Raw genomic sequence first — 48,571 nt, 5'->3', positions numbered from 1 at the left:
TCACACCGGCGTCACGCTGACACAGCACCCCGAGATAGCCATGTACCGACACGAACTATCACGGTCCGTCACCACCGAAAGTGGGCCAGAGTCGATCACTGGACAGACCCCCGTACCCTACAGGGAAACTCCGCGACATGATCCAGCCACACGAAGGATGTTTTGTGCCGAGTTCGCCGGTGCGTCGTGGGCGAACTACCTGTGCACTCCAGACGGGGGCGTTCACGAATGGCACGGACGAGGGGGAGTGAGGACCGAGAAGATCGCCTCCCAGCTTGCCCGTGATCGTTTCCCGGGCTCGGAGGCACTTTCCAGACTCCCCATCACGTCGATCAGGAACGTCGGCGCTCGCCGGTAGCGTGACGTCCGCACCGTCGAACACAGCTACCACCGATCGAGCGAGGCCATCCGTGACACGTGCGACAATGCAGGATTACCTGTGGTGGGAGCAGTTCCGAAGCAGCCTTGGCGTCTCGGGGTTCTGCTTCACCCTTGTTGCCGGTCTGCAGCCCGCGGAGGTGTTGGAGCGCCTCGCGGTCAAACCGGACGAACCTCTACAGGCACCGGGCTACATCGAGGTGGGCCCTGCTGAGGGCGGCTCGGTCATCATCGAGCCTGCAGGCTACATGGGGATCATGCGCGACGCGGTTCGCCCGCTGTCGACGGCTACTGTGCTGGCCAGTGTTCACAACAATGTCAATCAGCACGCCAGGTTCATCTACGCCGTCGATGGAAAGGTGGTCACTGGTCTCGATCCGATGTTCCCGGACGAGCCGCGCTGGGGTGCCGAACCGGACCGGCTCCTGTCACATCTGGAAGACCTCGGGCTGGTCGATGAGTTCGATGAGGATGACGAGGAATGGCAAGCGCTCGGTGGGCGGTTCGTCGAGGCGGCGTTGGCGCTGGCCGAACGCTGTACTGGCATCCGGCTGACACCTGAGCAGGTACGCGGCCCGCTACCGCATGCGGCTTCCGTCGCGCACCTGTATGAGGTCCGGGACGGACAGGCTCCCGCGCTGGCCTGCTGGTAGCACCTATCTGCGGCTCCAGGGTGCGCACAGCGCCGAAGCCGGACGAAGCGAAGCTGACGAAGGACGCGCCTGGCGACTCGCCGTCCCAGCACCCAGCGTGCCCCCGGGCCCCATACCCGGTTTCGAGCAGGACGACGAGGGCGTGACCGTCGAGTCGGCCGACACGGAACGGCTGCGTTCGCGCTACCTCGTCGGCGTGACGGCCTCGGCGGCGATCCATCGCACCGCGTCAACAGGTAAGGTCCCTGCCTCGCCGACGAGTTCGGCCAAGCTGGGTGCCGGAATGAACTCGATGGCCAGCCAGGGGCGCTTCGCCGTCGCGTCGGAGGCCAGGACCTTGGCCGTGTACGTGCTCTCGACGCGTCCGGCCAGCTCCGCCTCGCGGGCGAACCGGTCCCGGTCAGGCTTGCTGACGAAGCCCTCGGCGAGGAGCGTCTTGACCGCGACCAGAGGGTGGTCCACCACAGTTCCGGTGGGTCCGGCGGCGCCCGCTGCCGCCTCCTCCTGCCGTGCGAGATAGATGCGGCCCATCCCGCTCACTCCTCATGCGTGTCCCCCATCGGTGCTGTTCGCGAGCGTCCCGTGCGGCTTGTGCGTCCCTGCGTGCTGTGATCAAACCGTGGCTGGTCTCGGACGTGAGGCAGGGCGTGGTGACGTGGTGGCCGCCGAGGGTTGTGCAGATCCGGCAGGTACGTACTGTTGCCATTTTCGATGGGTAACGGACCAGCCCGCGGCCACGCAGGCAACCCGGCGGTTGGCCAGAGGGGCGGCCGTCGTTGCCCGTCTCTGTGGGCTGCGTGTCCATGGTTGACGGCGTGGTGAGGATCGCTGCCTTGCGTTCGGCGATGATCTCGGTCACCGGCTTTCGGGATGCAGCACCTTGACCGCTACCACACGCCCGCCCAACCGACCCCCACAAGCTGGTAGGGGTCTACCTTGCGGGGGGGCCGGCCGCCCGCAGAGGAATGCTCATGACGTCTCCGAGGTGGCAGACGTTCCACATGAGTCGAAGAGCCCGGCGCGGGTCTATCGGCACGAACCGGGCTGTCAGTTCGTCAGTGTGAGCGGGTTGACCAGGTCGGCGAAGACGAGCAGACCCGCCATGACCATCATCACCAGGGCCGCCGCGTACGTCAGCGGCAGCACCTTGGCGATGTCGACGTGCTTGGGCTTCGGCCGCCGCATGACCTTGGCGTGGGCCCGCTTGAGACCCTCCCAGAGCCCGCCCGCGATGTGCCCGCCGTCGAGCGGCAGTAGCGGGATCAGGTTGAACAGGCCGATCGCCAGGTTGAAGCCGGCCAGCAGGTTGACGAAGGTGGCGATCTTCTCCTCGTTGGACAGGCCGGAGGTCAGGATCTCGCCGCCCATGCGGCCCGCGCCGACCATGCCCACCGGGCCCTCGGGGTCGCGTTCCTCGCCGGAGAAGGCCGCGTGCCAGATGCCGACCATCTTCTCCGGCAGGTTGAAGATCGAGCCTGCCACCCTGGCCGTCTGCTCGCCCATGTAGCCGATCACCTGGCCGACGCTCTGCCGCTCCATCACCCTGGTGGGCCGCACGCCGAGGAAGCCGACGTTCTTGTCGGTCTTCTCGGGGTCTTCGAGGTTGGGCTGGTCCTGGGCGATGAGCGTGACGTCGAACGTCATCGGCTCACCGTCACGCACGATGCCGAGCTTGACCGGGCCGGCGCCGTGGGAGCGGATCAGGCGCTTGGCGTCTTCCCAGGAGGCGATCGTGGCGCCGTCGAAGGAGACCATGTGGTCGCCCGGTTCGAGGCCCGCCTGCGCTGCCGGGGTGGACTGGTCGCCGGGCTCGCAGACGGTGCGCTGCTCGGAACTGGGGATAACGCACGTTTTGGTGGTGGGCGCGACGATCGGGGCGTCGGCGGGCAGGCCGATGCCGACCAGCAGGATGGTGAAGAAGACGAACGCCAGCACGAGGTTCATCAACGGCCCGCCGGACATGATGATGACCTTCTGCCACCACTTCTTGCGGTAGAAGACGCGGTTCTCGTCGCCTGGACGCACCTCTTCCAGCGCGGCCTCGCGGGCGGACTCGATCAGCCCCTGGAATGGTCCCGTCGCCGTGCTCCTGACCTTGGCGGGGTCCTCTCCTGGGCGCGGCGGCAGCATCCCGATCATGCGGATGTAGCCGCCGAACGGGATCCACTTGATGCCGTACTCGGTCTCGCCCTTGCGCCGGGACCAGGCCGTGGGGCCGAAGCCCACCATGTACTGGGTCACCTTGACGCCGAAGAGCTTGGCCGGCACCAGGTGGCCGAGCTCGTGCAGCGCGATGGACATCATCAACCCGAGGAGGAAGAGGATGATCCCCACGACGTAGAGCCAGTTCATCTAGGGGCGCTCCTCGGCACGCGACAAGGACAGATGTGAAGGAAGAGACGAAAGGTGCGAAGCCCCAATGTAGTCGAACTCGCCACAGGCCACCCTGCGATCCAGGCGGCAACGGCTCAGGCCGAGCTGGAGATGGGCAGTCTGATTCACCAGATCAGCGCATGCCCTTGTAGAAGCGCTGGTGGATCTCGCCCTACCACGTCCTGCTCCCCGGCCGCGCCGACCAGGTCAACGTTTTCGGCCGGACGGCGGCAGTCTTGCGCGAACCAGACCTCACCCGCCCATCACCGTCACCGTCACCCGGAAAATCACTGGCGCCGTGCAACCTGGCACGGCCTCCCGAGCGTATGGCAATAGCGAGTGATCATCGCCGACGGATTCGGAATGGGAGAAGACGGAGTGCGAAAGACGACGACGAGAGCGGCGGGCGCGTTCCTGCTGGTCGCCGCGTCCATCATCGTGTTACCCGCAGCTCACGCGAGCGCCGGGGGAGCGGGGAACGCCCGCAGTGTCACCCTGATCACCGGCGACCGGGTGGTCCTCGCACCGGACGGAAGTCCCCTGATCGCGCCGGGCGAGGGAAGGGAGGGTGTCGACTTCCACACCTTCGGCAGCGGCGAGCGGTTGCGGGTCGTGCCGGGTGACGCGATCGAGCCCCTGCGGCAGGGCCGCCTGGATCCGCGCCTGTTCGAGGTGAACGCGCTGGCCGAGTCCGGTTACGACGACCGGCGTCAGGACCTGCCGCTCATCGTCACCGGCGCGCCCGCGCCCAGGTCGTTGCGCGGTGGGACGGGGCAGCGGGCACTGGCCGCGGTCGGCGGCTTCGCCGTGCGGCAGGACAGGGCGCAGGCCGTCCGGTTCTGGCAGGACCTGAGAAACGTCGAGGGCAAGATCTGGCTCGACGCGCGCGTCGAGCTGTCCCTCGACACCAGCGTCAAGCAGATCGGCGCTCCCGCGGCCTGGGCGAAGGGGCTGACCGGCGCGGGGGTCAAGGTGGCGGTGCTGGACACCGGCATCGACAGTGCCCATCCGGACCTGGCCGGGAAGGTGGTCGCGCGGGCGGACTTCACCGAGACGCCCGACGAACGGGACGTGGCCGGGCACGGCACGCACGTGGCGTCCACCATCGCGGGCTCCGGAGCGTCCTCCGACGGCAGGTATCGCGGGGTGGCGCCGGACGCCCAACTGCTGGACGGCAAGGTGTGCGAATCGGATTTCTGCACCTACTCCGCCATTCTGGCCGGGATGCAGTGGGCCGCCGACCAGGGCGCCCGGGTGGTCAACCTGAGCCTGGGCGGCCCGGACGAGCCCGGTCTCGACCCGATGGAGGAGGCCGTCCAGCGACTGAGCGAGAGCCACGGCACGCTGTTCGTGGTCGCGGCGGGCAACGACGGGGCCGACCGTTCGGTCAGCTCCCCCGCCAGCGCGGACGCCGCCCTGGCCGTGGGGGCCGTGGACAGGGCGGACCGGCTGGCGGGCTTCTCCAGCAGGGGTCCGCGCGTGGGCGACTCCGGGCTGAAGCCGGAGATCACCGCGCCGGGCGTGGAGATCACCGCCGCGCGGAGCAAGGACAGCGCGGGCAGCGGTCCGTACGTGGCCATGTCGGGGACCTCGATGGCGACCCCGCACGTCGCGGGAACGGCCGCGCTGCTGGCGGGCGCGCACGCGAGCTGGAAGGCGGCGGAGCTGAAGGCCGCGCTCATGGGCTCGGCCAGGCCCGCTCCCCAGACGGAGGTGTTCTCCCAGGGAGCGGGACGCGTGGACGCCGAGCGGGCGGTCACGCAGGCGGTGACCGCGGACCCGCCCGGCCTGGGGTTCGGCCTGCAGCGCTGGCCACACACCGACGACGAGGTGCTCACCAGGAAGCTCACCTACCGCAACCACGGTGATACGCCGGTCACCCTCGACCTCGGCGTCACGTCGGGCACGACCTTCTCCGTGAGCCCGGCCACGCTGACGGTGCCCGCGAACGGACAGGCGGAGGCGACGGTGACGGCGGACACGCGTACCGGCGAGCCTGACGGCTTCCTCGGCGCTTTCGTCGAGGCCAAGGGGCCGGGCGGCGTCGTGGTGAGCACGCCCGCCGCGGTGGAGAAGGAGATCGAGAGCTACGACCTGACCGTCAACCAGACCGACCGGTCGGGCAAGCCGACGGCCAGCTACCAGATGGTGATCTGGCGGCTGGACGCCGCGGAACCGTCGCCTCAGGTGTTCTGGCCGACCGAGAGTTCGATGACCTTCCGCCTGCCCAGGGGCGAGTACCTGCTGGACACCACCATCCTGAGCGAGGACGGCGTGGCGCTGCTGGTGCAGCCACGCCTGCGCCTGGACAGGGCGTGGACCGTCGAGGCGGACGCCCGGCTGGGCCGACCCACGTCGATCCGCCCGCCCACGTCCGGCGCGGTGCTGAAGGAGGGCAGCGTCGCGTACTCGTTCAGGACGCCCGACCGGTCGCACTTCAGGGGCTGGTACCCGCGGAACTTCGCCAGGGCGTTCACCGCGCAGCTCGGCCCCGAGCAGGCAGAAGAAGGCCTGCTCACCCGGGTGAGCGCGCACTACCAGGCGGGTGAGGACAGTTACCAGCTCGCCTGGTTCGAGCGGGACCGCATGATCACCGGCTATGACCGGGCGGTGGATCCCAAGGATCTGGCGCGCGTACGTGTCGACGTCGCGGAGCATCTGCCGGGCGCCCACGTGCTGGTGGGCCGTCAGGCCGTGCCGAGCCAGGGCGTCTTCCTGACGCGTCCCAGCGTGAACGAGCTCACCTCGCCGTCGACGTCGACCGAGTACGTCAACACCGACGAAGGCATCCGCTGGTCCGCCATCATGGCCGAGCTCGGGGTCGACGGCCAGGTCACCTCGTTCTCGTCCGCTCCCGTGCGGTTGCGTCCGGGCAGCGTCACCACGGAGTTGTGGAACCGTGGCGTGTTCGGCCCCTCACTCCCGTCAGGGGACCAGCCGCGCGAGCCCGCGAGCCGCACCGGCGACGTGATCGCGGTGAATCTGCCGATGTTCGGCGACGGGCGCGGGTCGATCGGGGATTCGGGGCCGGCCACCGAGCATGTATCCCTCTACCGTGATGGCGCGCTCGTCGGCGAGAGCGACTGGCTGACGGAGTGGTTCACCGTGCCGCCGGGCGCGGGGACGTACCGGCTGGTCGCGGACGCGGAGCGGGGAAAGTCCGTGTTGTCCACGCGCAGCTCGGCGGCGTGGACGTTCCGGTCGGAGAGTACGAGCTCGCCGACCCGGCTGCCGCTGTCCGTGGTGCGGTTCACCCCGGACCTCGACGCGCGGAACTCCGCTCCGGCCGGGCGGCGCTTCGTGGTGCCGTTCACCGTGCAGCGGCTGGCCGGGAGCGCGGCGGGCCCGGCGCGTGAGGTGGTCGTGGAGGTGTCCTATGACGACGGCGTGACCTGGAGTCGGGCGAAGGTCGCCGGGTCCAAGGTCGTCCTGGACCATCCCGGGCGCAGCGGGTTCGTGTCGCTTCGGGCAGGTTCGACCGATGTTCACGGCAACACGGTGGAGCAGAGCGTGATCCGCGCCTACCGGATCACCGCGCCGTAGTGGTACGTCGCTCCCGGCGGTCCCCGCCGGGAGCGACCTTTCAGCGGTGGTAGTAGCTGGGGCGGGTGGCCGGTCCGGACGGCGACCGCACCCGCGTTGCCGATCGGCTTGACCTCAAGCTTGGTTGAGGTGAAAGGCTCTGGGCATGAGCCAAGACAGGGTGATCATTTATGAGGAGGTCGGCGCCGACCCGTCGATCGACGTCATGACCGTCCAGAACGGCAGCGGGCGCACGCGCGTACGGGCCGTCGGCGAGCCTGGGCAGATGGTGGATCTCGTATCCCGGCTGGTCGCCGAAGGGGTGGACCACGTCGAGCTGTGCGGCGCGTTCGGCGCGGTCTGGCACGCCGAGGCCGGCCGGGCGGTCGGCGGTGAGGTGCCGGTGGGGGCCGTCTACTACGGGTTCGAGTCGCTGACGGGCGTGGCCTCGTACAAGGCGCGTTTCGAGGCGGGGGAGACGCTGTCGGAGGCGTTCATCATCGTGCACGAAGGTGCCGATCCGGCGGTCGACGTGGTGGTGCACGAGAGGGGTGACGGTGGCAGGACGACTCTCGTCGCGGTCCCCGACGAGACCGTCGCCGGCGAGGTGGCCGGGAAGATGGCGAGCGAGCTGCAACTGATCGAGCTGTACGGAGGATCCGGGCCCGAGGGCGCCGAACCGGTCATACGCGCCGTGGACAGCCGGGTGCCGGTCGGCGTCACCGCATACCGGCGGTAGCGGACGGGTCGCTCACACCGTCCCAAAGGGAGTCCGCCGACTCCGACGTGATCGACGCCGTGGCCACGTCACCGCCGCGTGGGTGCGTGCAACGCTCGTCGATCACGCGCGAGCCGAACGTCCTGATCCCGACCAGGTCCAACCGGACCTCTCCGGAGACCCGGCGGCAACGGGCCAAGCCCGACCGCCCTGTGCCGCCAGGTCTCCGCCCGAAGCGGGGACCTGCTCCTGCGGCACCCGCGTCGACGGCGGGTGAACCCTGCACCGGATCCGCACCAATGCTGCGCATCGCCCGCAAACACGTCTGCTTTGATGACGCCGTGACCGAGCGGAGAACGCCACGAACGCGCGAGGTCTACTGGACGTTCGGATGCGGGCTCTCCGCGATCATCGCCATCGCGTGCGCGACGTTCGGGACCTTCCTCGACATCCACCTGGTGGCTCGCGCGCAGCTCTACTGCCTGGGCGACCTGAGCTCCGGCGAGAAGTTCGCCGGTGCCGTCTGGGCTCTGAGCCGGATCGTGACCTTTCCGATCGTCTCGGTACTGTCGGCGGTTGTCGCGCAGTCATTTCACCTGCTGACCCGGCTGCCCTGGTTGGCCGGACGTTTGTGGTCGGGCGCCGTACTGCTTGCTCTCACCGTCGCCGGCTCCATCGCCGGACCCGTAGCCCTGATCATGTTACGACCTGTACGACTGGTCAGGGCTCGAGGTCGGCCACGCCCTTGCCGCTCGCGGTGTCGTACGGCACGGAGGCCTGGTCGTGCACGATCAACCAATGGTCGTCGCTCTTCCTGAAGCAGAACGTGGCCCGGACCCACATGCCACTCGTCACCGTCCCGTTCCGCAGCGTGCCACTGAGCCGACCGAAACCGTGGCCGAATGCCACGTCACCGCCCACGGTGATGGTCAGGTCGCGAAGCTCATAATCCACATCCTGGAAGAACGCGAACGCCCTCGTCCAGTTCTCCATCTTCGCCTCTACCCCCACGTGCTGCAGCGGCGGCTCGACGTCGAAGGAGACGACGTCTGTCGCGTAAAGCCGCCTCAGGCCGTCGAGGTCCTTGGCGCGGATTCCTTCGACGATCCTCTCCACCTGCTGCTTGATCTTGGCTTCGTCTACCTCGCGGTGCGCAGACATCGCTACCCATCACTTCCCATCGGTGTGGAATCTCGGCTTTTCACCAGACCGACGGCACAGCACCCCGGAATGTCAGGCCCGATGGACCGAAACGAGGACGCGGTTACGCCGTGCGGGCTTGGACGATGGCCGAGCAAAGCCCGCCGCCCCGTGCGAAGCCGCGGGCAGGCGGCTTGACCTTCACGTATGGGTCAATCCCTACGGTCATCGGTATGGACGCACCTTCGAAAGGCACGATGCTCTCCGGCACCTCCCGCACCGGGCTGGAGGTCAGGCTTGCCGCACGCCCGGAGGGCCTGCCCGCTCCCGGCGACTTCGAGATCGCCGAGGTCTCCGTCCCTGATCCGGCGGTGGGTCAGGTACTGGTCCGCAATCTGTTCATGTCGCTCGAGCCCGGCATGCTCATGTTGATCGCGGGGATCTCTGGTCTGCCGATGCCCCGCTACGAGGTCGGCAAGGTGCTGTACGGAGCCGCCATCGGTGAGGTGGTGACCTCTGCCGACCCGTCACTGGGCGCAGGCGACCTGGTGAGGCATCGGTTCGGCTGGCGCGAGTACGCCGTGGCGCCAGCCGGGCTGTTTCGCCGCGTTGGCCGCGACGCCTATTCGACGCCTTCCATCTACCTCGGCTCCGGGCTGGTCGCGTACGTCGGGCTCATGGATGCCGCGGAGCTACGGCCGGGCGACACCGTCTTCGTCTCCAGCGCGGCCGGAGCGACCGGAAACCTGGCCGGTCAGATCGCCCGGCTCAAGGGGGCGTCCCGGGTGATCGGCAGCGCCGGATCACCCGGGAAGGTCGCCCGTCTGACCGGCGAACTCGGGTTTGACGCGGCCTTCGACCATCACGACGGCCCGATCGCGGACAGGCTGCGCGCGGCCGCCCCCGAAGGCATCGACGTCTACTTCGACAACGTGGGCAGCGAACAGTTGCGTGCCGCGATCGAGGTCATGAACCCGCATGGCCGCATCGCGCTGTGCGGAGCCCTCAGCCGGCAGGGCACGAGCAGTCCTGGCGACGGGCCTGGCGACCTGCTCAGCGTGATCGGCAAGCGTCTCACCATGCGCGGCTTCACCACGAGCGATCATCTTGACCGTGCTCCGGAGTTCGACAGGCAGTTCCGTACCTGGCTGAGCGAAGGCGCGATCGTCTACGACGAGACGGTGATCGACGGGCTCGCGAACGCGCCGCAGGCCCTCCTCGGTCTCGTGAAGGGCGCATACACCGGGAAGACGGTGGTGCGGCTCGGGACTTGACCTTGATGTGTACGCGAAGCCGTGCGGTTGGACTCGGAGGTGTCTGTGATGCTCATCGGTGAACTGGCCGCGGAGGCCGGGACCACGACCCGTGCCCTGCGCTACTACGAGGAGCAGGGCCTGCTGGAGTCCGGCCGTACGACTGCGGGGTATCGCGTGTACGAGCCCAGTGCGACCCTCCGCGTCCGCAATATCCGCGTGCTGCTGGCCTGCGGGTTCACCGTGGAAGACGTGAAGTCGTTCCTGGACTTCCTCGACGCCGAGCTGCCCGAGGTGTTCTGCGACGTGCCGCCGTGCGCCGCCGGGAACGCCGTCGCCGCGCAGCGGGTGGCTGAGCTGGAGGAGCGCATCGCCGCTCTCACTCGGCTGCGCGACAGCCTCGTCCACCGCATGCCCTGGCTGGCGGCGCCCGCCGACACCGCACGGTCGGCCGCGCGCTGATGGAGCCGGGTCGGGCGCGGGTCAGAAGCCGGAGGCGGGGCGTGCGGTGTAGTGCTCCTCCAGCCGGGTCAGCTCTTCGGCGCTGAGCTTGAGGTCGGCAGCGGCGACGGCGTCGGTGAGGTGGTGCGGCTTGGTGGTGCCGATGATCGGCGCGGTGACGGCCGGCTTGTGCATCACCCAAGCCAGCGCCACCTGGGCGCGGCTGACGCCGCGCTCCGTGGCGATGGCGGCGACCGCGTCGATGATCTGCCGGTCGGCCTCCGCGGTCTGGCCGTAGAGAACCTGGCCGGAGCTGTCGGTGTGGCTGCGCATGGTCTGCTCGTTCCGGTCGCGCGTCAGTTGGCCGCGGGCCAGCGGACTCCAGGGGATCACGCCGATGCCCTGGTCCAGGCAGTACGGCAGCATCTCCCGCTCCTCCTCGCGCTGAAGCAGGTTGTACTGGTTCTGCATGGACACGAACCGGGTCCAGCCGTGCAGGTCCGCGGTGTGCTGCAACTGGGCGAACTGCCAGGTCCACATCGAGGACGCGCCGATGTATCGGGCTTTGCCGGCCTTCACCACGTCGTGCAGGGCCTCCATGATCTCCTCGGCCGGGACGTTCGGGTCGAGCCGGTGGATCTGGTACAGGTCGAGGTAGTCGGTGCCCAGCCGGCGCAGGCTCTCGTCCACCTGGGTGAGGATCGCCGCCCGGGACAGGCCACCGCCCTTCGGCCCGGGGCCCATCGTGGCGTACACCTTGGTGGCGATGACCACCTCGTCCCGCTGGGCGAACTCGCGCAGCAACTGGCCGGTGATCTCCTCGCTGGTGCCGCGACCGTACATGTTGGCGGTGTCAAAGGTCGTGATCCCGGACTCGATGGCCTGCTTGAAGTACGGCCGTGACTCATCGACGCCGAAGGACCACTGATGGGTGCCGCGAGCCGGATCGCCGAAACTCATGCAGCCCAGCACGACCTTGGAGATCGACAGCCCGCTCTTGCCCAACCGGATGTACTGCATGGCGAGAGATCCTTTGCCCTCCGTGACTTAACGTTCGTTCACTTATGGAGGGTAGCGCAGCCCTGCGTGCCCGCGCGCACGGACGGCAGGTGACCGAGGTCATTCCGTGACGAGCCAGACCACTTCGTCGACGAAGTCGAGGAGGACCTCGGCCGCCACCGGGTCCCCGGAGGCATGCCAGAGCGCGACCCGGCCGTGGGCGGCCGTGAAAACCAGGACCGCGGCTCGCCGCGCGGGCAGCCGCAGCCGCACGCCGGCCCGCCGGCAGTCCTCGAACGCCGTGGCCACCTTGGTCACGAGGTCGATCATCGGCCCGGTCCTGGGCGTCGTCAGCGGCTGATGGTTGATCATCAGGCGGTAGTGGCCGGGGTTGTCCACCACGAACTGGCAGTAGGCCCGCACCTGGGCCCGCACCCGCTCCAGCGCGGCGTCCCTCGGGCACGACTCGTCGGCCTCGGCCATGGCCTGCGAGATCTGCTCGTAGTCGTACCCGATCAGGCCCTTGACCAGTGCGGACTTGTCGGCGAAGTGCTGGTAGATGGCGGCCGGCGAGATGCCTGCGGCGCGTGCCACGCCGCGGATCGTCAACCCCTCCTCGCCGCCCAGCTCGGACAGCAGGCGCGCGGCCCCCTCCAGGATCTCCAGACGGAGCCGGTCACCTTGCCCTCGTGGGTTGCGCGCGCGCTGCGATGTCTCGGCCACGAGGCACTGTAACCGGTAACGACCGCGCCTGCCGGACGGCCGACGCCGCCTGCACCGTTTTCGCGCGCCGGGCCTTGTCTGGAAGCGCCACACCCCAACACTTAATGAACGTTCACTTACAGAGGGTTGCCGAGCTGCTGCGGGAGGGTGTCGGCGCCCCTGATTTCGTCAGGGATGAGGTGATCGATAGGGTGCCAGGTCACGACCGCACCCTGTTCCGACATCGGGGCGGTCCGGCCCCGGTCGACGGATCAGGAGGAACGAGTGGCACAGATCATCGCCGAGGTCTCACGGACGTTCAACGAGTATCTGCTCCTGCCGAACCGGACCCGTACCGACTGCTCGCCTGCGACGGTCGACCTGCGCACGCCCTTGGTGCGGCACTTCGGAGGCGAGGTGTCGGCGATCGAGCTGCACGTCCCGTTCACCTCCGCGATCATGCAGGCCGTGGGCACGCCCGATCTCGCGATCGCGCTCGCGCGCAACGGCGGTCTCTCCTTCCTGCACCACAACCAGCCGGTCCTGGACCAGGCGGCCGCGGTCCGGCAGGTGAAGAACTTCAAGGCCGGGTTCGTCACCAGCGACACGAACGTCCGCCCCGACGACAGTCTGAGCCTCCTGGCGGACGTCATGCGCCGCACCGGCCACAGCACCGCCGCGGTCACCCACGACGGGACCGCCACCGGCCGCCTCCTCGGGCTGGTGACGTCCCGCGACTTCCACCCCCAACGCCACGACCTCGACGGACCGGTCAGCGGCCGGATGACCGCCCTGGCCGACCTTCCCCATGCGGGACCCGACATCACGCTCTCCGAGGCCAACGCCCGGCTGTGGGACGAACGCCTGGACTGCCTGCCGGTGCTGGACGCCGAGGGCGGCCTGCTGCATCTGGTGTTCCGTTCCGACTACACCGACAACAAGCGCTTCCCGCACCAGGTCGTGGATGCCGCCAAGCGCCTGCGGGTGGGCGCGGGCGTCAACACTCACGACTACCGGGAGCGCGTCCCCGCCCTGCTCGAAGCGGGCGCGGACGTGCTGTGCCTCGACTCCTCCGACGGCTACAGCGACTGGCAGGCACAGGCGCTGGCCTGGGTGAAGAAGCACTATCCGGAGATCCCGGTCGGCGGCGGCAACGTGGTCGACGGCGAGGCGTTCACCTTCCTCGCCGAGGCCGGCGCCGACTTCGTCAAGGTCGGCGTGGGCGGCGGCTCCATCTGCGTCACCCGCGACCAGAAGGGCATCGGCCGTGGCCAGGCCAGCGCGGTTCTCGACGTCTCCGCGGCTCGGGACGCCTTCCCGGGAGCGCAACTGGCAGCGCTACGGTCAGGGAGGCCAGGGGCTGGTCTTCGAGGAAGGGGTCGACGGCTACGTCCCCTACGCCGGCGACCTCGACGAAGGACTCGCCCTGACGATCGCCAAGCTCAAGACCACGATGGTCTCCTGCGGCTCCGTCACCCTGCCGGAGTTCCAGTCCACCGCCCGGCTCACCCTGGTCTCGGACCAGAGCTTCCAGGAGAACCACGCCAGCGTCACCCTGCGCGACACCCCGCCCACGCTGACCTGAGAGGCTGTCGTCTCGGGACGAGCCTGTCCCGCCGGGGTCGTCCGCGCGGTCGCTCGCAGTTTTGGCGAACGTTAGCACCGCATGAGATCGTTCTGGCATGGACACCTTGGAGCTGCTGGAACTGCTCGCGCATCCGGTGCGGCTGCGGATCGTGCACGCGATGCGCGGCGGCCGTGAGCTGACCACCGCCCAGTTGTGCGAGCGGATCCCCGACGCATCCAAGGCCATGGTCTACCGGCACGTCGACCTGCTCGCGGCCAGCGGGATCCTGGAGGTGGCCGGCGAACGGCGGGTGCGTGGCGCGGTGGAACGCCGCTACCGGCTCCGCCTCGACCGGGCCGTCGTCGACGCCGAGGCGGTCGCGGCGCTGTCGGCCGACGACCACCGGCGGCTCTTCGCCACGTCGATGGCCGTTCTGACGGCCGAGTTCAACGCCTACCTCGACCGCGACGACGCCGACCCGACGGCCGACCTCGTCGGTTACCGGCAGCACGCCGTCTGGCTCACCCACGACGAGCTGGAGAAGCTGATCGGCGAGATGCGCCGGGCCATCCTGCCCGTGCTGGCCAACGAGCCGACGCCGGAACGCGCCCAGTACCTGCTCAGCCCGATCCTCTTCCCGGTCGAAGAGCGCGGGCAGTCCGCTGCCCACGATCTGACCCGGTACTCCTGAGGGCCGCCGAGGGCGGCGGAGACGAAGCTGCGCTGATGGGCCTTGAGCCTGCCCAGGTCCGTGTCGGCGAAGCGGCGGGGGTCGGCGGGTCAGCGCCGTGGTGCGGAGTCTGCTGCGGGCTTGGACTTCACCAGCCACAGGCCGGTGAACACGGCACCGGCCAAGGTGACGGCGCCGGCCGCGAGGAAGGCGCTGTTGAGACCGTCCTCGAAGGAGGCGCCTCCTGACTCCCGGGTGCGGACGACGGCTCCGAGCACCGCCACGCCGAGCACCGCGCCGATCTGCCGGGTGGTGCTGCTGACGCCCGACGCGAGGCCGCCCTCCTGCGGGCTGACCGACTGGATGGTCGCGCCGGTCAGCGGGGACATCGTCAACGCGAAACCGACGCCGACGATCGCCAGCCGCCACCACACGTTCCCGTAGCCGGTGTCGGCGTGCACCAAGCCCAGCGCCAGCAGCCCCGATCCGGCCAGGAGCAGGCCGACGGTGACCACGACCCGGAAGCCGTGCCTGGCGGCGAGCCGGCCCGCGAACGGGCTGACGACCACCATCGCGAGGGCGGTGGGCAGGGTCTGCAGTCCTGCGAGCAGGATCGAGCTGCCCTGGACGTACACGAAGAACTGGGAGAAGAAGAACGACGAGCCCATGAGCGCGAACCCCACCACGACCATCGCCGCGTTGGACACCGTGAACAGCCGCTGCCGGAACAGCCGCAGCGGCAGCATCGGCGTCGAGCTACGCGCCTCGACTACGACGAAGACGGCGATGATCAGCATCGCGGCGGCGAAGCTGCCCAGGACGACCGGCGAGGTCCAGCCGCGCGAGCCGCCCTCGATCAGCCCGTAGGTCAGCGCCCCCACGCCCAGGACCGACAGGACCGTCCCCTGGACGTCGATCGCGGGGGCGGCCGGGTTGCGGGACTCGTCCAGGATGCGCAGACCGGCCAGCAGCAGGATCACGCCGATGGGCACGTTGACCAGGAAGATGGCGGGCCAGCCGAAGGCGTCCGTCAGCACGCCGCCGGCCAGGGGCCCGGCGGCCAGGCCGATTCCGCTGAACCCCGCCCACAGCCCGATCGCCCTGACGCGCTCGTGCGGAGCGGGATACACGTTGGCGAGCAGGGCCAGCGAGGCGGGGCTCAGCGCCGCGGCCCCGATGCCCTGCAGCACCCGTCCGACGATGAGCCAGCCGATCGAGGGCGCGAAAGCGCACAGCACGGACGCGACCGTGAACACGGCGACGCCGGCCAGGAACACCCGCTTGCGGCCGAAGCGGTCGGCGAAGACGCCGCCGGACAGCAACAGCATGGCGACCAGCAGCACGTACGCGTCCACGATCCACTGCAGCCCGGTCAACTGAACCTGCAACCGCTCCTGCATGTCGGGCAGAGCCGCACCGACGATCGTGTTGTCGAGCAGCACCATGAACTGCCCCAGGCAGGTCACCGCGAGCAACGCCGCCCGGTTCGGTGGCACGCCCGCGGCCACCGGCGACGCCGCCTTCGTGGTGGTGCTTTCGTGTGCGGTCAACGCTGGTTCCCCCCATGCGTTCGAAGTCCCGGCGGCGGCGAGGGCCGCCCGAGACACGTCAAACGCAGCCATCGACTGCGTTAAGGAGGACTGTAGGGCTGCTCGTCCCGCAAACGCAAGTGAACGCTGCGTTAAGGTGGGAGGCATGGACGAGCGACAGCGAGCCCGGCGGCCCGGCGGGCGCAGCGCCCGCGTCTCCGCGGCGGTGCACCAGGCCGTCACCGACCTGGTGAGAGAGCGCGGCTACGGCAACTTCACGGTCGGCGAGGTCGCGGCCCGCGCGGGCGTGGCCGACACCAGCGTCTACCGCCGGTGGGGCAACCTGGAAAACCTGCTCACCGACGTGACACTCACGCGCCTCAACGCGCGGTCACCGATGCCGGACACCGGGAGCCTGGCCGGCGACCTGCGCGCCTACGCGGCCAACGTGGCCCGCGAGATCACCGGGCCCGACGGCCTGGCGGTGCTGCGCCTGGTCATCGCCCTGTCCGGCAAGGGCCAGCAGGGCGAGGAGGCGCGTGACGACTTCCTCGCCGAACGCGCCCGGCAACTGCAGTCCATGCTCGACCGTGCCCGCGAACGCGGCGAGGACGCGCCCGACGCGCTCGGCGTCCTCGACCACCTCATGGCCCCGATGTACATCCGCGTCCTGTTCGACCTGGGCCCGCTCACCCCGGACTACGTGGACGGGCTGGTCGACCGGCTGCTGTGACCCGGAGTGAGCCTCACGCGGCGGTGCGGCGGGATTCGAGGGCGTCGAGGATCAGGTCCAGGCCGTAGTCGAACTCGCCCGTGTGGTCGTAGCCCGGCCGCAGGGCGTGGTCGACGATCATCTCCGTGAGGTACGGCAGCTCGTCCACCGGCAGGTCCCTGAGGATGCCGCCGGCCACGTCCTCGACGTCGTCCGGGGTCGTCACCGGCAGGTTCGCCTCCTGGAGGACGAATCCGCCGACGTAGCTGTCGATGAGCGAGACGGCGTGGGCGGCCATCGGCAGCGTGAACCCCGCCCTCCGCAGGACCCCGAGGACGGCGTCGTGGTGGCGGAGCGTCGCCGGGCCCGGGTTGCGCCGCGAGTCCATGAGGCCGAGGGCCCAACTGTGCCGCGACAGGACCGTACGCGCGGAGGAGGCGCGCGTACGGATCGCGTCGCGCCAGTCGTCGCACCCGGCCCTGGGGAGTTCGATCGCCGCGAACACCATGTCGACCACGCCGTCGAGGATCGCGTCCTTGTTCGGCACGTGGTGGTAGAGCGACATCGCCTCCACGCCCAGCTCCTGCGCGACCCGTCGCATCGTGATCGCCTCCACGCCGCCGCGATCGGCGACCCGGATCGCGGCTTGCAGGACGAGACCTCGGCTGAGCGGTTGCGGTGGCGGTGTCATGACGGCTCCGGGGTGCTGGACGGGTTGACAGCCTTACGAGCGTAAGCCAACCTTACAGGCGTACGCAGCCTTACTGGTGTAAGTCTTCGGATGGCAACCGTTCGCCACGAGACGAGGAGGTCCCGATGCCGATGCCCAAGTGGTGGGGGCACGTGAACAAGAAGGTGTTCAACCGTCGCGCGATCGCGGGCGGGAAGTGGCCGGTGCTGATTCACGTCGGTCGCGTGTCCGGCGCGACGTACCGTACGCCGCTCGACGCGCACCCCGTCGACGGCGGTTACCTGTTCGTACTGGTGTACGGATCGCGTTCCGACTGGGTGCGGAACGTGCTGGCGGCCGACGGCGCGCGGCTTCGGGTCGACGGGAGGGAGGTGGCGCTCGCCGCCCCGCGCCTGGTCGGGAGGGACGAGGCGTTCCTGGCCCTGCCCGCCGAGGTGGCCCGCCCGCCGAAAGTGCTCCGCATCACCGAGTTCCTCCGCATGGACCTCGCCGCGGGCTGAAGATCGTCCCCCGACGGGCACCTCGGCGATCTGCGGCGTGATCGTCATAGTGCCGGGCCCGACGCTGGAGGGACGATGGAGATGAACGAGATCACACCACGGTCGGTCGTGGACGGCGCCGTACCCCTGCATCCCGTGATCTCTCCGGACGGTCGCTGGGTCGCCTACCCGGTCACCCCGGTAGGACGGACGGGAGACCATCCGCAGAGCGCGATCTGGATCGCCGCCGCCGACGCGGGCACCCCGCCCAGAAAGCTGACCGAGGGAACGGCGAGAGACTTCCTCCCTCGCTGGGCGCCGGATTCGGCCTCGCTCTTCTTCGCCTCGGATCGGGGGAGCCGCGGCACCGTCCAGCTTCATCGGATCTCCCTCGACGGCGGCGCGGCGGAGGCGCTGACCGCCTGGCCCGGCGGCATCTCCGACCACCTCCCGCTCGCCGGCGGGCGGCTGGTCGCGGTGGTCGCGGTGTTCGCTGAGGAGCCCGCCGACGACGATCGCCCCGGCGGGGGAGACGTCAAGGTGTGGGGACAGGAGGTGCCCCACAGCCGGTTGTGGCTGCTCGACCTGGACACCGGACAGCCGCACGGGGTGGACGGCCTCGGTGACAGGCACGTCGTCGAGCTGGCGCAGCGTCCGGACGGGGGTCCGCTCGCGGTGCTCAGCCAGGCCACCCCGGAGCCCGATCCCGGCCGCCGAACCTGCGCGCTGCACGTGGTCGACCCGGAGACCGCCAAGGTCGGCGAACTCGGGCGGGCCGAGCTGGAGGCGTCCGCGCCCACCTGGTGGCAAGCGGACGGCGGCTGGCACCTGTGCTACCTGGCGACCACCCCGCCCGGCCCGGTGGGAGGTCGCGCGGTCTTCGACCTCGTGGTGCCGGAGACCGGCGGCGCGGCCGAACACCTCCCGGTGACCAGCGGCATGACCGTCTGCCCGACCGGCCTGGCGGGGGTCGGGGAGGGGCCGCCGCTGGCGCTGTTCGCCGACGGGCTCGACACCGCGATCCACCGGCTGGACCCCGCGACCCTCCGGTTCCAGCGGGTGTCCTCCCTTCAGGGCCTGGCCGCCTCGCTCACCGCGAGCCGCTCGGGCGGGGTCGTCGCCGCGCTGGTCAGCACGGCGTACGAGCCGATGAACGTGCACGCCGGGCCGCCTGCCGGCCGCCTCCTCCGGCTCAGCGACACCAGGCCGGAACTGCGCGAGGTCGCGTGGGGAAGGCAGGAACGCCTGTCGTACCGGGCGTCCGACGGGCTCGGCCTCGACGGGTTGCTGATCCTGCCGCCCGGACGTACCCGAGGCGACGGCCCGTTCCCGCTCGTCACGCTGGTGCACGGCGGCCCGTACGCCAGGCACGCCGACCAGTTCATGCTGGGCGTGATCCCCTCGGGGCAGTGGCTCGCGACCGCCGGGTACGCCGTCTTCCTGCCCAATCCACGCGGCGGCGAGGGCCACGGGCACGCGTTCGCGGCGGCGGTCGCGGGCGCGGTCGGCATGGAGGAATGGACGGACATCGTCACCGGCATCGACCTGCTGATCGCCGACGGCGTCGCCGATCCCGACCGGCTCGGGATCGGCGGGTGGAGCCACGGTGGGTTCATGGCCGCCTGGGCGGTGGGGCGGACGAGCCGGTTCAAGGCCGCGGTGATGGGCGCGGGCATCAGCGACTGGGGCATGCTCGTCGCGACCGGCGAAGGCGGAACCCTGGAGGCCGGGCTCGCCGGGAGCTGCGGCTGGGAGGGGACCGGCCCGCACCGGCACGACCGGCTCAGCCCCATCTCGTACGCGTCCGAGATCCGCACCCCGGTGCTGATCCTGCACGGCGAGGACGACACGAACGTGCCGGTCGGCCAGGCCACGTACTTCCACCGCGCGCTGCGGCGGTTCGGGATCGAACACGAGTTCGTCGTCTATCCACGGGAAGGCCACGCGATCCAGCGCCGTGACCACCAGCTCGACGTGCTCGAACGCACCCGCGCGTGGTTCGACCGCAAACTCGCCGACCCCACCCAGGGCTCGGGAAAGGGCCTTTCTGACCAGATCGGTTGACATTCCGGCCAGGGTGGGCACGGTTATGACGGGCGGGCCCGCACAGGTCGCGCTTCGGTCGCGGTCAGCGAGCATCCAGGTTTACCGCATAGCGTTACCTGAGTGTCTATCAACCTGGCCGCCAGGGAAGGCGGGCTGCAGACCCCGATCCAGACGCACGGGCCCCCGTCGGCCCGCCGGCAGACGTGGCTGGACGCCCTCCGCGGTGTGGCCGTACTCGCCGTGCTCTTCGAGCACCTGCTGGATCCGATCTTTCCCGAGGTGCGGGCGACGGTCAGCCCCTGGTTCGACCTGGGGCAGTACGGCGTGATGGTGTTCTTCCTGATCAGCGGCTACGTCGTGCCGGCCTCGCTGGAACGGCGCGGCAGCGTCGCCGGGTTCTGGATCGGCCGCGTGTTCCGGCTCTATCCCCTGTTCCTGCTCGCGGCGGTCCTCGCCACCGTGTTCGGCCTGGTCCAGGTCTACTCGTCGCTACCCGCCCAACTGGGCGAGTCTCCGGTCGTGTCCGGTCTCGCGCATCTGACGATGCTGCAGGACTTCGTCCAAGTGGTCAGCGTCATCAACGTGTTCTGGACGCTGTCGTACGAGATGGTGTTCTACCTGCTCGTGACCGCGATCTTCGTCCTCGGGCGGGGCCGTGGGGGCGGGACCGCCGGCACGCTCACCTTCGCGATGGCGGCCGTGCTCGTGGGCGGCACGCTGCCCGCCGGCGCGCTCTCACGCGGTCTCGGCGGTGACGTCGTCGTACTGATCGTGGCCGTGGTGCTGATGGCGGGCCTGGCCGCGGTCCTGGGCGGCGGGCACCGCGTACGGATGGGCGGCGCGATCACCGTCGCCGCCCTGGCCATCGTGCTGCTCGCGGTCAACAGCCGGGTCGGCGCCTGGCAGAGCCTGGCCATCGTGGCCACCATGTTCGCCGGGACCGCGCTCTCCCGGCTGGACGAGGGCCGCCTGCGGCGGGGGATCACGAGTTGGCTGATCGCGCTGGTGCCGGTCGTGTGCATCGCCGCCGCGATCTGGTTCGGCCCGGGCTGGGGGATGTCCGAGGAGAAGGCGCTGGCGTTCAGGTGGAGCTGGAGCGCCGCCGTGGCGGCGGCCTGGCTGACCTTCCTGCTCGCCCGGGCGCTGCGGTCGCGCGCCTGGCCGGGTCTGCTGGTGCGCCTCGGGCTGATCAGCTACTCCTTCTACCTGCTGCACCCCCTCGGGATCCAGGTCCTGCGGCGCCTGATCCCGCAGCCCGCGCCCGTGCCGCTCGGCGGGCGGATCGCGGCGTCGATCCTGCTGCTGGGCGTGGTGGTCGGCTGCGCCGCGCTGACGTACCGGTTCGTCGAGCTTCCGGCCCAGAACCTCGGCCGCCGCCTGGCCCGCTCGGTCGGCCGCTGACCCTGCCCCGGCCCGTCCGCGTCGCCGCCGCCGTCAGTGGAAACGTGGCGGCCCGTCGGCGGCGCGGACACCGGGAGAGGCGGCCACGCGCCGGGAAGCCGTCGCCGGTGGGCGGCGGCGGCGCGGACGGCGCAGTGCGGTGCCGGGGGCCAGGAGCACACCGATCATGCCGAGCCACCGGGGTGGCCAGGCCGGGTTGGGGGGTGCGCGGGCTTGGGCGCACCAGCGGATAGTGACATCAGGTGCGCGTAGCGTAACGCTTTGTGGCACAGGAGTATCTGTCCGCCGCACAAGTTAACCGGTATGGCCGGTTCGTGGCGGACCCGGACGCCGGAGGAACTGGAGAAGTTCTTCTTCCTGGACGCCGCCGCGCTGAAGGAAGCGCGGGACAAACGGCGCTTGCACAGCCGTCTGGGCTGGTCCATCCAGTGGGGCACTCGGGTGCCGGAGTTCTCCGCCTCCCGCTCGATCGCCTCCCGCACCGGGAAGGTCAATCGGCACGGACTCGCTTTCGCCGGTGAGCAGGTCCCGCAACCCTCCGAACAAGAGCGGGCCGCCAAAGAACAGTCCGGCGGCCATGCCACACCCGGTCACATCAATCGGGACCGGGCCGGGCACGCAGAGGAATACCAGCTCGACCACATCAAGGACCGCGCCCACCGACATCCCCACCAAGGCGCACGCACCACGACGGCCTGACACGGCCTGGAGTCCAGGCAGCACACTGCCCACGCGTTCGTAGCGGTTCCCCGTAACAAACGCGGAGGTTTCTCGCAATAGTGCATGAGAGAAGGCCCCAGTAGCTTCGGCAGGTGCTCAAAACCGCCCTTGCCGCAATCTGCCTCGCACTGGTCCCCACGTCGGTTCCCACGTCGGTTCCCACGTCGGTCGACGCCTACGTCGAGGAGTACCGCGCGGCCACGGGCCTGCCTGGCGTCACGGTGGCGATCACGAAACAGGGCAGGGTCATCCACACCCGCGGATACGGCAAGACCGCCACCGGTGAGCCCGTCACAGCCGACACCCCCATGGCGGTGGCCTCGGTCAGCAAGTCCTTCACCGCCTTGGCCGTCATGCAGTTGGCCGAGGCGGGCAAGGTAGCCCTCGACCAGCCAGTGCGCCGCTATCTGCCCGAGTTCACGATGGCCGACCCCCGGGCCGCGAAGATCACCGTACGGCAGTTGCTCAACCAGACCTCCGGCATGGCCGACTCGGCCTTCCACGAGAAGAGCCTGACTCAGCCTCAAACGCTCAAAGGCGCCGTGGCCCGGCTCAGGACGGCCAGGCTCGCCGCGGATCCCGGGACCGCCTTCAGCTATCACAACACCAACTACCAAGTCGCCGCCCGGCTCGTCGAAGTAGTCAGCGGCCAGCCGTTCGCCGCCTACCTCGACGCAAACGTGTTCGAACCCCTCGGCATGCGCAACACCACGACGATCGACACCGACCGCGACCTCCCCGACAGCGCCCGCGGCCACCTGTACGTACTCGGCCAGGCCGTCGCCGTGCCAGAGCCCTCCGCGTTCGGCAACGGCTCCGGCGGGGTCATCAGCACCGCCAACGACATGGCCAGATGGCTGATCGCGCAGAACACCGGTCTCCCGGGTCTCCTGTCCCCGCAGAGCGTCGAGGAGATGCGCACCGCCTCCAAGCAGAACCAGTACTACGCCCTCGGCTGGATGATCGACAAGACCGAACGAGGCACCTTCGTGCTCGAGCACGGGGGAGACCTGTTCACCTCCACCGCCCACCAACTGCTGATGCCCGGCTACGGCTACGGCATCGCCGTCATGGCCAACACCGGTATGGCCTTCTCCGACGCGCACACCCTCATGACGAGCCTGGTCCCCATCATCGAGGGCGGCACCCCGCAGTTGCCCTCCAGACAGCGATCGCTCCCCACCGACGCGCTCTTCGCACTGCTGACCCTGGTGACCATCGGGCTCGCGGTACGGGGCACGGCACGTGCCCGGCAATGGGCCGCGCGCCGCACGGGATGGCAGGTGTGGCGGCTGGCGCCATACCTGCTCCCGATCGGGTTGTGCGCGACGATCGTCCCGATCCATCGCATACTGGCACGCGGCCGCGACGCCGGCTGGGTCCAACTGGCCTACCTCTACCCGACGTTCATGCTCTGGCTGGTGACGGCCGCGGCCGCGGGCCTCACGGTGGTCGCCGCGCGCCTCTGGGGCGCAGCGCGGCGTGCGCGGCGGGTGGCGAGTCATACGTACGGATCTGTGGGAGCCGGGAGGTGAGATCCCTCCCGGCTACCCGACTGGGCGCCCCCGGGTCAGGAGCGGTTCCCCGGGTCACCGGCGCCGGGGAGCGGCCAGCCGGCGCACCGGACGATGAGCTCCGCCACCGCTCGCCTGGCCTCGCTCTTGCGGGCGAGTTCGCGAAGCCGGCCCTCCAGAACCTCGCGCGGGTCGGCGGGGCTCGCGAGCAGGGCGACGTCGCGGTCGAACCACAGGTCCTCCACGCCGCGCAGGGTGGTCTTGAGGGTGCGCAGCGGAGGAGAGCGGAAGCCGTCCGCCCGGTGGACGATGTCGTCGCAGCAGTTCCAGAAGTTGCCGACGACGGCGTTGATCCGGGCGAAGCGCTCGCGCGCCTCCATGGCGTCGGAGGTGGCGACGAGCAGGGCGACGCCCGCGGCGGTGGACTGGTAGTAGGCCGGCAGGGCTACGTCGGTCGCGTCCGTGAGCCGGGCGCGCCAGTGGCGCAGGGACATCACCGCGCTGGCGAGGGCAGCGGGATCGCGGTGGTCGCACCCGGAGACGACCGACCGTAGGTCGGGCAGGAACGGTGTGCACAGGACGTCGAGGATCGGCAGGAGCCGCGCGAGGCGCAGGGCACCGGAAACGGTGACCCTGCGCCTCGGCGATGGCTGATCGAACAGTTCCACTCAGGACTCAATCACGTCGGGTGAGGACGCGGTACGGGGTGTTGCCGGTGCGGGAGACGCCCGTGCCGAGGCCGATGTTGGTGGTCTCCAGCCCCATGCCCGTCGCCCGGCCGAAGCAGGGCAGGCACATGCGGGTGGAGGACGCCATGGTGACCAGCTCCCACTCGTCGCCGAGGGCATCCATGATGGTGTCCTCGGCATGGCCGTCACCCACGATATACCGGGCGTCCATGCTCGGCGAGTTCGCTCCGCGCCATTCGTCCGGGACGCCACGTTGTTCCGTCGCGACCCAGGTGTCGGTGACCGACGGGTCGTTGACCCTGCGGACGTGTGCCACCGCGACCGTCGCCGTCTCCGGGTCGGCCCGCGTCGCCGCCAGGTCTCTGGCCTGCTTGTACGCCCGCACGCAGCCCTGGGTGTTGTGGACCAGGACGGGTGTGGAGGCCGCCAGGACGTGGTAGGTGTGGATGTCGGCGACGGTGAAGTTGTGCACGCGGCTGTGCTGGGTCCACTTCTTGACCGCTGTGACCTGCACGTACGTACCGGCGGAGGTACGCAGCGACATGCCCGGCCGGAGCTGGTCGGCCTTGAGCCACCTGCCTGCGCTCTCCACCCAGAACGGGTGGCCGTCGGTGGCCGTCAGCCGTCCGGTCGCTGAGCCCTTGTCGCCGTCGGTGTCGACGGTGACCTCGACCAGTGCCTTGTCACCCTCGCCGAGGATCAGTTGGACCACGGGCTTGGCCGCGGTCTCGCCGGTCTCCGGATCGGTGGCGACGACCTCTTCACCAAGTTCGATCTGCTCGATGGGCTTGGTGCTGCCGTCGGCCATCAGAACCAGGGTGCCGGCGACGAAGCTGTTGCAGTCCCCGGCCTTAGCCCTCGTCTTGGCCTTGGCCTTGGCCGCCAAGGCCCGGGCCCGCTCCTTGGCCTCCGCGGCGACGCGTTTGGCCTGTGCCTCGGCCGCCGCCTTGGCCGCCGCGGCCTTCTCCGCCGCTTCCCTCGCTGCCTTGGCCGCCGCCGCTTTGGCCGCCTCAGCGGCGCGGGCGGCGCCGGCGAGGACGGACCTGGCCCACTTCAGCTCCTCGAAGAAGCGGATGACGGCCTTGCCCGCGCGCCAGATCGCCTCGATGATCTTCTTGGCCTTGAAGATCTTGCCCCAGGGCAGCGCGCCGACCACGGCCATCACGCAGGCGCCGAGGTCGCCCTTGAGACAGTTGATGATGTCGTTGACCCCGAGGACCTCCATGAGGATCTGGCCGCCGGCCTCCAGGATCACGTCGAGGATGCTCTTGCTCTGGAGCTGGTGCGCCTTGGCGACGTCCTCGGGGCTGGGGCCGGTCTCGGTCGGGGCTCCGGTAGGGTCGCCGCCGCCGGTGGTCGGGCCCGCGTCGGGCATCAGTCCGGTCGGGTCGGTGAAGACCAGCGGGTTGTTGCTCGCGTAGGTGTAGGCGGAGGTCTTGACGGTGCCGGTGGGCATGGGATCGGCACTGGTGAAGCGGCCGGTGCCGGGGTTGTAGTTGCGGTCCTGCAGGAAGTAGTTGCCGGAGCCGGTGCTGTCGTCCTGGTAGGCGCCGGCGAAGCGCAGGGGGTTGTCAGGGGTCTCGGCCTGCGCCGACGACGCATCGCCTGGTCCCTCAGTGCCTTCGTCCGGGAGCGGGTTGTCGGCGGGCACAGCCTGGGTGAGGGTGGTGCCGACGCGCGGGTTGCCGAACGGGTCGTAGTCGTAGCCCGCCTCGACCTGGCCGGTCGGGGAGAGCATGTTGGCCACGCCGCCGAGCCAGTCATGGGTGTAGGCGTGCGTGCCGCCACCGGTCAGCAGGGCCAGCGGCTCGTCGTCGGGTCCGTAGGTGAACCCGCGGCGCTCCACCGCGGCGCCCGCGCCGTTGACCGTGGTGTCGAGCGCGATCTGCGGCTGATTGCCGTTGACGTCCCAGCTCCAGCGCTGGGTCGTGTCATTGGCGGACGCCGACAGGCGCAGCCCGGTCGCGTCGTAGGCGAACGTCGCGGTCTTGCCGTTGACCGTGGCCTTGGCCAGGCTGCTGTCGAGGTTGTACTCGAACCGGTCGGATCCGGCGCGGACCTGGTTGCCGTTGACGTCGTAGGCGTAGTCCTTGGACACGATGCTGCCCGGCTTGACCATGGTCTCGCGCTGGAGCTGGTCGGCGGAGTCGTACGCGTAGGTCGTCAGGTCGTTGCCCGCCGTACCGGTGCGCTTCTGGCTGAGGCGATTGCCGACCAGGTCATAGGTGTAGTCGATGCGGCCGGCCATCTCAGAGCCGCGCCCGCACGAGGTGGCGGAGTAGCAGGCGGAGGTGACCCGGTCCACGTCGTCGTAGGTGTAGGCCACCGACTCGGCACGCTCGCCGCGGGTGGTGACGGCCCTGGTCGGGTTGCCGACCTCGTCGAGCGTCAGGTCGAAGGCCGAGACCGGAGCGGCGTCGCCGTCGGCCGTCCTGATCGAGGTGAGCCGGCCCGCGTTGTCGTAGGCGCGCTTCTCGGTCAGCCCGCCCGTGGGCAACGTGGTGCTGGTGCGGCGGCCGGCCACGTCGTACCCGAAGTCCCAGGTCCTGGTCTCGCCCGCGAGACCCTCGGCCACGCTCTGCGAGGTCAGGCGGCTGTCGGCGTCGTAGCCGGCGGTGACCTTGGTCCCGTCCGGGTAGGTGCGGGAGGTGATGTTGCCCCGCTCGTCGTAGGCGTAGGAGAACGTCTCGTCCTCGAGCCCCGCGCTCTTGCGGGTGACCGACAGGATCTGGTCCTCGTCGTCGTAGGCCACCTCGCGCACGCCGGTGGGGTCGCCGTAGGCGGTGGTGCGATCCTTGGAGTCGTAGCCGAAGGTGTAGACCGGGCCCTGGGAGCCGAGCGCGGCCTGCGTGCGACGGCCCAGGATGTCGTAGGTGTTGACGATCGTGCGCTTGGTCCGCTCCTCCGGGCCGACCCACTCGAGCCCGCTGATCGCGATCGCGGTCAGCGGGTTGCTCTCGGCGTCGTAGGTGATCTCCACCCGGCGGGCGAGCGGGTCGGTCTTGGTGATCAGGCGGCCCGCGTCGTCGTAGGACAGCCTGGTGCTGCGGCCCATCGGATCGCGGACGGCTTCGAGCAGGCCGTCGGAGCCGTAGGAGTAGACGGTCGAGCCGGCCGACGGGATGATCGGGTTGTACGGCGTTTCGGGCGTGTGCACCGTGGCGAGCTGGTCGTCCTCCCGGTAGGTGCGGTGCGTCTTGCGACCCTTGGGATCGGTCACGGTCGTCGGCCGGTTGACCGCGTCGTAGGTGGCCGTGGTGGTGTTGCCCAGCGGGTCGATGGTCTTGACCAGGTTGCCGGCCTGGTCGTACTCGTAGCGGGTGGTGAAGTCCGCCGGCTCGGCGCCCTCGACGTTGCCGCGCGGCTCGGTCACCGCGGTCAGCAGGCCGTCGTCGTCGTACTTCCAGGTGGTGACACCACCGACGGCGTTGGACTCCTTGACCCGGTTGCCGGCCTCGTCGTACTCGGTCCTGGTGGTCTTGCCCGCCGCGTCGGTGATCTCGGTCTGTCGGTCGGCGTCGTCGTAGGCCATCGAGGTACTGCGCCCCAGCGCGTCGGTCACGCCGGTGACCTGGCCGACGTTGTCGCGCTCGAAGGACGACGACTTGCCCAGCTCGTCGACCCGGTTGGTGGTCCGGTCCAGCGGGTCGACCTTGATGTCGCGGTCGGTGAACCCCCCTCCCGGGTACGGCCGGCGCATCCGGATCAGGTTGTCGTCGAAGTCGTAGAAGTAGGTGGTGGTGAAGTCGGCCTTGTTCGCGCCCGGCTCGTTTCCACGCGGCGACGTGACGGTCTTCAGCAGGCCCTTGGCGTCGTAGGCGTAGCTGGTGACGATGGCGGGGCGGCTGCGCAGCAGCACCCCCACGGTGGCCTGGCGGCCGGCCGCGGTGTAGGTGTACGCGGTGGTGCGGCGCTCGTTGTCGACCTTCTTCAGCAGGCCGTTGGCGAAGTAGGCGTAGTTCGTCGTCTGGCCGGTCGGCGTCTGGCGGCGCACCAGCCGGCCGGTCTCGTCGTGGCCGCTGCGCCACGCGCCGCTCTTGCCGGGTTCCTGGGTGCTGGTCAGCCGGTCCTGGGCGTCGTAGCCGTACTTGGTGGTGTACGCGAGCCGGTTACCGCCCTGGACGGTGCCGCGCGGGTCGACGGAGGCGATGCGGCGGCCAGTGACGTCATAACTGGTCTCGGTACGCCGGCCCAAGGGCGAGAGCACCGCCTTGAGCAGGCCCGCGTTCTGGTTGCCCGGCGGGTGGTACTCGTAACGGGTGACCTTGCCGCGCTCGTCGGTGGTGGAGGTGCGCAGGCCGCGCGCGTCGTACTCGTGGGTGATGGCGCTGCCGTTGGGGTCCTCGCTGCGCACGAGTTCGTTGAACTCGTTGTAGGTGTCCTTCCACACCTGGCCGTTGGCATCGGTGTGCTCGGTCGGGTTGTTGCGCTCGTCGAAGGTGGTCTTCTCGGAGAAGGAGAACGGCCTGGGCGCGCTGGTCCGGATCCGATTGCCGTTGGCGTCGAAGGTCGCCTCGTGCTGGTGCTGGTTGCCGTTGACCACCAGGTCGCGGTTGAGGTCCTTGTCGTAGCGGTGGTTGTCGGAGTCGCCGGTGGCGCGCTGGGAGTAGACCAGATTGTTTCCGCGGTAGCCGTCCCAGACGACCACGCCGTCCGGGTCGGTGGTGGCGGCCTCCTGCTTGCCGGCGTCCCAGGCGAACGCGGTCTGCTTGCCCAGGCCGTCCTTCTGGAAGGTGACCCGGCCGTCATCACCGTAGGTGTTGACGACGATGGCCACCCGGTGCGGGTCGCCGACCTGCGCCAGGAGCTGGTTGGCGTGGTAGGCGTACGTCCACGGGAAGCCCCGGGCGTCCAGCACCTTGGTCAGCAGGTTGCCGGTGTAGAAGAACTTGACGTCACGGCCGTCCGGAAGGCTGATCTCCCTGATCAGGCCACCCTCGACGCGTACCTTCACCACCCGGCCCGACGCATCGGTGATCTTGATGCCGGGCGCCTCGTAGGCCAGTGTGAGTCCCACGTCGCGGGCGTTGCGCACGCCCGACAGGCGGCCCTGGGCGTCGAACAGGTAGCGCACCTGGCGCGGCGTGGTCAGCACCCAGCCGTCGCCGGACTTGCGCAGCGTGGACCGCACACCGGCCGGACGCCGGTACGCGCCGTCGGCCTGCGGCGTGTAGCGGGCCTGCGCGCCGTCCTCGGCCCGCACGATCGCCACCCCGTCCTGCTCGGTGACGCGCATGTCGTACGACCACGCCCAGCCGAGCCCCAGCAGGCCCTCCCCGCGGTTCATCGAGGAGTAGGTGCGCGTGCTGGCGAACAACGGACCGAATGAGGCCATCGCCAGGTCCTGCTCGGTGCGCACGAACGCGCCGGTGCCGGTGTTGACCCCGAGTCCTCTCGGGGCCTGGCCGGCGGCGGTCAGGGCCAGCGCGTTGCCGCAGCCGCAGCCCATCGCCTGCTCGTTGGGGATGGGCGGCGGGTCGATCGTCTGCCGCGGCGCCGACGGGTCCGACGGGTCCGAGGCGAATTCGTTCCCGTCGTCGAAGACCGCGGCCGCGGTGACGAAGTACTCCTTGCCGGTCTCCAGCACCCAGCCGTCCGTCGTGCCGAACGAGCGGCAGTAGTCGCCGGCGCCGCCGCAGGTGAGCCTGTCCCGCTCCAGCTCCGCCCTGGGCACGAGCACCGAGGCCTGCTCGGTCGGGGAGTCCTTCTCATACAGGCGCATCCGGGCCCCGGTCCAGGACGGGTCCGCCTGTCCCGAGCGGAAGTACAGCGTCAGCGAGGTGTCACCGAGCACGAAGCCGGGCCGCAGGGACAGTTCGTTGAAGCTGTTGGGGGCGGTCTGCTTGACCGTGGGCTGCTCGGACGTGGCCTGCTTCGACACGGCCTGCTTCGACTCGGCCTGCTTCGACACGGCCTGGGTCGCCAGCGAGGACCAGCGCCCCCTGTCGACCTTGACCGGTTCGCCGCCGGCGGTGGTGCCGGGCGGCACCACCGCCGGGCGCTGATCGGTTTTGACGGCGACGTCCGGACGGATCCCGGCGGGCATCGGCCGCGCGGGCGGCGCGTCGCCCTGGTGCACCTTCGGCACCGGCGGCGGATCCGCCTGCGCGGACGCCGGTGCCGGCGCCGTCAGCAAGGACGCCAGCAGCACCGAGACCAATAACGGAACCTGAATACGGGCACGACGAAATCGACTTTTGGCGGGCACCGCTGGGACCCTCCCCCGTGGAGATACCGGTAGCGAAAGAAAAGGCTTACCGATGACAGGCGCAGAAAATCACCAAAATCCGCCCTTGGCAAGGCTGTCGTCCCGCCGCCGCTCGCCGCAGTGGGCGGCCGTTCGCCCTGCTCCTGTGCTTCTTGCTGCGACAAGGGCCTAATCGAACGTTCCACGCAGAGGAGACCGCGTGTCCACGACGGCAGCGGCAGCGGCGGGAGGACGTGCAGCCAGCGGAAACAACTGGTCCACCCGAAAGGGCCATATCATTCCGATGATAGAAATGTGGTATGGCCTGATGGGGAACCAGAAGCCGCCAGCATCCCACCCGGCCCCGGCCCCCGGCCGCCTCCCTCGCCGTCAAAGCCGGTCGGCGTGATCCACCGCGATCGGCCGCCTCCTTGACACCAGGGTGCGCCTCGCGGAAAGCGCCCTGCTCAGCAAAGCGTCGGGCGCGAAATCGTCGGGCCGATCCATCCCGGAAGTAATACAACAACACGAGAACGAAGCTTCGTGTGGGATGATTAGTCCATACCGCTGAAGCACGTGACCGAGCCATGCCATCGCCGCTCCTTTGCGCAACGGCATTGCCTGGTCGCGTCGTCCGGGATTGTGCCCATGGTGACCCGGATCGGCATCCTGGCCGATCCGGGCTCCACCGCGCACGAAACGGGGATCAATGGATCTGCATATTGGGGACGTTCTTCAGCTATCCTGCGACCCAATTTCGGTACCGATTATCGATAGGTCATCTCACTATGTCACCGTGAGACTTCCGTGGCACCAGGTCGATCCCGAGTCCGAATACGGATGGGACGGAAGCCATCAACTCCCGCGCCGCCTGGACTCCGCTGAATGGTCGGCCACACCGTTCCGTTTTCGAGGAGAATCCAATGCTCTTCGTTCCTGGAGAGGCTCGGGCGATATCCATACCCAGGACGATCACCTATGTCGCGGGGATTGAACAGTTCGACCAGCCACTCGATATCGGCTGGCTGCCACGCCCTATGAGGACGGTTTCACTCCTACCACAGGGAGAGGAATGGTCCGAGCTTTCCGAGGAACAGGGATTCTCGTACAACCTGCCAGGCGATGAGTTCATCAGCGTCGAACTTTTGTTTCGCCCGTACGCCTTTCTGGAGGACGGAGCGGTCCTTCTCGACTCGCGAGGCGTGACGTGGCGGTTCAAACGTCCATGGCTTTGGGAGGCGGCGGACGGCGAGGCAGGGATTCTGCCCGAGTGGCCGCCGGCTCTGCAGGGATCGGGACGTACGTCTACGGGATCCCACTTCGACGAATTGCGTCGGTGGGAAGAGTACAGCCACGTGCCGGCCGTCAGTCTCGAACACACCCTGCGGTGACGTGCCGTCCGCGCCGCACCTCGTCACCACGGAGTTCAGGGCGGACGCCGTCGCGTTGTACTTGTCCGATCCGGGACGGACGCTGGCCTCGGTGGCCGAGGACCTGGGCATCAGCCGCGAGACGCTGCGTAATTGGGTGCGTCAGGCGCAGGCGGAGGGCAGCGCGGGTGCCAAGGTGCGGGGTCCGGCGAGGAAGGCGGCGCGTGGCCCGCTAACGTCCGACGACGTGTTGGAAGAGGAGAATAAGCAGCTCAAGGCCCGGATTCGGGAGCTGGAGCTGGAACGCGACATCCTGCGCCGGGCGGCGAAATATTTCGCCGGAGAGACGTGCGCCGTGAGGCGTTGATGGTCCGTACGAGGGTGTAAGACCTCCGTCGTCTGTCCTGTCGTGGCAGGGCGGGGAAGCTGAGGGCAGCTCGATCCGGGTGATGCCGGGGAGGGTGGCAAGCGGCCCTGACAAAGCCGGGACGTGCCGGCACTGCCAGATGGTGCGGGTCCGGTGAGCGAGGCGGACCGAACTCGGATCCGCATGGGTCAGAATGTGCTGGATGACGATCTCCGCTGACAACTCCGGTCCGGTCCGGATTGTGACGGCCGTTCTTCGTGACGGCGGTCGGGTGTTGCTGTGTCATCGATGCGCCGGACGGCGTTGGTATCCCGACGTGTGGGACCTGCCGGGCGGTCATGTCGAGGAGGGGGAGGATCCGAAGGAGAGCCTTGTCCGCGAGCTTCGGGAGGAGTTGGGCATCACCGCATCGGAGCCGTCCGGCCCGCCGATGCATGAGATCCGGACCGCGACGTTCGACATGCGGATCTGGTTGATCGACAGGTGGACCGGAACACCCGTCAACGCCGCGCCGGACGAGCACGACGCTGTGGCGTGGTTCGAGACGTCCGACCTTGACAGCCTGCGTCTCGCCCACGAGTCGTATCTCTCGATGCTCACCGCCGTACTCGTCACGTGACGTCGATTCGGAACCTGTCAAACCCGGTGAGACGTCAGGCTACTTGCGTGCTTTGTGGTGAGGTGCCGGTCTCGGAGGCCACGAGTGGCTGATTGATCCACACCTTGGTCGGCAGTGCCGGTGGATAGGGTCGCCGGCCGCGGAACCGTTCCGGATGCGCCTGGAAGGCCGCGTGGAGGGTGGCGATCCGCCTGGCCTGGATCTGGGCGGCGGTGCCGTCGTGCACCGAGGCAGGCGTGTGCATCGCGATCCCGGAATGGCGGTGCTCGTGATTGTAGTAGCGGAAGAAATGGGTCACCTACGCCCGCAGTGACTGGACCGGCTATCTCGCCGACCGCGCCGCAGAACAGAAGGCAAGCCATACCCGTGATGCAGCAACAAGTGAGAGGGAATAGTGCCATGGAACTGGGTTACGTCCTTGCCGGCTATCGAGTCGCTACGCGCACTGATCGGCAAGATTGGCAGGAGGCTGGCCTGCCTGGCCCTAGTCTGCTGTCGCTGAGCGATTGCGTGGTGGACTTGGTGCCAGTGGATTCCAGTGGTTGGGATCACTGGTTCGCCAGTCTCCAGGAGGCTGAGATCGCCCGAAATCAGGCAGGAAACTCGGGGTTGCACGTGCTCGGGGTCGGATTCGCTGCCGCCGATGTTCCGGGGCTGCAGGCCGACATGGCCGACGGCGGCTGGGACGGCAGCCTCCCGGAGCGGCTGATCCGGCGTGAGACGTTCCCCGGCTCCGGCGAGCGGCGGCTGGGTTTCGAACTGGTCGGCTTCGACACCGGAAGCTGGCACACCTGGACCTGCATCGGGTGCCTCGTTACCGACGTTCACCAAGCCACCGGCATCCAGCCGGACCCCAATGGGCTGATCCAGGACGAGCAAGACGCGCGCCGGGCCGCTCAATGGCTCACCGACTCAGGTCTCGGGGATCCCAAGGTGTTCCTCTGGGCGGCCGCACTGCTCACGGAGCCACCGCGAGCGTCCCTCCAGACCAAGGAATAGCGCACGGTCGGAATAACACCCCTCCACCAGTGATCGTCTTGTTCGACAGCACCTCCTCCAGCTCTGGCCACGCCTCGTCCTCGCCGAGCCCGGGCCGATACAGCGTCCGCTCGCCGACCACGGGATACAGGGCCTTGCGGACGGTCTCCTCCGGCAGCTCCAGCGCCGCCGTGGCGAGCTTCACCAAGATCCCGTTCTTGCCCTGCACCCGCCGGAACTCGGCGTTGAGCTCGCCCTCGACCTTCTTCTCCGCCCGCACACTGATCTTGTGCACGAGCTGGATCAACAGCTCCACCAGCCCGTCGATCAGCTCAGCCTGCCGCACCTGGCACAACGCGGCCAGCAGGGTGAGGCGCGCCGGCGGCGCCGCCGCCTCGAAATCGGACGGGTACATCTTCATCGCCCGGGCCCGCCAGCCCGCCACGACCTTCTCCGAGATCCCCTCAAACAGCGCGGTCGGCAGCCCGATCGCCTTGACCCGCTCCAGCTTCACGATCTCGGCCAGCAGCGTCTCCAACTGCAGCGGCCCCGGGTCCTCCTTCAGCTCCTGCAAGAACGCGCGCCGGCCGCCACTGGCGACCTGACTCTGCGCGTCCCCTTCCGGAGCGTCCCCGCCGGCGACGACCGGGGCACCGGCCGGGGCAGCTTCGGCGACGATCAGTTCCTCCAGTTTGTCGACCGATTCGAAGGACAAGCGCTGCACGGTCGTGGCGGTGAAGTTCCGCTCGAACATCGCCTCTGCCGCGCCCAGCACGCGTTCGATCCGAGTCGTCTTCGGCGGCTCGATCCGGTCTTCGCGACAGCGCGCCAGCAGCGCGCCGCGCAACCGGTCCCGTGACATCTCCACCGGACAGATCTTGGTGGCCAGCCAGTCGGCGAGCTTGTCCTCATCACCGACCGTCGGCTCGCGGAAGTCGTGGAACTTCCTGATCTGCGCCCGGTGGTACTCGATCGTGCGCCCGGACCAGTCGTAGGAGGCGAACAACTCCGCGTCCACCTTGACCTGTCCCGCCATGAACTCCACCGCTGGGCGAGGCAGGTCCTCCCTGCGAGGGAACCTCGCTTCCAGCTCGAAGAACTTCAGCATCAGGCCGAAGCCGAGCCGAGTCGCCCCGGACTTGTTCGCCAGCAGCGCGAGTTCCTCCTCATCCAGCGTCCAGCACTCGATCAGGTCCTCTATCTCCCATTCACGTCGCATGTCCCGCACCCCTTCTCCCGGACCTCCAACGAAAGGTCAGGAGAAACATGGTTTGTAACCGCTCGGCTACCGACTGGTATGTCACACCCGTGATGGCGGCGCAACGTGTCCGAGACATAACGCTTTGCTACTTTGCGGGCCAGGCTCCCGAAGAAGTCCGTAGTCAAGCCGCGTAGCTGTCTGACGACCGGCTCGGCCGCGCCCACCGGGAGCCGGCCAAGGCCTTCCTTCATGCCTGATCGTGATAGACCACCGTGGCGTCACCGTGGCACCGGCGTGGACACTCAGCGTTACTTTGCGGCTGGTGACGCGGACCCGAGTGGGGGCCCAGGTGCGTGGAGCGGGCGAAGGGCCAGCCGTTGTCCGCGACTATTCATTGAATGTATAGTCGCGATCATGTCAACCGGTCATGTGCTACTCGGCTTCCTCGCCGAGCGCCCGAAGCACGGTTACGAACTCAAGAAGGAGCACGATCACCGTCTCGCCGGTGCCAAGCCGCTGGCGTACGGACAGGTCTATGCCACACTGCAACGCCTGGAACGCGACGGCCTGGCAGAGGTCGCCGAGACGCAGCAGGAGGGCGGACCGGAGCGCACTCTGTACGCGATCACCGACAGCGGCCGGGCGGAGCTGGAGCAGTGGCTGAACACCGTCGAGCCGTCGGCGCCATACGTCGCCAGCCCGCTGTTCGCCCGGGTCGCCGTCGCGGGGAAGGCCGCCGACGGCTATCTCATGCGGCAACGCGAGGCACACCTGGCCCGCATGCGGGAGCTGACCGCAGAGAAGGCATCCGGCGCGCCCGCCCAGGTGCTGGCGGCCGACTACGCGCTGCAGCACCTTGACGCCGACCTGCGCTGGATCGAGACCGCCCTCGCGCGGATGAAGGAGGACAGCCATGCTTGAGGCCAGGGGCCTGGGCAAGTCGTTCGGCCAGACCAGGGCGTTGACCGGTGTCTGCGTGGAGATCGCGGAGGGTGAGGTCGTCGCCATCACGGGACCGAGCGGCGCGGGCAAGTCAACACTGCTGCACTGCCTGGCAGGGGTCATGCGGCCGGAGTCCGGCGAGGTCGTCCTGGACGGCCGGCGGATCGACACGCTTGCCGAGGCGGAGCTGACCAGATTACGGCGCGAGAGCTTCGGCGTCGTCTTCCAGTTCGGCGAACTGGTGCCCGAGCTGACTGCGGTAGAGAACGTCGCGTTGCCGATGCTGTTCAACCGGCACGGCAGGCAGGAGGCGATGACCGCCGCGGCGCAGTGGCTGGCCCGGCTGGAGGTGTCCGACTGCGCCGAGCAGCGCACCGGTGAGCTGTCCGGGGGGCAGCGGCAGCGGGTGGCCGTCGCGCGGGCGCTGGTGACCGGTCCGCGCGTGGTCTTCGCCGACGAACCCACCGGAGCGCTGGACACGCTGGGCGGCGAGCAGGTGATGAGTGCAATGCTCGATGCGGCGCGCGCCAGCCGTACCGCTGTCGTGCTGGTCACCCACGACAACCGGGTGGCCGCCTACGCCGACCGGGAAGTCGCCCTGCGCGACGGAGCGGTGCTGGCAGGGGCGAACCGGTGATCGCCGTACTGCGGATGCTGAACAGGGGACGCTCGCGGGCCGAGCGGGTACGCGCCAGGCTGGTCGCCGCGGGCGCGGCGGTGGCGACGTTCCTGGTCTGCACGGCCGTCAGCCTGGCGGACTACAGGGACGAGGGCGGCTCGCTGACCGGGCTCGGCCTGGCTTTGCTGGCCGTGCCGGTCGCCGGTCTGGTCCACCAGGCCGCCCGGCTGGCCTCGGCCACCAGGGAGCGGCGGCTGGCCGCCCTGCGACTGGCGGGGGCGACGCCGGCTGACGTGCGCGTGCTGGGCGCCCTGGAAGGAGGCTCACTGGCACTGGGCGGGTCTCTCGTCGGCAGCGCGCTCTACGTGGTCACCCATCTTGCCGGGCCGCTGCCTCAGGTGCCGGTGGTCGTGGCTTTGGTGACGCTCGGCGGGGTCTTGTCGGGGGCACGCGCCGGGCGGCACGTCGTGGTCTCGCCGCTGGGAGTGGTCCGTCGGGCACGCGTGCGGGGACCACGCGTGCGAGACCTGCTCATCCTCGTGGCAGGGGTCGGCTTCTTCGTTCTCGGCGTCGTGGTGAAGGGCCACTTCCCGCTCGTCGGCAAGTACGGCTCTGCGGTCGCCATGGCGGCAGGGCTGGTGCTGCTGCTGTTCGGCGTGACCTTGGCCGCGACCTGGCTGATCAGGATGTACGCCCGCCGCGCCGGTCGGCGGGCGCGGTCACCTGAGACGCTGCTGGCGGCACGTCTGGTCGAGGCCGACCCGCGGGCGTGGGCCAGAGCCCTGTCCGTGGTGAGCCTGACCGTGTTCTTCGGCGCGGGAGCCGGGGCCCAGCAGTCCGTTGTGGGCTACTTCCAGGCCCACGCGCTGGTGGACGTCGCGCTCCTGGTCGCCCTGGTGACCTCGGCGGTCGCTCTGGTGGTGCATCAGGCGGAGGAACTGATCGACCTTCGCCGCTCGTTCGCCGCGCTGGCCGCCTCCGGGGTACCGGAGCGGGCGCTGGGCGGGGTGCTCGTGCGCCAGGCGGCCATCGCTGCGCTCCCGGTCTGCGTGGTGGCGGCCGTCTCGGGTGTCGCGGTGGTGATCTTGACGGCGTTGGACGTCTACCAGGTCCAGTGGCTCGGTTGGGCGGTTGCCAGGGCTGTGGCCATGGCAGGCGTCGGGGTGCTCACCGCGGCGCTCGTCGCCCTGGCGGCCCGCCCCCTGCTGCGCGGCGCACTCCGTTTCGGGACGCGGACGTGACGACGATCGACGATTGAGCTTGAACAGCAATCACGAACACGACAGGTTCGCCAGCCTCCCCGGTGCGCAGTCGAACGATCGGCCGCGCACCGGGACGGGGGCCGCGGATGTGGCCGCAGCGGGGCGGCGTCACCGGGGACCATCCCGGGCCGACCAAGTTGGCGGATCTCGGCCCAGTACACGTGCCGCACCTGATGGCATGTGGTGGTGGCGGCCGGGGCCTCGAACTCCTCCAGAGTGCGGAAGGTCTCGCTGACGACGGTGTGGTCCTGGCGCACCAGGACCACGCCGCTGCCTCCGGGAGATGCCGAACGAGCCTTCATTGCGCAAAATTCCGATCGTCGACACCTGCCTGATGCCGGTCTCCGGGCATGGTGCCGATCGGCGGCGTAAACGTCGCCTCGCGCGACTCCTGGCTGCGGCCTGGCGGGCGGCCTCGCCGGCCTGGTCAACACCGTCGATGACCGGCTCATGTCCGTCATGAGCTTCACCATCGCCGATGGCAAGATCTCCACCATCGACATCCTGTCCGACCCCGACCGGCTGGCCCGGCTCGACCTCACCCGCCTGGAGCCGTGAAACCCGGCCCACGCCGGGACGGCTTCCTCCCGGACGTCCCCGGGCGGCGGGCTCCAGCGGCGCCGACGACTGAGCGTCCGCCACGCGGCGTGGCCGATGTGACAGGGACGAGCCCCGGCCTGCGCGAAATCTACGTCTACGATCCCGGCCGCCGCCTGATCCACCGTGCCTTGCGCGACGGACCGGCGTACGCCTGGGTCACCTCAGGCCAGTCCCCGGAAGCCAAGAAGTTCTTCCCGATCATGAGCGCGGAGACGGGAGCGGCTTTCACCGTGGCGCGGCATGGGCGAGGGGCTGAAGGGTGCGGTGCGGAGCTGGCGCAGCGGTCCGCCTGGCCGTGACCGGCCTCGTCCGGGGCGCCGACTCAACCGATCGGTGGATCGCCTTCCCCCACCGTTCGGCGGCCAGGTCCCGTCCACCGGCCGATGTCGGCGGGAGTGGGGCTCGTAGCAGGCTGGATCCAGCCGACCACCGATGGGCACGAGCCCGGGAAGGACCCCCACATGCCACCAGTGATCGAGGTACGCGACCTCCACAAGCGCTACGGCGACAAGGTCGCGGTCGAGGACGTGTCGTTCACCGTTCAGGAGGGTGAGATCTTCGGGATCCTCGGCCCGAACGGCGCAGGAAAGACGACGACCGTGGAGTGCGTCGAGGGCCTCCGTACGCAGGACCGGGGCGAGATCAGGGTGCTCGGGCTCGACCCCCGCCGCGACCGCACCGAGCTGACCAGGCTCCTCGGCGTCCAGTCGCAGGCCGGCCGGCTCCCCGACCGGCTGCAGGTCGCCGAGGCCCTGGAGCTGTACGGCTCCTTCTATCCCAGGCCCGCCGACTGGCGTGAGCTGATGCACAGCCTCGGCCTCGCCGACAAGGCGAAGACCCGCTACGCCAAGCTGTCCGGCGGCCAGCAGCAACGGCTGTCGATCGCGCTCGCGCTCGTCGGCAGCCCTCGGGTGGCGATCCTCGACGAGCTGACCACGGGCCTCGACCCGCAGGCACGGCGCGACACCTGGGACCTGATCGAGGGCGTGCGCGCCCGCGGGGTGACGATCGTGCTGGTCACCCACTTCATGGAGGAGGCCGAGCGGCTGTGTGACCGGCTGGCGCTGATCGACGCCGGCCGCGTCGTCACGGTGGACACCCCGGCCGGCCTCACCGAGCGGGCCCGCGTGGGGCAGCGGATCCAGTTCCGCCCGTCCCGGCCGCTGGACGACCGCCTGCTCATGGCCCTGCCCGACGTCTCCGCAGTGACCCGCCGGGGCGAACTGGTCATCGTCGACGGCAGCGACAACGCGCTCAACGCCGTCACCACCGTCCTGGCCCGCAACCAGATCGTGGCCGAACGGCTGCGCGTCGAGCAGGCGAGCCTGGAGGACGCGTTCGTCCAGCTCACCGGCGGACGCCTCGAACCCGGCCCCCGCTGACACAGCACAGAGAGGACCTCATACCCATGCCAGCCCTGCGCGCCGACGCGCCCCCCGTCACCGCCGAGCGAGGTTCCGCGACGTGGCGGCTCATCAAGGCCGAGAGCACGTTGTGCCTCCGGGACAAGGTCGCCCCCCTGTGGGGCATCGGCTTCCCACTGATCCTGTTGATCGTCCTCGGCAGCATCTCCGACCTGCGGGAACCCGTGGAGCCCGGCGGCGTCCTGACCTACTTCGACCTCTATGTCCCTGTGCTGGTCCTGTTCAATCTGGCCGTCCTGGCCACCGCGTCTCTCCCGACCACGCTCGCGGGATACCGGGAGAACGGCGTGCTGCGGCGCATGCGGACCACGCCGGTCGGCCCGGCCCGCGTGCTCACCGGCCAGCTCGTGGCCAACTTCGCCATCGCGGTCGTCGCGATGGTCCTGTTCCTCGCGGTGGCCAGGTTCGGCTTCGGCGTCGGCCTGCCGAAGCACTTTCTCGGTTTCGCCCTCGCCTGGCTGCTCGCGGCGGCCGCGCTGCTCGCGATCGGCCTGCTGATCGCCGCCCTCGCGCCCGGCCGTGGCCCGGCCACGGCGATCGGCACGGTGCTGTTCTTCCCGATGATGTTCTTCGCCGGGCTCTGGGTGCCGATCTCGCAGATGCCGCCGCTGCTGCGGAACATCGCCCACTTCACCCCGCTCGGCGCGGGCATGGGGGCGTTCCAGGACGCGTACCTCGGGGTTTTCCCTTCCGCGCTCCCGCTCCTGACCCTGGCGGCGTACGCGGCCGGCTGCGCGATCATCGCGGTCCGCTGGTTTCGCTGGGAATAGACTCGGCACGGAGGGGAGGGGAATTGTGAGCAGGCGGAAAGGGCCGGAGAGCTGGGCCGCGGCGCTGGAGAGGCCGTCGTCCCTCCTGGTCACCGCGGTGCCCTACACCTTGCTCGCGGCCCTCGCCGCGTACAAGGTGTTCAAGGAGCCCGCGGCGGGCGACTCCCCGCTCATCGACCTCGGCCTGTGCGGGCTGGCCGCGGCGTGGATGCTCACCATGTTCACCCTGCGTCCCGCCTGGTGGGACCGGCCACGGATCATGGGGGTGTTCTTCACCGGGCTGGCGGTGATCACGGCGATCCTGGTCGTCCGCGATCCCGTGTTCGGGCTGCTCACCCCCGCGCCCTACATCTACGCCTTCACCGTCGTCCGCTGGCCGTGGCGGCTGCCCGCCGTGGCCGCCACGGCCGTGATGGCCGGCACCGCGCAGGGCTCCGGCGTGGACCCGACGACCGGGCTGGGCCTGACGCTGTTCCTGGCCATCGTCGTCGCCAACGTCGTCCTCATGTGCGGCACCGCCTGGGTGCTCCGGCTCGCCGACAAGGAGCAGGAGCGGCGCGAGCAGGCCCTCGCCGAGCTGAGCCGGACGAACCGGCTGCTGGAGGCGACGCTCGCCGAGAACGCCGGCCTGCACGCCCAACTGCTCGCCCAGGCCAGGGAGGCGGGGGTGCTGGAGGAGCGCCAGCGGATGGCCCGCGAGATTCACGACACCGTGGCGCAGGGGCTCACCGGCATCATCGCGCAGCTTCAGGCGGCCGAGCAGATGCACGAGGTCCCGGCGCCGTGGGTCCGGCCCTTCGCCGCCGTCACCGGGCTGGCCAGGGAGAGCCTGGCCGAGGCCCGGCGCTCGGTCGACGCGCTGCGGCCGGAACCACTGGACACCGCGCGCCTGAGCGACGCACTCGCCGACGTCAGCGGCCGGTGGTCGAAGTTGCACGGGCTCCCCGTTCAGGTCACGACGACCGGCACGGCACGGCCCATGGCTCCGGAGGCGGAGTTCGCGCTGCTGCGCACGGCGCAGGAGGCGCTGGCCAACGTGGCCAAGCACGCGCACGCGACCAGGGTCGGGGTGACGCTGTCCTACCTGGAGCACGAGGTGGCGCTGGACGTACGTGACGACGGCAGGGGCTTCGATCTCGCGCGGCTCGAAACCGGCACGGCCGCGACCGGCGGGCCGCGGCCGCACTTCCGCGGCGGCGGGTTCGGCCTGACCATCATGCGGCAGCGGATCGAAGGGCTGTCCGGGACGCTGGGGATCGAGTCCGAGCCCGGTGCCGGCACCGGGATCTCGGCCTGCGTCCCCGCCCTGCCCGCAGGGAGCCGCACATGACCGGGCACCCGGCCGAGGCCCCGATCCGGTTGGTGATCGCGGACGACCATCCCGTCGTCAGGGACGGGCTGAGCAGCATGTTCGCCTCCGCGCCCGGATTCGAGGTGCTGGGCGAGGCCGCGGACGGCGCCTCAGCCGTACGTCTCGCCCAGCGGCTCCGGCCCGACGTGATCCTCATGGACCTGCGCATGCCGGGTATGGACGGGCTGACCGCGATCACCGAGCTGACCAGGCTCGGCAACACCGCGCGCGTGCTCGTGCTGACCACCTACGACACCGACACCCACGTACTGCCCGCGATCGAGGCGGGCGCGACCGGCTACCTGCTCAAGGACTCCCCCCGGGAGGACCTGCTGCGGGGCGCGCGGGCCGCCGCCAAAGGCGAGAGCGTGCTGTCCCCCTCGGTGGCGGCCCGGCTGATGAACCGGGTCAGGACGCCCGCGCCGCAACTGCTCAGCCAGCGGGAGCTCGAGGTCCTCGAACTCGTGGCGGCCGGGAACACCAACCGCGAGGTGGCCGCCCGGCTGTTCATCACCGAGGCCACCGTCAAGTCCCACCTGCTGAACGTCTACGCCAAGCTCGGGGTGAAGGACCGCGCCGCCGCCGTCACCGAGGCGTTCAACCGGAGGCTGCTCGTCCCGCGAGCGCCCGGGCAGTCCTGACGGGGATCGGCGGGGATCGGGGGGATCGGGAGGGCGGGAAACGTCCGTCCGCGCCGATGTCGAGAAGCTCCCGGCGGTTCCGACCAACGGTCGAAACGCCGAGAGAACAGGAAGCCTCGAAGATGCACGTCAAACGGGCCTGGCTGGGACTGGCCGTCCTCATGCTGCCGACCTTGCTCGTCGCGCTGGACGCGACCGCCTTGCTCCTCGCGCTCCCGCAGTTGAGCGCGGGCCTGGGCGCCGACAACGTCCAGCAACTGTGGATCAGCGACAGCTACGGATTCATGGTCGCCGGCCTGGTCATCACGATGGGAACGCTCGGCGACCGCATCGGCCGCCGGCGGCTGCTGATGATCGGCGGAGCGGCGTTCGCGGTGCTGTCGATCGTGGCCGCCTTCGCGACCAGCCCGCTGATGCTGATCGTCGCGCGGGTGCTGTTGGGCGTCGCCGGGGCGACCCTGGCGCCGTCCACGCTCGCCTTGATCACCAACATGTTCCTGGACGAACGACAGCGCGGGCGGGCCATCGCCATCTGGGCGACCTGCACGTTCACCGGCGGCGCGCTCGGGCCCATCCTGGCCGGGTTCCTGCTCCAGCACTTCTGGTGGGGCTCGGTGTTCCTGGTCGCCGTGCCGGCGATGGCGTTGCTGCTGCTCGCCGGGCCGTTCCTGCTGCCGGAGTACCGCGGCGACCAGGCCGGCCGGCTGGATCTGGCGAGCGTCGGGCTGTCGCTCGCGGCCGTGCTCCTGACGGTCTACGGCATCAAGCAGCTCACCGTCGAGAGCGTGCCGGTCGTGCCGGCGGCGGCCGTCGTCGCCGGGGCGGCCCTGGGCCACCTGTTCGTACGGCGGCAACTGCGGCTGGAGACGCCGCTGCTGGACCTGCGGCTGCTCCGCAACCGTCCGTTCGCCGGCGTGCTCGTGGCCCTGGTCTGCGCCGGTGTCGCCATGGCCGGTACGGGCCTGCTGGTCACCCAGTACCTCCAGGGCGTGCTGGGCTTCTCGCCCTTCGTGTCGGCGGTGCTGTTCGCCCCGATGGGCCTGGCCACGGCGGTCGGCACCATGCTCGCACCGGCCCTGGCCCGCCGGATGCGGCCGACCACGGCGATCGCCGGCGGGCTCGCGGTGTCGGCGCTGGGCTGCCTGCTGCTGGTCGGCGTCGACGGCTCCGGCGCGTTGCCGCTGGCGATGATCGGTATCAGCGTGCTGGCGCTGGGCACCGGCCCGCTGTTCTCGCTGGGCACCGGGCTGGTCGTCGGGTCCGTGCCGCCGGAGCGGGCCGGCTCGGCGGCGTCGATGTCGGAGACCGGCAACTTCTTCGGCGGTTCGCTCGGGTTCGCGCTGATCGGCGTGCTGGCCGCGGTGGTCTACCGCAGCCGCGCAGATGGCACGTCCGACTCGCTGGCCGGCGCGCTCGCCGCCGCCGGACGCCTTCCCGCCGACCAGGGCGCGGAGCTGCTGCACACCGCGCGGGCCGCGTTCACCGCCGGTCTGCACGTCACCGGGGTCGTGGCCGCGCTCATCCTCGCCGGGACGGCCGTGCTGGTCCTGGCCATGCGCCCGGCGGCCACGACCGGCCGGACCCCGAGCCCGGACTACGAGACGACCCGATCGTAGGAGGGGCTCTGACTTGATGGGAGGTCCCTGACGAACACGATCCCCTCGCACTCGCCGAGGTGGGCCGGGTCGAGCGGCAGGTAGCCGTAGTAGGGGGACGCGCGAGGGCGGACGGGCCGCGCGTCGCCGAGCGCGGCGGCCAACCGGCGGGCGTCCACGACGTGGCGGTCCGCCGGGAGCGCGTACAGGAGCCCCTCGACGGTGTCGGGAGGCGGGACGTCGACGCCACGGTGCCGGATCGTGCCAAGCCCCGTGGCCAGGAAGGCGTACTCCTCGCCCAGGTGAGCGCGTACGATCGCGCCGGCGCTCCACCACTCCAGCGGCCGGCCCGCCAACTGGATCACGCTCTTGTCGCGCTGAAGGTGGCGGTTGTGGGCGTGGACCATCGTCGGGCCCCGTTCGGCGACGGCGAGCAGGTTGGCGGCCATCATCGAGTCCCGCAGGCCCATCAGCCGGGTCACCCGGCTCGGTGACGTGTCGGCCATCCAGAAGTGGTAGCGCATCAGGCCGGTGGCGGTGCGCCCGTACAGGCGGGCCCGGTCCCAGTCGTCGCGCGAGGACGCCGCGATCAGGTGCGGAGCCTGCACGTCGAGCAGCGTGGCCAGATCGTCGGCGAGCAGCCGCAGCTCCCTGGCCTCGGCCGACTGCCCGACGGACTGGGCGGCGTCCATGGTCGCGGCGGGCTCGGTCCACCGGTCGTCTGCGCCGAGCAGGTCGTCGAGCGTCTCCGCGGAGCAGGGGAGCAGGCCCGCGTCCCCGTGGGCCGCGAGGTAGCGGTGCAGCGCGGTGAGGGCCTGACGGGGGCTCCCGGGGCCGGTCATCTCCAGCGGGCCGTCGAAACCGGCGAAGCGCACGTGCTCGGACGCGGGACGTCCCTCGTTGTACGCGCGCATCCACCGTACGAGCTCGCGGTTGGCCGCGGACGCGCCGAAGCCGTGGCTGAACCCCCGTCGCATGACGTCGTCGAGGGTGCCCGTGCCCGAGGTGACGTAGTCGTCCACGACCAGGCCCATCAGGCAGTCGCTCTCGATGGCGATCGCGCGGTGGCCCTCCTGCTCGACGAGCTGCCGGAACAGCTCGTTGCGCAGCTCCAGGAGCGCGTCCTCGCCGTGGGTGGGCTCGCCCACGGCGAGCAGCCGGGGGCGGGCCGGGAGCAGCCGCATGACGGCGGCGGCCTCGACGGGCTGAGCGGTGTCCTTGATGCCAGAATCCATGCCTTCAACGGTATCCTTGAACCGCTTGTTGAGGCTTTCTCGCGACTTCTGGCCTCTTCGCCGGAAAACCCTAAAATCACGGTATCCCTGGTCCCGCTTGCCGCCCGAGCAAGTGACAGTGCTTATATAAAATCTTCTAGGATGGCCGAATGGCCGATCCGCACGCATCCGACCCCACCCGGCAAAGCCTCTGGCGCCCCCTGCGTCTGCTCCAGGCGTCGATGGACGCGGACATCGCCCGCGTCTACTCCGAGAAGCGCATCAAGGGCCTCAAGCCGAGCTACGTGATGGAGCTGCTCCGCCTGCACGCCCACGGCCCGATGACGATCACCGAGCTGGCCGAGTCGGTCGGCCGCACGCACTCCGCCCTCAGCCAGAAGGTGGCCGCCATGCGGGAGGCGGGCTGGGTCACGACGGTCGCGGGCGACGACGCGCGCAGCAAGGAGGTGACGCTCACGGACGAGGCCCGCCGCGTCATCGGCCGCCTCGCCGCGGAGTGGCGGGCCACCGAGATGGCCATCGCCGAGATCGAGGCCGAGATCCCCTATCCGCTCACCCGGGTCGTGACCGACATCGAGCAGGCCCTGACCCGCAAGAGCTTCTACGACCGCATCACCGAGAAGCTGGCCGAGGACCCGGACTGGTCGTGACCGCCGTCCCGCCCCGCCCTCAACGTCAGGAGAAGGCCTGTCGTCAACGAAGCTGTCACCAAGTACATTCGAGCGTGTTCGCCCTGGTCATTAGGCCCTTTGCGAAGCTTCTACCGGATCTTTCGCGGTTTTCCCGGACGTATCGGATCAGGTGCGGTAGGTATTGGTCCGAATCTCGGGGGTTGGTCTGTGGTGGCCGACCTGGACTCGTCGGCAGCCCCTGAGAAGAAAGCCCGAGTGCCGTGGCGCGTGTCCTCGACGAAGACGAACTGGTCGGCCACTGGACGCTCCTCGATGAGGAGATGGAACTCCTGGCAGGGCGCCGAGGGCCGACGAAGCCGGCCTTCGCGTTGATGCTGAAGTTTCACCAGCTCCACGGGCGGTTCCCACGCCAGCGTGGCGAGCTGCCGGACGAGGCGGTCGAGTACGTAGCCGCCGCGGTGAAGGTCCCGCCGAGAAGAACCGAAGGCGGGCCGAACTCTTTTCGCACGTCGGTGAGGGTGCGGTCGTGAGCAGCCCAGGCGGTGAGTTTCCGGCGCAGGGACGCGTGCTGTTCGAGGGGGAGGGTTCGGTCGGCCTGCAGTCACCCGCGATCGTGGGCGAGCTCGGCGTAGATCGAGGCGACGCCGTGGTCGCAGGGGGCAGGCAGGACGGTGGCGAGCGCTCACGACTCTGCGAGCCGGAAGTGCGGAATCGGCCCCCCGCACCCGATCGGCTTGTGAGGCAGGATGGGAAGGGTGACGATCATGCCTCCCGGCCGCCCTCCGCGGCCGCCCGCGCCGCCCATTTTCTGGAAGGTCTCCCTGACGGGTGCGGCGGTCTCCCTCGTGCTGGCGGTCTATGCGGCGCTCATGGACAACGTGCAGGCCATGACCGCTCTGGCCACGGCCGCCGCAGGGTTCGCCGTTTTCTTTATCCGGGCCTACGTCCGGGCGCGGCGCTGAGAGGGTGCCTTTGAACCCGCCACTTGCTCCCGGGTTCGACGCAATTCGGAGGCATAGAGGCTCAGTTTCGGGGTCTGAGCTGGGGTAACGCTGGGAGGCACGCGGGTGGGCGTGTCTCTAGGCGAGGGTGTTGGCGCTGGTCAGCGGGGTGCGGGCTGGAGGTCGACGACCTTCTTGGGGATGGGGATGCCGAGTTGGGCGAGTAGGTCGCGCTGAGGTCAATCGCTACCTGCGGCGGGCCCGCGTCGTGGCCCACGACCCGTTCGATGGCATCGACCTGCCCCCACAGCAGCGGGACAAGAGCACCCGTTTCGTCACCGAGGCCGAGCTGAACGCCATGCTCGCCCACGCCGAAGCAGCAGAGAGCCGCCGGGTCCAGGCCATCCTCGCCGTCCTCAAGGGCACCGCCTGCCGCGTCAGCGAGCTGACCGGCGTCCAACTGGCCGACCTCGGCCATCGCGGCAAGCCACCGCTTCTGCGGACGGTTGTCAAGTGTTGCCACTTGACAACGACGCCAGCAGGGCGACCAACTCGTCGCCGATGAATGCCGTCCCTGCCCGCTCGCCAACTTGGTCGAGATCCCGACCGCCTCCGACTGGTGCCGACGATGGCGCGCACGTCCCGCCTCTCCCCGGCACAGAAGGCTTCTATGGGGCCTGCCGTCGGACGCGAGGGAGGCGCGACGGGCCGCTGCTGGTGACCGGGCCTTCGGGAGCGGGCAAGTCGTCGCTGCTGAGGGCCGGCCTCATCCCCGAAGCCGACGAGTCCTGGCCGGCCGGTCACGTGGTTCTCACGCCGGGCGGCACTTCTGTTCAAGCCCTGCGCGGCGACCCCGTCCAGGTGCTCGCCGAGCGCTTCTGCGGCGACGCTGCTCCGGACGAGATACGGGACCGCCTGGCCGGCAAGCCCGCGCCGCTCCCCGGGTGATCCCGGACGGCCATGACCACGGCCCCGGTGCGGTGAGCAGCGCCTGGCCAGGCGAGCTCGTGCCAGACGGGTAGCTGACGCCAGGCAGCTCCGCCAGCTGAGTCCACCGGCGCAGTCTGACAGGATCGTGACCCGTGATCGACGATTTCGCGAAAGACAACCTGCACGGGAGACTGCGGCGGGACCGCAAGGCGCTGCTCTGGAAACTCGACGGCTTGTCCGAATACGACGCCCGCCGACCTTTGACAGCGACCGGAACCAATCTCCTCGGCCTGGTCAAACACGTGGCCACCGTCGAGGCCAGGTACTTCGGCGAGGTCTTCGACCGTCCTTCCCCGGAACCGCTGACCCGGTGGCAGGACTCCGACGGCAGCGATCAGTGGGCGACCGAGGACGAGACCCGCGATCAGATCATCGGGTTCTACCGGCGCACGTGGGAACACTCGGACGCGACGATCAACGAGCTTCCCCTCGACGCCCCCGGCCACGTGCCGTGGTGGCCGGAGCCTTATCCCAACACGAACCTGTTCGCCATCATGCTCCATGTCCTCAGCGAGTCCGTCCGGCATGCCGGGCACGCCGACATCCTGCGTGAGGGCCTCGACGGCCGGACCGGGTTGCGCGCCGAACACGAGAAGCCAATCGACGAGGAAGCCCGCGCCGCCTACCGCGCGAAGATCGAGCAGGTCGCC

44 protein-coding genes and 2 pseudogenes are annotated in these 48,571 nt (G+C 69.7%); 33 read left to right on the top strand and 13 right to left on the bottom strand.

Going from position 1 to position 48,571, the window contains the following annotated elements; genetic code table 11:
• Positions 1–425 precede the first annotated feature (425 nt).
• A complete protein-coding gene (locus tag ACZ6S0_RS50560; protein WP_465927904.1) occupies positions 426–1,031 on the top strand; it encodes a DUF6461 domain-containing protein in 606 nt (201 codons plus the stop codon).
• 183 nt (positions 1,032–1,214) lie between these two features.
• On the opposite strand, the gene ACZ6S0_RS50555 is transcribed toward ACZ6S0_RS50560, so the two are convergent.
• Both ACZ6S0_RS50555 and ACZ6S0_RS50550 read right to left on the bottom strand, forming a co-directional pair.
• Positions 1,215–1,562, bottom strand: coding sequence for a protein kinase family protein (locus tag ACZ6S0_RS50555; RefSeq protein ID WP_465927902.1), 348 nt, complete (start codon positions 1,560–1,562; stop codon positions 1,215–1,217).
• Positions 1,563–2,078: 516 nt separating this feature from the next.
• A complete protein-coding gene (locus ACZ6S0_RS50550; RefSeq protein WP_465927899.1) occupies positions 2,079–3,383 on the bottom strand; it encodes a M50 family metallopeptidase in 1,305 nt (434 codons plus the stop codon).
• A gap of 399 nt (positions 3,384–3,782) precedes the next feature.
• On the opposite strand from ACZ6S0_RS50550, the gene ACZ6S0_RS50545 reads away from it, so the two are divergent.
• Both ACZ6S0_RS50545 and ACZ6S0_RS50540 read left to right on the top strand, forming a co-directional pair.
• A complete protein-coding gene (locus ACZ6S0_RS50545) occupies positions 3,783–6,947 on the top strand; it encodes a S8 family peptidase (protein ID WP_465927897.1) in 3,165 nt (1,054 codons plus the stop codon).
• Between the two features lie 145 nt (positions 6,948–7,092).
• A complete protein-coding gene (locus tag ACZ6S0_RS50540; RefSeq protein ID WP_465927895.1) occupies positions 7,093–7,665 on the top strand; it encodes a DUF6506 family protein in 573 nt (190 codons plus the stop codon).
• Between the two features lie 699 nt (positions 7,666–8,364).
• On the opposite strand, the gene ACZ6S0_RS50535 is transcribed toward ACZ6S0_RS50540, so the two are convergent.
• Positions 8,365–8,805 carry a YybH family protein gene (locus tag ACZ6S0_RS50535; RefSeq protein WP_465927893.1) on the bottom strand — a complete coding sequence of 147 codons (441 nt, stop codon included), beginning with the start codon at positions 8,803–8,805 and terminating at the stop codon, positions 8,365–8,367.
• Between the two features lie 236 nt (positions 8,806–9,041).
• On the opposite strand from ACZ6S0_RS50535, the gene ACZ6S0_RS50530 reads away from it, so the two are divergent.
• Both ACZ6S0_RS50530 and ACZ6S0_RS50525 read left to right on the top strand, forming a co-directional pair.
• Positions 9,042–10,058: an NADP-dependent oxidoreductase gene (locus ACZ6S0_RS50530; protein ID WP_465927891.1), complete on the top strand. Its 1,017-nt coding sequence runs from the start codon at positions 9,042–9,044 to the stop codon at positions 10,056–10,058.
• 48 nt (positions 10,059–10,106) lie between these two features.
• Positions 10,107–10,499, top strand: coding sequence for a MerR family transcriptional regulator (locus ACZ6S0_RS50525; protein ID WP_465927889.1), 393 nt, complete (start codon positions 10,107–10,109; stop codon positions 10,497–10,499).
• 21 nt (positions 10,500–10,520) lie between these two features.
• Here ACZ6S0_RS50525 and ACZ6S0_RS50520 read toward each other — a convergent pair whose 3' ends face one another.
• Positions 10,521–11,498 carry an aldo/keto reductase gene (locus ACZ6S0_RS50520; RefSeq protein WP_465927887.1) on the bottom strand — a complete coding sequence of 326 codons (978 nt, stop codon included), beginning with the start codon at positions 11,496–11,498 and terminating at the stop codon, positions 10,521–10,523.
• A gap of 99 nt (positions 11,499–11,597) precedes the next feature.
• Positions 11,598–12,200, bottom strand: a complete 603-nt coding sequence (locus ACZ6S0_RS50515) for a TetR/AcrR family transcriptional regulator (RefSeq protein WP_465927885.1) — start codon at positions 12,198–12,200, stop codon at positions 11,598–11,600.
• Between the two features lie 264 nt (positions 12,201–12,464).
• Between ACZ6S0_RS50515 and ACZ6S0_RS50510 the strand changes: the two are divergent.
• From ACZ6S0_RS50510 to ACZ6S0_RS50500, 3 genes and pseudogenes are all read left to right on the top strand, one after another.
• Positions 12,465–13,478 (top strand): annotated as a pseudogene (locus tag ACZ6S0_RS50510) (IMP dehydrogenase); the annotation flags it as partial.
• Positions 13,447–13,764, top strand: a complete 318-nt coding sequence (locus tag ACZ6S0_RS50505; protein WP_465927906.1) for an IMP dehydrogenase — start codon at positions 13,447–13,449, stop codon at positions 13,762–13,764. The pseudogene ACZ6S0_RS50510 and the gene ACZ6S0_RS50505, both read left to right, overlap by 32 nt.
• Positions 13,765–13,861: 97 nt before the next feature.
• Positions 13,862–14,437: a helix-turn-helix domain-containing protein gene (locus ACZ6S0_RS50500; RefSeq protein ID WP_465927883.1), complete on the top strand. Its 576-nt coding sequence runs from the start codon at positions 13,862–13,864 to the stop codon at positions 14,435–14,437.
• An 89-nt stretch (positions 14,438–14,526) separates the two neighbouring features.
• Here ACZ6S0_RS50500 and ACZ6S0_RS50495 read toward each other — a convergent pair whose 3' ends face one another.
• The gene (locus tag ACZ6S0_RS50495; protein ID WP_465927881.1) at positions 14,527–15,966 is read right to left on the bottom strand and encodes a DHA2 family efflux MFS transporter permease subunit; all 1,440 of its coding nucleotides are present in this window, start codon (positions 15,964–15,966) and stop codon (positions 14,527–14,529) included.
• A gap of 145 nt (positions 15,967–16,111) precedes the next feature.
• Between ACZ6S0_RS50495 and ACZ6S0_RS50490 the strand changes: the two genes are divergently transcribed.
• A complete protein-coding gene (locus ACZ6S0_RS50490) occupies positions 16,112–16,678 on the top strand; it encodes a TetR/AcrR family transcriptional regulator (protein ID WP_465927879.1) in 567 nt (188 codons plus the stop codon).
• Positions 16,679–16,691: 13 nt separating this feature from the next.
• Here the strand turns inward: ACZ6S0_RS50490 and ACZ6S0_RS50485 are convergent, their stop codons facing one another.
• Positions 16,692–17,348, bottom strand: coding sequence for a TetR/AcrR family transcriptional regulator (locus tag ACZ6S0_RS50485; protein ID WP_465927877.1), 657 nt, complete (start codon positions 17,346–17,348; stop codon positions 16,692–16,694).
• Between the two features lie 125 nt (positions 17,349–17,473).
• On the opposite strand from ACZ6S0_RS50485, the gene ACZ6S0_RS50480 reads away from it, so the two are divergent.
• The 3 genes from ACZ6S0_RS50480 (at position 17,474) to ACZ6S0_RS50470 (ending at position 21,274) form a co-directional block, all read left to right on the top strand.
• Positions 17,474–17,848 (top strand): nitroreductase family deazaflavin-dependent oxidoreductase, encoded by a 375-nt coding sequence (locus tag ACZ6S0_RS50480; RefSeq protein ID WP_465927875.1) that lies wholly within the window; start codon positions 17,474–17,476, stop codon positions 17,846–17,848.
• Positions 17,849–17,929: 81 nt separating this feature from the next.
• Positions 17,930–19,891, top strand: coding sequence for a S9 family peptidase (locus ACZ6S0_RS50475; RefSeq protein ID WP_465927873.1), 1,962 nt, complete (start codon positions 17,930–17,932; stop codon positions 19,889–19,891).
• 102 nt (positions 19,892–19,993) lie between these two features.
• A complete protein-coding gene (locus ACZ6S0_RS50470; protein ID WP_465927871.1) occupies positions 19,994–21,274 on the top strand; it encodes an acyltransferase family protein in 1,281 nt (426 codons plus the stop codon).
• Between the two features lie 33 nt (positions 21,275–21,307).
• On the opposite strand, the gene ACZ6S0_RS50465 is transcribed toward ACZ6S0_RS50470, so the two are convergent.
• Entirely contained in the window at positions 21,308–21,442 is a 135-nt protein-coding gene (locus ACZ6S0_RS50465; protein ID WP_465927869.1) for a hypothetical protein, read from the bottom strand.
• Positions 21,443–21,577: 135 nt separating this feature from the next.
• Between ACZ6S0_RS50465 and ACZ6S0_RS50460 the strand changes: the two genes are divergently transcribed.
• Complete coding sequence (locus ACZ6S0_RS50460) at positions 21,578–21,973, top strand: hypothetical protein (RefSeq protein WP_465927867.1); 396 nt, start codon at positions 21,578–21,580, stop codon at positions 21,971–21,973.
• Positions 21,974–22,086: 113 nt separating this feature from the next.
• Positions 22,087–23,529, top strand: coding sequence for a serine hydrolase domain-containing protein (locus ACZ6S0_RS50455; RefSeq protein WP_465927865.1), 1,443 nt, complete (start codon positions 22,087–22,089; stop codon positions 23,527–23,529).
• Between the two features lie 35 nt (positions 23,530–23,564).
• On the opposite strand, the gene ACZ6S0_RS50450 is transcribed toward ACZ6S0_RS50455, so the two are convergent.
• Complete coding sequence (locus tag ACZ6S0_RS50450) at positions 23,565–24,176, bottom strand: hypothetical protein (protein ID WP_465927863.1); 612 nt, start codon at positions 24,174–24,176, stop codon at positions 23,565–23,567.
• 7 nt (positions 24,177–24,183) lie between these two features.
• On the bottom strand, positions 24,184–30,348 hold the full coding sequence (locus ACZ6S0_RS50445) for a polymorphic toxin-type HINT domain-containing protein (protein ID WP_465927861.1): 6,165 nt from the start codon (positions 30,346–30,348) through the stop codon (positions 24,184–24,186).
• Positions 30,349–31,307: 959 nt separating this feature from the next.
• On the opposite strand from ACZ6S0_RS50445, the gene ACZ6S0_RS50440 reads away from it, so the two are divergent.
• The 3 genes and pseudogenes from ACZ6S0_RS50440 (at position 31,308) to ACZ6S0_RS50430 (ending at position 32,740) form a co-directional block, all read left to right on the top strand.
• Positions 31,308–31,775, top strand: coding sequence for a hypothetical protein (locus ACZ6S0_RS50440; protein WP_465927859.1), 468 nt, complete (start codon positions 31,308–31,310; stop codon positions 31,773–31,775).
• A 1-nt stretch (position 31,776) separates the two neighbouring features.
• A pseudogene (locus tag ACZ6S0_RS50435) lies at positions 31,777–32,118 on the top strand (transposase); the annotation flags it as partial.
• A gap of 196 nt (positions 32,119–32,314) precedes the next feature.
• The gene (locus ACZ6S0_RS50430) at positions 32,315–32,740 is read left to right on the top strand and encodes an NUDIX domain-containing protein (RefSeq protein ID WP_465927857.1); all 426 of its coding nucleotides are present in this window, start codon (positions 32,315–32,317) and stop codon (positions 32,738–32,740) included.
• 34 nt (positions 32,741–32,774) lie between these two features.
• On the opposite strand, the gene ACZ6S0_RS50425 is transcribed toward ACZ6S0_RS50430, so the two are convergent.
• The gene (locus ACZ6S0_RS50425) at positions 32,775–33,038 is read right to left on the bottom strand and encodes a hypothetical protein (RefSeq protein WP_465927855.1); all 264 of its coding nucleotides are present in this window, start codon (positions 33,036–33,038) and stop codon (positions 32,775–32,777) included.
• A 101-nt stretch (positions 33,039–33,139) separates the two neighbouring features.
• Here ACZ6S0_RS50425 and ACZ6S0_RS50420 point away from each other — a divergent pair, with 101 nt between their 5' ends.
• On the top strand, positions 33,140–33,739 hold the full coding sequence (locus ACZ6S0_RS50420) for a hypothetical protein (RefSeq protein WP_465927853.1): 600 nt from the start codon (positions 33,140–33,142) through the stop codon (positions 33,737–33,739).
• Here ACZ6S0_RS50420 and ACZ6S0_RS50415 read toward each other — a convergent pair.
• A complete protein-coding gene (locus tag ACZ6S0_RS50415) occupies positions 33,699–34,937 on the bottom strand; it encodes a DUF4158 domain-containing protein (protein ID WP_465927851.1) in 1,239 nt (412 codons plus the stop codon). The genes ACZ6S0_RS50420 and ACZ6S0_RS50415 overlap by 41 nt on opposite strands.
• A gap of 396 nt (positions 34,938–35,333) precedes the next feature.
• Here ACZ6S0_RS50415 and ACZ6S0_RS50410 point away from each other — a divergent pair, with 396 nt between their 5' ends.
• The 9 genes from ACZ6S0_RS50410 (at position 35,334) to ACZ6S0_RS50370 (ending at position 44,144) form a co-directional block, all read left to right on the top strand.
• On the top strand, positions 35,334–35,840 hold the full coding sequence (locus tag ACZ6S0_RS50410) for a PadR family transcriptional regulator (RefSeq protein ID WP_465927849.1): 507 nt from the start codon (positions 35,334–35,336) through the stop codon (positions 35,838–35,840).
• The gene (locus ACZ6S0_RS50405; RefSeq protein WP_465927847.1) at positions 35,833–36,498 is read left to right on the top strand and encodes an ABC transporter ATP-binding protein; all 666 of its coding nucleotides are present in this window, start codon (positions 35,833–35,835) and stop codon (positions 36,496–36,498) included. Before ACZ6S0_RS50410 ends, ACZ6S0_RS50405 begins: the two co-directional genes overlap by 8 nt.
• Entirely contained in the window at positions 36,495–37,721 is a 1,227-nt protein-coding gene (locus tag ACZ6S0_RS50400) for a hypothetical protein (RefSeq protein WP_465927845.1), read from the top strand. Before ACZ6S0_RS50405 ends, ACZ6S0_RS50400 begins: the two co-directional genes overlap by 4 nt.
• Before the next feature lie 668 nt (positions 37,722–38,389).
• Entirely contained in the window at positions 38,390–38,641 is a 252-nt protein-coding gene (locus ACZ6S0_RS50395) for a hypothetical protein (protein WP_465927843.1), read from the top strand.
• 162 nt (positions 38,642–38,803) lie between these two features.
• Positions 38,804–39,724, top strand: coding sequence for an ABC transporter ATP-binding protein (locus tag ACZ6S0_RS50390; protein ID WP_465927841.1), 921 nt, complete (start codon positions 38,804–38,806; stop codon positions 39,722–39,724).
• A gap of 26 nt (positions 39,725–39,750) precedes the next feature.
• On the top strand, positions 39,751–40,536 hold the full coding sequence (locus ACZ6S0_RS50385) for an ABC transporter permease (RefSeq protein WP_465927839.1): 786 nt from the start codon (positions 39,751–39,753) through the stop codon (positions 40,534–40,536).
• Positions 40,537–40,561: 25 nt separating this feature from the next.
• Positions 40,562–41,866 carry a sensor histidine kinase gene (locus ACZ6S0_RS50380; RefSeq protein WP_465927837.1) on the top strand — a complete coding sequence of 435 codons (1,305 nt, stop codon included), beginning with the start codon at positions 40,562–40,564 and terminating at the stop codon, positions 41,864–41,866.
• Positions 41,863–42,528 (top strand): response regulator, encoded by a 666-nt coding sequence (locus ACZ6S0_RS50375; RefSeq protein ID WP_465927835.1) that lies wholly within the window; start codon positions 41,863–41,865, stop codon positions 42,526–42,528. Before ACZ6S0_RS50380 ends, ACZ6S0_RS50375 begins: the two co-directional genes overlap by 4 nt.
• Positions 42,529–42,650: 122 nt before the next feature.
• Entirely contained in the window at positions 42,651–44,144 is a 1,494-nt protein-coding gene (locus tag ACZ6S0_RS50370) for an MFS transporter (protein ID WP_465927833.1), read from the top strand.
• Here ACZ6S0_RS50370 and ACZ6S0_RS50365 read toward each other — a convergent pair.
• Positions 44,123–45,358 (bottom strand): erythromycin esterase family protein, encoded by a 1,236-nt coding sequence (locus ACZ6S0_RS50365; RefSeq protein ID WP_465927831.1) that lies wholly within the window; start codon positions 45,356–45,358, stop codon positions 44,123–44,125. The genes ACZ6S0_RS50370 and ACZ6S0_RS50365 overlap by 22 nt on opposite strands.
• Positions 45,359–45,507: 149 nt before the next feature.
• On the opposite strand from ACZ6S0_RS50365, the gene ACZ6S0_RS50360 reads away from it, so the two are divergent.
• The 6 genes from ACZ6S0_RS50360 to ACZ6S0_RS50335 form a co-directional block, all read left to right on the top strand.
• Complete coding sequence (locus ACZ6S0_RS50360) at positions 45,508–46,008, top strand: MarR family winged helix-turn-helix transcriptional regulator (RefSeq protein WP_465927829.1); 501 nt, start codon at positions 45,508–45,510, stop codon at positions 46,006–46,008.
• Between the two features lie 242 nt (positions 46,009–46,250).
• Positions 46,251–46,520 carry a DUF4158 domain-containing protein gene (locus tag ACZ6S0_RS50355; RefSeq protein ID WP_465927827.1) on the top strand — a complete coding sequence of 90 codons (270 nt, stop codon included), beginning with the start codon at positions 46,251–46,253 and terminating at the stop codon, positions 46,518–46,520.
• A 225-nt stretch (positions 46,521–46,745) separates the two neighbouring features.
• The gene (locus tag ACZ6S0_RS50350) at positions 46,746–46,952 is read left to right on the top strand and encodes a hypothetical protein (protein WP_465927825.1); all 207 of its coding nucleotides are present in this window, start codon (positions 46,746–46,748) and stop codon (positions 46,950–46,952) included.
• A 247-nt stretch (positions 46,953–47,199) separates the two neighbouring features.
• The gene (locus tag ACZ6S0_RS50345) at positions 47,200–47,496 is read left to right on the top strand and encodes a hypothetical protein (RefSeq protein WP_465927823.1); all 297 of its coding nucleotides are present in this window, start codon (positions 47,200–47,202) and stop codon (positions 47,494–47,496) included.
• Positions 47,497–47,648: 152 nt separating this feature from the next.
• Positions 47,649–47,879, top strand: coding sequence for an nSTAND1 domain-containing NTPase (locus ACZ6S0_RS50340; protein ID WP_465927821.1), 231 nt, complete (start codon positions 47,649–47,651; stop codon positions 47,877–47,879).
• A gap of 134 nt (positions 47,880–48,013) precedes the next feature.
• Positions 48,014–48,571 (top strand): DinB family protein (locus tag ACZ6S0_RS50335; protein WP_465927819.1); only part of this gene is annotated, 558 nt, incomplete at its 3' end.

The sequence above is a fragment of the Nonomuraea sp. NPDC051298 genome, assembly GCF_055586305.1.
Note: the sequence above shows the minus strand (reverse complement) of the source record. Positions and strands in the feature narration are given on the sequence as shown.

Bases quoted from the DNA above. Each gene is read 5' to 3' on its own strand.
- ACZ6S0_RS50555 (WP_465927902.1), bottom strand. From the start codon at position 1,562: ATGGGCCGCATCTATCTCGCACGGCAGGAGGAGGCGGCAGCGGGCGCC.
- ACZ6S0_RS50375 (WP_465927835.1), top strand. From the start codon at position 41,863: ATGACCGGGCACCCGGCCGAGGCCCCGATCCGGTTGGTGATCGCGGAC.
- ACZ6S0_RS50370 (WP_465927833.1), top strand. From the start codon at position 42,651: ATGCACGTCAAACGGGCCTGGCTGGGACTGGCCGTCCTCATGCTGCCG.
- ACZ6S0_RS50480 (WP_465927875.1), top strand. From the start codon at position 17,474: ATGCCGATGCCCAAGTGGTGGGGGCACGTGAACAAGAAGGTGTTCAAC.
- ACZ6S0_RS50475 (WP_465927873.1), top strand. From the start codon at position 17,930: ATGAACGAGATCACACCACGGTCGGTCGTGGACGGCGCCGTACCCCTG.
- ACZ6S0_RS50430 (WP_465927857.1), top strand. From the start codon at position 32,315: ATGTGCTGGATGACGATCTCCGCTGACAACTCCGGTCCGGTCCGGATT.
- ACZ6S0_RS50485 (WP_465927877.1), bottom strand. From the start codon at position 17,348: ATGACACCGCCACCGCAACCGCTCAGCCGAGGTCTCGTCCTGCAAGCC.
- ACZ6S0_RS50520 (WP_465927887.1), bottom strand. From the start codon at position 11,498: ATGCAGTACATCCGGTTGGGCAAGAGCGGGCTGTCGATCTCCAAGGTC.
- ACZ6S0_RS50550 (WP_465927899.1), bottom strand. From the start codon at position 3,383: ATGAACTGGCTCTACGTCGTGGGGATCATCCTCTTCCTCCTCGGGTTG.
- ACZ6S0_RS50415 (WP_465927851.1), bottom strand. From the start codon at position 34,937: ATGCGACGTGAATGGGAGATAGAGGACCTGATCGAGTGCTGGACGCTG.
- ACZ6S0_RS50410 (WP_465927849.1), top strand. From the start codon at position 35,334: ATGTCAACCGGTCATGTGCTACTCGGCTTCCTCGCCGAGCGCCCGAAG.
- ACZ6S0_RS50405 (WP_465927847.1), top strand. From the start codon at position 35,833: ATGCTTGAGGCCAGGGGCCTGGGCAAGTCGTTCGGCCAGACCAGGGCG.
- ACZ6S0_RS50440 (WP_465927859.1), top strand. From the start codon at position 31,308: ATGCTCTTCGTTCCTGGAGAGGCTCGGGCGATATCCATACCCAGGACG.
- ACZ6S0_RS50535 (WP_465927893.1), bottom strand. From the start codon at position 8,805: ATGTCTGCGCACCGCGAGGTAGACGAAGCCAAGATCAAGCAGCAGGTG.
- ACZ6S0_RS50525 (WP_465927889.1), top strand. From the start codon at position 10,107: ATGCTCATCGGTGAACTGGCCGCGGAGGCCGGGACCACGACCCGTGCC.
- ACZ6S0_RS50365 (WP_465927831.1), bottom strand. From the start codon at position 45,358: ATGGATTCTGGCATCAAGGACACCGCTCAGCCCGTCGAGGCCGCCGCC.
- ACZ6S0_RS50540 (WP_465927895.1), top strand. From the start codon at position 7,093: ATGAGCCAAGACAGGGTGATCATTTATGAGGAGGTCGGCGCCGACCCG.
- ACZ6S0_RS50465 (WP_465927869.1), bottom strand. From the start codon at position 21,442: ATGATCGGTGTGCTCCTGGCCCCCGGCACCGCACTGCGCCGTCCGCGC.
- ACZ6S0_RS50560 (WP_465927904.1), top strand. From the start codon at position 426: ATGCAGGATTACCTGTGGTGGGAGCAGTTCCGAAGCAGCCTTGGCGTC.
- ACZ6S0_RS50385 (WP_465927839.1), top strand. From the start codon at position 39,751: ATGCCAGCCCTGCGCGCCGACGCGCCCCCCGTCACCGCCGAGCGAGGT.
- ACZ6S0_RS50390 (WP_465927841.1), top strand. From the start codon at position 38,804: ATGCCACCAGTGATCGAGGTACGCGACCTCCACAAGCGCTACGGCGAC.
- ACZ6S0_RS50500 (WP_465927883.1), top strand. From the start codon at position 13,862: ATGGACACCTTGGAGCTGCTGGAACTGCTCGCGCATCCGGTGCGGCTG.
- ACZ6S0_RS50460 (WP_465927867.1), top strand. From the start codon at position 21,578: ATGGCCGGTTCGTGGCGGACCCGGACGCCGGAGGAACTGGAGAAGTTC.
- ACZ6S0_RS50530 (WP_465927891.1), top strand. From the start codon at position 9,042: ATGCTCTCCGGCACCTCCCGCACCGGGCTGGAGGTCAGGCTTGCCGCA.
- ACZ6S0_RS50490 (WP_465927879.1), top strand. From the start codon at position 16,112: ATGGACGAGCGACAGCGAGCCCGGCGGCCCGGCGGGCGCAGCGCCCGC.
- ACZ6S0_RS50360 (WP_465927829.1), top strand. From the start codon at position 45,508: ATGGCCGATCCGCACGCATCCGACCCCACCCGGCAAAGCCTCTGGCGC.
- ACZ6S0_RS50420 (WP_465927853.1), top strand. From the start codon at position 33,140: ATGGAACTGGGTTACGTCCTTGCCGGCTATCGAGTCGCTACGCGCACT.